The following is a 57,671-nucleotide window of genomic DNA, read 5'->3' as shown; positions in this document are numbered from 1 at the left end:
GCAATTGAAGGATTTTTACCAAGATAATAAAACCGTGTTTGAGGTACCTGAGAAACGCAGCTTTTCTTATATTAAAGCTAATATTAAGGATTTAAAAGTCTCAGTTACTCAAGATGAGTTGTTAGAATTTTATAATGAAAATAAAGATGAATTCGGTGATCAAAGTTTTGAAGCGGTACAAAAACAATTACATGATTTATTAAAGGCTCAAAAAATCGACATACTTAATATGGAGTTTGCTAAAAAGCTGGAAGATGAGACGGCAGCCGGTTCTAGCTTAGTTGAAATTGCCGAAAAATATAAGCTACCGATACAAAACGTTAACTATATCAGTTATGCAGAGCTTATTGAAGATAAAATAATTGCTGAAAGTGCCGATAGTATTTTTGAGCTTTCGGAAGGTGAATTATCTTATCCTATAGAAACAGAGGATAAAAGCTATCTTATATTGGTAGAATTAAAATCTATTCAGCCGGCAAAAATACCTGAATTTGATGCTATTAAAGAGCAGGTAAATAAAGCTTGGATAAAGCGGAATATTGCAGATGTAAACTTAAAAATTATCAAGGATTTAGCAAAGGAATATAATTCAGATCAAGAGAACATAAAAGAGCTTAAAGCTACCGGAATAAAAATAAGCAAAAAAAGCTATATTAGATCCGAAATGGAAAATGATCTAACACTAACTCCTGAAATATTATTATCAATTTTTAATACTAAAATAGGAAGTAATACGCCTGTATTTCAAGTAGGTGATGAAGTATATTTTGCACATATTAAATCTAGCAGTATCGATGAATTAACAGCTAAAAATATTCATGTCAATTCAGAAAAAAATATAATATATAATATTAAAAATTCTGTAATTGATGAGCTAATTAACTACACAATTATTCAGAATGATATGCAGGTAAAAGCTAATTTTAGTAAGTAGCGAAATCCATCAGGTCATACCGTATCGTCATTGCGAGGAAATTACGAAGTAATTGACGCAGCAATCTCAGGATATTTAATGAGATTGCCACGCAGCCTATGGCTGCTCGCAATGACGATAAAATAAGCCGCACATTATAAACAAAAAAAACTATGAGCTTTAAAGATTTACCGGAGTTTTTAAAATTTTTAGAAAAAAACGGTGAGTTAAAGCGTATTGCTCTTGAGGTTAAAACTGACTTAGAAATTACTGAAATTAGTAGAAGAGTATTAGCACAAGGCGGACCTGCATTACTTTTTGAAAATGTTATAAAAGTCGACGGCATTAAGTCCGACATACCTGTTCTAACTAATCTTTATGCTAGTATAAATCGTATTTGTATGGGGCTTAAACTTAAGTCACCCAAAGAATTAAGAGAATTTGGCGTTTTACTAGCATTCCTTAAACAGCCGCAACCACCCGCATCTTTTAAAGAAACATTGTCAATGTTATCTCTTGCTAAGCGTATATTTGCTATGTCTCCTAAAACCGTATCAAAAGCAGCTTGTCATGAAATCGTCATTGACAAACCGAATATTAATATATTGCCGATCCAAAGATGTTGGCCGGATGATATTTCGCCTTTAATTACTTGGGGTATAGTATTTACTAAAGGTCCAACAAAAGATAAAATCGATAATTACAACCTTGGCATATATAGAATGCAGGTTATTTCAGAAAATAAGCTATTGATGCGTTGGTTAAAGTTACGGGGGGGAGCAGAGCATCATAAACGTTGGAAAGAAGCAAAAAAAGAACCTTTGCCTACTGCTATCGTTATCGGGGCAAATCCAGCGGTCACTTTGGCAGCAGTTATGCCGATACCTGAGAATATCTCGGAGTATAATTTTGCTGGTTTACTCGGTAATAAAAAAGTAGAGTGGGTACAATGCAAAACTATTGACCTCAAAGTACCTGCACATAGTGAAATAGTTCTGGAAGGCTATGTAAGTTTAGAGGAGTATTTGCCTGAAGGTCCTTTTGGGGATCACACCGGATATTATAATGATGTTGAGGAATTTCCTGTATTTACGGTTACCGCAATAACGATGAAGAAAAATCCAGTATATTTAAGTACCTATACAGGAGAACCGCCTGATGAGCCATCAATCTTAGGTGAAGCATTAAATGAAATTTTTATTCCTATATTACAGCAACAATTTCCGGAAATAGTCGATTTTTGGCTTCCACCTGAAGGTTGTTCATATAGAGTTGCGGTAGTATCGATTAAAAAATCCTATCCCGGTCATGCTAAAAGAATAATGCTTGGGATTTGGTCTTACTTACGGCACTTTATGTATAGTAAGTTTATTATAGTTGTAGATGACGATATTGATGTTCGTAATTGGCAAGAAGTAATTTGGGCAATAGCAACAAGAAGCGACCCAAGGCGTGATACGAGCTTTATAGATAATTCCCCGATAGATTATTTGGATTTTGCATCTCCTGAGTCAGGCCTTGGTAGTAAAATGGGAATAGATGCAACCGATAAAATATACCCTGAGACAAATAGAAAATGGGGTAAAAAAATAGAAATGAGTCAGGAAGTTATCGACAAGGTTAATAGTATGTGGAATCGTTTAAAGATATAAGGTATACTCGTTTAATTTGAAAAATTGGCGTTGTTGTTTCATATTTTCCTCACGTAGGGCTAATGATTTAATTTAGACGTTTTTTGTCGATAATTACTTACTTGGTAAAAAACCGATGCCTTTTGATTTGCTATATTGGAATGCGGATTCTACTAATTTGCTGGCAAAAATGTATGAGGAATATTTACAAAATACATATTGCAATAACTTGCTAAAAGAGTCTAATAATTTAGAGGTACTCTGAACAAAAATAGATCTTGGAAAAGTTAATTGTAACTCTTTTTTCGTATTATTAAACGGACATAAGATTTTTTGTCTCACGGATTCAGGGCATGTAGCAGTTGTAGTTAACCCTCCCGCTAGTGCTAAATATAATTATCGGTTTAATGACGACTTAAGTTTAAGTAGTCATGAGTGGCTTATGAAAGCTACGGAATATAAAGGCTCATGGTGGAATTATTGGCTTATAAAAAATAATGATAATAAGCTAGTAGATTCTTTAGATTATCAGAATCTAGAGGTTATTGAAGAAGCTCCAGGAAGTTACGTAAGGAAGTAGGTGTTGTTTGTGGGGATACTAAATCGTCATTGTGAGCAGCCATAGGCTGCATGGCAATCTCATGAGATTTTGCTTCGTCAATTACTTTGTAATTTTCCTCGCAATGACGGAAAAGCCGATCTATGCAATGCCTAAAATATAAATAAGTCATGAAGAGAAAAAATAATAAATTTATAGAAATATCTATTGCCTTTATTTTGGGAATTGCTTTAGGTATTTATGGACAGAATCCGGATTATTTTACTAATCTAATAAGTCAAAAATCATTAGCTTTATCTGCTCTGCAAATAAAGCATTACAATATTTCAGAGCTTTCAAGAAGTAAAGTTAGTACATGTTTTACTCCGCCTGCCGGTTGTACTAAGTTTATAGCCAATCAGATAGATAAAGCTGAAGAATCTATTTATATGCAGGCATACGGTATGAGCGATGCGTTAATTACTACTGCACTTATTAATGCACAAGCGCGAGGAGTAAAGGTTAGAATATTGCTTGATCGTAGTAATTTAAAGCAAAAATTTTCTAAATTACATGAATTACAACGAGCAAAAATTGATGTATATATAGATAAAGTACCAGGAATCGCTCATAATAAAGTTATAATTATTGATAAAAAGAAAGTAATAACCGGTTCGTTTAATTTCACGGCTGCTGCCGATAAACGTAATGCTGAAAATGTAATTATTATAGAAGATCAGGAGCTAGCAGAATCTTATTTACAAAATTGGTTAAACAGAAAGGCGAGCAACTGAGAGGAGATTCCCACTATGTCATTCTTGCGAAAGCAGGAATCCAGTAGCTAAAAGATATAAATAGATTTTAAACATTGCTCTTTGCATTGTATTTGTGATAGATGCTAGATCTACACTAGGGATATTTTTCATAGAACTCATATAAAATTCTGGATTCATATAGGATTTCATTAAATCTAAAATTGTGTATTATTTCACATTATTCATTATCCTAAAAAATTTTTTGTGTTTTATAGGTTACGTATATGTATAAATCCTCAATTCATGCTCACATTTATAAAATTATGAGTTAATAATTGTTAGCATTAAGAATAATATTAAAAATAGTTAAGTTTTTATAAATGTTAGATACATCAATTCAAGCGTTAATAAATAAGTGGCAAAAATACCTCGTTTTGCAAAGAAATTACTCTAATCATACAGTAATTTCTTATAATAATGACCTTAAGCATTTTCTTGAGTTTATGAATTATTATAATTCAGAGCTTGTAACGATAAATCATATTAAAACCGCAGATATCAGATTAATCCGAAGTTGGCTTGCAAAACGTAACTGTGATAATTTTACCGCTTCTTCAATTTCACGTGGTTTATCTGCAGTAAAAAATTTTTATAGGTTTTTAGAGAAAACAACACAATTAAATAGTCATATAATTTTTTCTATAAAATCTCCTAAAAAGACTAAATTGTTACCAAAAGCTTTATCGGAAGATGATGTAGTAATATCACTTGAACATATTGAAGAATACGGGAATGTTAAGTGGGTAGAACTTAGAAATAAAGCCCTACTTGTCCTTATATATGCTTCAGGTCTACGTATATCGGAAGCATTATCAATTACGAAACTTCATCTACAAAATCTAGAATTTATAAGAATAATAGGTAAAGGTAGTAAAGAAAGAATAATTCCGTGGTTACCGATTGCTAAAAATTTAATTACCCAATATTTAGAAATATTGCCGTATAAGTTAGGTGATAATGAACCCATATTTAGAGGAAAGCGGGGTAAGAAATTGCAACCACCGGTATTTAATCGTGAATTAATTAAATTAAAGCATTTTTATGGTTTACCGCAGCATTTAACTGCTCATTCATTTAGACATAGTTTTGCTTCACATTTGCTTGAGCATGGTGCAGATTTACGCTCTCTTCAAGAACTATTAGGTCATAAAAGTCTATCTACTACACAAAACTATACTAAAACCAGTATAAAGCATTTAGAAGCTGTATATACTACCGCATATCCAATTAAAAAATAAAATATATTAATATTCATAATCTTCTTGCATTAATTTTAAGTTATATATTTTTTTAAAAACCTTATAAACATAATATATTAAAGTTAATATTGAGATATTAATATGCTAGAAACACTTTTAAAAACCTTATAAACATAATATGTTAAAGTTAATATTGAGATATTAATATGCTAGAAACACTTTTAAAAACCTTATAAACATAATATGTTAAAGTTAATATTGAGATATTAATATGCTAGAAACACTTTTAAAAACCTTATAAACATAATATGTTAAAGTTAATATTGAGATATTAATATGCTAGAAACACTTTTAAAAACCTTATAAACATAATATATTAAAGTTAATATTGAGATATTAATATGCTAGAAACACTTTTAAAAACCTTATAAACATAATATATTAAAGTTAATATTGAGATATTAATATGCTAGAAACACTTTTAAAAACCTTATAAACATAATATGTTAAAGTTAATATTGAGATATTAATATGCTAGAAACACCTAAATTACCTATGGGATATAAACCTTCTCAAGATGAAGAATATATGTGTCCTAATCACCTAGAATATTTTAGACAAAAACTTTTAATATGGAAAGAGGATTTATTAAAGGAATCTCAAGAGACTTTAAATCATTTAAAGGAAGCAAATTTAAAAGAATCCGATCTTAACGATTGTGCTACTCATGAAACAGAAAGAGCTTTTGAGCTTCGTAGTAGAAATAGATATTGTAAATTAATGAGTAAAATAGAAGAAGCATTATCACGTATTAAAAATGGGGAATATGGTTACTGTGAAGAAACAGGCGACCCAATAGGTATAAAAAGATTAGAAGCACGACCTATTGCTGCATTATGTATTGAAGCTCAAGAGCGTCATGAAAATTATGAGAGAAGTCATTTGGATGAGCCTGGGAATTAAGTAGCTAGGTAATTTATGTGCGTGGATCGCAGGAATCCAAAAACATTTAATGCCGCTCCGTGGCTTGACAACGGGGTCTAGAAAAACAAATTATTATATTAATAATTTTAGTATTTTTAACTAGATTCCGCGATCAAGTCGCGGAATGACAATAATTCATTTTTGCAGGCATGATACTTGAACATCTAAAACCTAAAGAAGTTAGAGCATTTACTGTTTCAAATAAAGGTAATCCCATAACATTTGAATATGAGCCGGAAATAAATGAGATAAAAGCTTCTGCATAACCGGAAATTTTACATCCGCCGGCTTTATCTATTCCCTCATCCAAAGAACAATAAAAATTAATCTCTTCATCACTTAATTTTTTGAACTTAACAATAGTCTGAACTATTTTTTGTCTCACTGTAAGCTGATCATTCTCTTTTTTGATAATACATAAACCGGTATAGACACGGTGACGACGTCCGGATAACATCTTAATACAATTCTTGACTTCTTCATAAGTAGTAGCTTTCGGCAATATTCTTCTACCTACTGCCGCTACGGTATCGGCAGCTATAATTATAGCTGATTCCTCTATTTGAGATGCAATTTTTATAGCTTTTTCGTAAGCAAGTCTTATGGCTAAGGGAGCGGGTAATTCACGCAAATTAGGTGTTTCGTCTATATCTGCTGGAATAATTTGTGAAGGGATAATTTTGATTCTGTTTAGTAACTCAATTCTTGCAGGAGAGCTTGATGCTAATATAATCGGTAGGTTTTTTCTGTTCTGCTTCATACTTATAAAGACTAGTGACGATGAACCACACGCCCCTTAGTTAAATCATAAGGAGTCATTTCTACCATCACTTTATCTCCTAGTAATATTCTGATACGATTTTTACGCATCCTACCGGAAGTATGAGCAATAATTACATGATCATTCTCAAGTTTTACTCTGAAAGTAGCATTAGGTAAAAGTTCAAGTACTGTACCTGTAAACTGAATGAGGTCGTCTTTTGACATTATAATTTATGTTTTTATGGTCGGGGCGGAGAGATTCGAACTCCCGACCCTCTGGTCCCAAACCAGATGCGCTACCAGGCTGCGCTACGCCCCGATAATTAATTATATCTATACTATATACTCTATTATTCGTAGCAAATCAATTTGTTTATGTAAAAGTTTATAGATTTTACCTAGAAAAAGTGGTTTTGTTAGGTTCTAAGCGTCATTGTATTAGTCCTGCGGCTTTGTTGTATGGCCCTTATGTTCATACCCGTGGAAGCGGGAATCCAGTCTTTTTTGCTGTTATACTGTGACTTGACCCCGATCTTGTATAACAGACTGTGTCCTGAGATCCCGCAATCAAGTTGCGGGATGACATTAAAGATTACTGGATTCCTGCTTTCGCAGGAATGACATAAGAGGTACAAAAATTAATAAAGTTTTGCGGTTTTCACTAAGAAGCTAAAATAGATAGGTTTTACCCTTGTATTTCTTAAGTTTTATATACGATTTACCAAATTTCTATAAAAAGTACATAAAGTTTAATTTATTTTAAATAAGAAAAAGTAATCATAAGTTACTTTTCTATATAGAAAATACCTTATTTATAAGTATTTTTATAGATATTTTTAGTATTAATTAATGTTTTTCAATTAAAAGTAATATATTATTTATATAACAAAATCATAATAAAAAATTTAATAAAAAAAAGGCATGTTTACATCAATTGCGGCATTGATGCTTGCTAGCACTAGTTAGTGCCCTTGGTACTGCTAACCGAATCGTAACAGTAGGGGGTGGCTCAGTAGCTGATGGTAGTGCTTTTGGCGGAGGAGCATATGTACCAGGTTCATTTGTAACCCTTGGCGAAGTAAATAATTTTACTGTAGATGTGCCAGCAATTTCTGCTATATATTTAGATACCTTTAATAATGCAACAATGACTGTGCCAAATAACATATTTTGGACCGGTTATACCTGTTGATCTTACTAAAGAAAATGTCGGGCGTGTTGTAGATGTCCCTAACGCTATAAACATCACTTTAACAGGTACGCCAGTTACAAATGCACAAGTACTTGCAGTGGTTCCTCCTGTTGCTCCAGGACCAGGAGAAGCACCAGGGAATACTTACTATTTTAACAGCTTTAATTTTAACGATTTAGCTAGTACTTTGATTTTTCAGGCTACATCTACTTTTTCCTCCTACTGGTGATAATAGAATCGCCTTTATCTCAGGTCCAGGTAGTATAGTAACTTCTGTTCAAGGCCAGGCAGATCTTACATTACAGATTGACACTGACTTTCAATTTAAACATCCAAGTTGGATTAAGGCAAAAACTTTTAATATTGCAAATAATAAGTTACTTAATTTTGCTACTGATACTTCACCAGCCGCAGGTCTTTACGTTAATGAAGTTATGGATATACAACCTATAGACATAGTATCAAGTTCGGCGGCCAAAATGCTACTTATGACGTTAATGAATCGCCAAATGCTGCAGAATTTGTGGCTAGCTTCAACCTAGTTCTAGCAAATGATGTAGATGGTCAATTAAGAGTACAAGTGGCTTCCGGTAGCCGAGCAATTGCACTTAATGCAGTTAGCGGTAATGGAACAGGAGGGACAATAAGGCTTAACAAATTTTTAACCGATTGGGATAGGAGCTCCTCTAAATCACACTCCAGCTATAATTACAGGAACCATCTTTGCCCAAACTATTCAGATAGGGAACCAGTATCAGCCTATTAATATAGGAGTAGACACGCTGTATGGTGTGGATTGGATACTGGCGCGGGCGGATTAGTACAATTTACGCAGAACTCGTTAGTACGATTTTAGCAAGATGTAATTTCTGATATAGATTTTAACGGTACGGCCGCACAAGTAACAATCGTTGATGGTAAGAATGTTGGTGGGACTACCGGTGGTAATATAGATAATAAATTAGGAGGAGGTGTGAATATATTAAATTTTGTCGGTAATAGTACGGTTATCGGTAATGTAGGAGCTATAAATCCGGTTAATATATTAAAATGTTCAAGGCAATAATGCCGGTACAATAAACCTTGCTGCGGGCGGTAATTTAGCGGTAGTAACAAGTAGCGGAGGTGTTAACGGCATTGTTAATGTTTTAGGAGTAGGTACGCGTAATGCTGCGGTCGGAGCAGGCCAACTTACAACAAATACTACGGGTAATGTTACTGTCGGAACAGGAACATATACAGGCAATATTACCGGTAATGCAACTTTTTGCGGGGCCGGAACTATTAACACAACAGTTATTACAGGACAGACTGATTTTAAAGGGTCTGCAGGTACGGTTAACGTTAATGATACCGGTACTTTAGCAGCAGTGACAAGTAGTGCAGCAACTAACAGTAATGTAGTATTTTTAGGAGGCGGTAACGTTACCGGAGTCATAAATAATATTGGAGCAATTACTGTTAATGCAGCAGGTAATAAAACGGTTATCTTGCAAAAAAGTGTATCCGCTACTTCTTTAACACTTAGTAACAATGCTGTGGCGAATTTACAAGACTCGCTTACAAAAAGCGGTAACGTGGATTTTACCAATGGCGATGTTTTAGAGTTTTCGGGAGCAAATCCTGCAGGTTATTTACTTAACAGCCAAATCAAAAACGGGAACACAGGAACATTAAACGTTTATACTACCGGTACTACTTTAATGGCTACTGATTCAAGTATAGGTATGGTAAACACAATTAATATCGGGCAGGGAAATGCAGTCGCGGCATTTAGATGTATCTAACAAGGCTTTAACGCTAGGAAGTGATATTAATTTGAATAATACTAAATCCGTATTTGGTTTAACTACTAGTAAAAATCAACAAGTTACCTTTATGAATAGTGTCGATGGGTTTGCCGGTGGAAGCGGTAGCGTCAATTTAAGTAGTACTTCTAGTACTATACCTAATAACAATGTGTTAACTTTGCAGGGTAATTTGGGTAATGAAACTCTTGGCACAAAGGCAAACCCCTTTGCTGTTATAAATGTTAGTGGTAATGTCGGCGTTGTTGGTAATAATGCTACGTTAGGTACAAATGGACTTGATATGATTAATACTGCAGTGCTTAATATTGCTGCTGGCGGGGTTTTTGCCGATGCATCACTTACCTCGGCTAAGATTGCCAAAATTAATATCAGTGAGGTTAATGCTGGACCAACCGTTTATGCCCTTGATGCATTAAACTGTGATTTTCCATTAGATGCACCAGGTGTTACATTCGTGAATCCCGCATCTGTTTTAAAGTTAATGACTACCGTAGCTAGCGGCAAAAACAGTACTATAGAGTTAACAGGTAATATAGAGCCAGTTGTTCCAAATACCGGTGTAGTTGAGATAAATGCAAGAAATGCTAATACCAAGTTAACAATAGATGGTATGGCTAATAAGTATGCTATCGGAACAAAAGCAAATCCGGTGAGTAAAGTACAACTTACAGGGCACGGAACACTGGTAATAACTGCTCTTAATACCCCAAATATCGACGTATCCGTCGCAAAAGTTGCTATAGGATCAAAGTTTGGATCAAATTTTTTTCTCCACTCCTTCCGGTCCTATTAATAGCGAGTTTGGGGTTGTAAAGATTGACGGTAATATGAATTTCCAAAATAATGTCGGTACCGTAGCAATATTTGCTAGTGATATAGCACATAATATAACATCAGCTATTACCGGTAATATAACAAGTACCGGAGGTACTAACGGTACTATAGGTACAGTTGACGGTAATGGAAACTCAACGAATACAATTACGAACCTTGCAATGTGAAAAGCGGGTGTTGACAACAGCACCGTTACGATTAACGCCGGCGGTAATATGTCAATTGCTGAAATCCAAGGAACCGGCACGGGTAATAAGTGTTTACTCAAGCAACTAATTTAATCAGTGGTATTAACATCACAGGTGGTAAAGTTGTGGATTTAATGTTTACCGGTCCAAGCAGCGTTAGTGGAGCTATAGGTAGCAGTACTTCAAAAGTGGGTGATATAACTATTAGCGGTGATGTATTAAATTGTACAGGAGGTATTAATGTAGGATATATAATATTAATAAATGTTGGCGACATAAAATTTAAGGAAACAACGAATAGTTTAGATATTTCTGAAGGATCAAGCTTTTCTCCTTTTGCTTTTAAAGCCTGAGGATAGAGCATGGTGATTTTTGATGAATTTACTGCTATTACTTATTCCGGTAGTATAGGTGGCTAAAGGAATGGTCGATATAGTTCAAATAGACGGGGGTGATGTTACAATTCAAGGTACCGTGAAAACAGGCTCGATTTCATTTACTACTGCTCAGTCTGCAACTTTAAGTCTTAATAATACAAGTATAATAAATGAATCAATTACGACCACAGGTAATAAAATCCATACTGTTGCAATATCAAATGATTTAACAACTGGAGCTAGCGGTAGTGGTTCGGTAGGTTCAAAGACTCACCTTAAAACTGTTCAGTTCAACGGTGTAGACAGTAAAATCACAATCGATAGCGAAGATTTTTACTCGAGTATAACAACCAAGACTAATAATCAAGGTACGGCAATATTTAACGCTAATAATGGTTTGACCGATGATTTAGGTGGTGAGAATTTAAACCTTAAACTAGTTCAGTAGTAATAAAGGCACGGTAAAAGGGGATACCTATGCTAAAGATATTACTATTGGTGCTGGTAAATCAGCGGTATTTACCGGTTATAACAGTAGAAGTTTAGACATTCCGTCAGCCACGGTCGGCGGTGTTAAAGTGCCAAGAGCAACAACAAAATTTCATTACAAAACAAAAATCGTTTCAGAGAACTTCAAAGGGAGCAGCAGCAACTCTTCAGCGGAATACACTAATGCTGCACTTGTACAAGCACCGATTAATGGCGGTAGTCATAAATGCGATGATGATGTATGGTTACAAAAAGCGGTAACAGGCACTAATACTATTACTTTTGCACCGAAGAAAACCGCTTTTATTATTGCATCAGATTTAGGAGCAAATACTATAAGTTGCCGATCAAGCAACAATGATGTTTACCTGTGATAATACTAGCGTAAATGTCGGGGGCAATATCTCAGGAAGTAATATAACTTTCGATCTTGGTAATAATAAAGTTACTTATACAGGCTCTGCTACCTCCTACCGGTGAGCTTATTATAAATGTCTTCTATGATACTATAAATGTAGGGCAAACAGGCAACGCTAATAGTGGTAATATAGTACTCGCAAGCGGTAGTACCTTTGATTTATCAAATGTTTCTTCAATTAAAGTATTTTTAACTGCACAAAATAATCCGTTTGCTATTGGGCAAGGTAGTGCTTATCCTATCATCACCACGGCAGGAGGTAATATCATAGTTGGTAATGCTGTAAGCTTACCGTTTAATGTAACCGCTAATGAAGGTGGTTTTGTCAGATGGCAAATTACAGGTAATTCCTTTGTACTTTTAACGATAGAACCAACAGGAGATGTAACAATAGATAATATCATCAAAATTTTAATAAATACTACTGTTGGTAATGTTATAGTAAATACCCTTGTAGGGCAAAGATGAGAAGTCGTTGAACATCTATTACCTATAATTACAAAGACCTTCAAATGAAATACATAGAATAACTACTCCGCTTATTACCCCAATGGGGTCCTTCCGTCGGTTCGAGTGTTGGAGGTTTTAACCCTCTACAGCCGCTACCAACTAGCGGTAGTGTAGTTAACAATATATATGTTCTGCCTACCACTCCGGGCAGCTACGACGTAACACCTAGCAATCCGGTGGGATATAATACTCCGACTACTCCGGTTACAGGCACAGGCGAATTTGGTCCTAACGGTCCTGCTAATGTCGGAGGCAATCCTTACGGTCCGAATGCTTCGGTCGTAACGACTCCAACCTCAAACGTAGGCGCTAACCAGTTATCAACTGGAGGAGGCGGTAGCTTTGGAGGTACTACGGGTTATAACAGTCCGTCAACAGGTGGCTCAAGCTACAATAGTTCAGTTTTCGGTTCGGATGTATACAGTCCATCAACGGCTGCTAGTGGTTAGAGTGGTGCCGGTGGCTCAAGTTATAATAGTCCTGCTGCAACCGGTATTGCTCCTGCTAATAGCGGTAACTCTTCAGCACAAGGGAGCAGTTCTAGTTTGGGAGGTACAACTAAAGGCGGTGTAACCAACAGCGGAAGTAGTCCATACGGTAATAGCTGTAATTCTAAAGCAACAGGTGTTTCTCCCGCTAATAATAGTAACGGCATGGGAAGTAGTTCCGGTAGCGATATGTCTGCTATAGGTAGTAGCCGAGATAATTCTGCAGGTACAAGTAGCGGTGGAAGCTCAGGTAGCGGAATAAGTCGTGCTAAAGCGAATGACGGCTTTAATGCTGCACAAGATAATACTAGTATCGCTAATCAAAAAGTAAGGGAGAGAATTAAGGCTCTTGAAGATGAAAATAACAATGCTACGAATCCTACAGCAGAAGATGCTACATCACGTAAGAGAGGTGTAGCTGTCGGAGGCGGGAAAGTAAAGCTAATAATTCCATTTACGGGGTATGGGCTAGCCTATATTACGGTAAGGCAGTACAAAAAGCCTTTAACGGACTTTATAAAGCTAAATCTACCGGTGGCTCAATCGGGATTGATACCGTTATAAACGATAATATAGTTCTGGGTGCTGCTTATTAGAGTCGATACGAAGTTACGTAAAATGCTAAAGCCGGCAATACTACTAAGGTCAGAACTAATATGGGCTCTATATACGGTTTATATAGCTTTATAAATAACCTATTTATAGAAGGCGTAACCATCTATGCACGAAGTGATATTAAAACTAATGAACTACGTAATATTATAGGCGGTTATGAAACAGCACACGGTAAATATAATTCAACTTTTTATAGCGGTCAAGTAGTTGGGGGTTATAATTATCTATGGAAAGAAACTTCATTTGCACCGATGGCAGGAATCAGGCTTACTAAGATTAAAGATTTCGGTTATCAGGAATACGGTACTTCTTTCCAAAACCTAACTATTCAGAAACGTCAATATAACAAGGGTATACTCGGCGGTGAAATTAAGACAACCTACTATAAGGATGAATGCATAATTAGACTGCAAATTCATGCCTTTATTAATTACGATTTCAAAGGTAAAACACCGGCAATCGTTGCAGATCTTAACGGTCTTAATGAGCCTCTACCGGTACTGGCACCTAAACCTACTAAAATGCTATATGATTTAGGGGTAGGTGCAGTAATTAAGAAGGGTAGAATTGGGTACGGAGTGCATTACAGTCTGAACTTAGCTAAAAAATACCATGCCCAGTTCGGTACGCTAAGATTTAAAGTAAACTTCTAAAAACCCGCATCAATTAAGAATAAGGATTTTAAAATCCTTATTCTTAATTACACACCGAATAGCGGATTACTATATAATCAGCTGTTTGCATAAAATTAAATAATAAGTTGAATTTATACAAGGATTATCATATTAATATCTGTAATTATTTTTTGGGAACTGCGATAGTTTTTATGGTAATTGCATGTAGTTTTTTATTTAATATTTCAGACAGGGCGTTTTTTACTAATTTATGTTGATTAATTAAAGAAAGTCCATTAAATTGAACATCTGATATTTCTAAGGCATAATGGTCTTGATCTCCTACTAAATCAGTAATTTTCATTGTACTGTTTGGAAATGATTCTTTAAGTATTTTTTCTAACTCTTCTACAGCTATTGCCATTATTTTATCAATATTAATTTAAGTATTAATTAAAGTTTTTTTGCTTAAAGTAAAGCTTTATATGAATTTTTATTATAGAATTTTAAACATTCATTGATAAAATCGACTCTTATGCATATAATAATTAATATTATTATGTCATTCTATTAATTATTATGAAAAAAGAAACTGAAGAATTAAAATTATTTATCTTAGAATGTTTAAGTGAGAAAAAAGCAGAAGATATTGAGGTAATTGATTTAACAGGAAAACATAAATTAGCCGATTATATTATATTTGCTAGCGGTCGTTCGACTAAAAATGTTGGAGCAATTGCTGAATATGTAGCTTTAGAATTAAAAAATAATGCTGGTATAAATAGTAATATTGAGGGGCTTGGTAAATCAGAATGGGTACTCATAGATGCCGGTACTATTTTAATTAATATTTTTTATCCTGAAGTACGGGAGCATTTTAAGTTAGAAGAAATTTGGAAAAGATGAACGATCATATTCTTATTAACGTTATAATTTTACTCGGTACTGCGGTTTTTATCGTGGCTATACTTAAGCGTCTTAGATTAAGTCCGGTACTTGGTTACTTAATTGCCGGAGCTGCAATAGGTGATCACGGTTTAAAAATCGTAACATATGACCAAACTAAGTTACTAGGTGAACTTGGTGTAGTATTTCTATTATTTGCGATAGGACTTGAGTTATCCTTCGAGCGATTAAAAGCTATGAGACGATATGTATTTGGTCTCGGTAGTTTGCAAGTGTTAACAACCGCTATAGTAATTGCCGGTGCAATGGTGCTTATAGACGGCAATAGTAGTGCGGCTATTATTACCGGCGGTGGCCTGGCCCTTTCATCTACAGCACTTGTTATGCAGGTTATTGAGGAAAATCGTAGTCAATCAACGCAAATAGGAAGAGTTTCTTTAGCTATTCTGTTACTACAAGATTTGGCCGTAGTGCCATTGCTTGTGATAGTTCCGTTACTTGCCGGTAACAATAAAGCCTCGCTTGCAGCGGCTCTTGGTATTGCACTCTTAAAAGCCGTAACAGCCTTACTTACAATATTTATTGTCGGTCGTGTTTTTCTTCGTCCTGTATTTTCATTCATTTCATCAGAAAGTAATAATGCAAGCGAGTTACCTATTTCGATGACTTTGTTAATAGTACTTTCTGCTGCTTGGGCTACCGAAACATTTGGTTTATCTTTAGCTCTAGGAGCGTTTGTTGCCGGAGTATTAGTTGCAGAAACTGAATTTAGATTGCAGGCAGAGGAAAGTATTTATCCTTTCAAAAGTTTATTTTTAGGATTGTTTTTCATGACCGTGGGTATGAATATCGATGCCCTAGAAATGTATGAAAAAATATCTCATATTCTTACTTTATCTATTGCTTTAATAGGTATAAAAACCTTAATCATAACGGCTTTTTGTATTTTATTCGGTTTTAATAAAGGAGTTGCTTTTTATTCAGGCTTATTATTATCGCAAGGTGGAGAGTTTGGTTTTATATTATTCAGTTTAGGTAAAGATAGTGGAGTATTAGAAGAAAGTACTGCCGATATATTATTACTCGTAGTTACTTTTACTATGGCACTTACTCCATTACTCGCAGCTTTAGGGCAAAAGATTGCTGAGAAAGTTGATAAAGGACTTGGTAAAACTCCGACTCAAATGATTGAGCTTGGGGCAAGAGATTTAACAAACCATATTATTATTGCCGGACTCGGTAATACCGGTAAAATGGTAGCAAGAGTTTTGGAAGCGGAAGGTATAAGTTACGTAATACTTGATTTAGATGATGATAGAGTAAAAGAAGAGCTATCAAACGGTTTGCCGGTTTTTAAAGGTGATGTATCGCAAGCCGATACTCTAAAGGCATTAGGTACGGAAAGAGCATTCGCTATAATACTTACTATGAATAATCAAGTAACTATCAAGAAATCGCTTAAAACAATTAGTGGTAATTATCAGGATATACCGGTTGTCGTTAAGTTAAAAAATTTAAAAAATGCTAGAGAGTTTTATGATTTAGGTGCCACAACTATTATTCCAGAAAGTTATGAGACTGGATTACAAATAGGTGGAACAGTCCTAAAAAATATAGGTATTAGTGAGCAGGAAATTAATAGAATAAAAGTACAATTTAGGCTTGGTAATTATATAATAGCAAAAAAAGAGGATGCTTTATCTGAAGCGGAAGATAATGATTAAAATTCTTATTACTTTAATTATTGTAATATTATCAACAACAATTAATGCCGATAATAAAAAATTGCCTATTCCGAGATTTGTTTCAATAAAATCTAATGAAGTAAATGCAAGGAGCGGACCAACTACTAAATCTGCCGTAGAATGGGTTTTTGTTCAAAAAGGTGAACCGGTAGAAATAACTGCAGAGTACAAGCAATGGCGACAAGTACGTGACATTAACGGCGAAGGTGGTTGGATACATTCAAGCGTTTTATCAGGTAAAAGATCAGTAGTTATTACTTCTGATAAGGAAATAGAACTTACCAAATCCGCAGACCATAAAAGCCGAGTTATAGCAAAATTAATGCCAAAAGTTCGTTGTAGTTTGAAAAAATGTAAAGAACAATTCTGCCAAATTACATGTAAGGATTACACAGGTTGGATTTCCAAGAAAGTAATTTGGGGAGTGTATGATGATAATGATAGGTATTAATAGGCTTCTTACCTCCTTCTAAAGGTAATTTGTACGTCAATCCGTTACTCGCATCCTCACGTACTTTTATGTACGCTGCAGTGCTGTGTTCCGTGTTTCCTTCAAGTGCCTCTTTATAAGATAGGTGATACAAGAAGCCTAGTACCGATAATAAATTGTAAAAGTAATGTACTGCCTGAAGTTAATTTGCTAATAAAGATTTACCAAAGATATAATTATTTATCCAAAGATATTTAGACAGTACAAATGATGTCGCATTTAAAAAACTATTTAGCGATAAAGTAAAATTAATAAATTTATTGACCTCTCTTCTTAGGTTATCGCAAGGAGATAGAATCATAGATTTAAGCTATATAACTACTGAACAGTTACCTGTATTTCTTGAAGGGCAAAGAAGTTTGTTCGATATAAAAGTTAAAGATGAAACCGGTAGATGGTATATAATCGAGATGCAGCGTAAAATGGAGAAAGATTATCTTAATAGAACGCAGTTTTACGGTTGTTATACCTACGTTAGTCAAATTAAGAAGGGTATGAAACATAAGGATTTATTACCGGTAGTAATAATTTCTCTCATAGGAGCAAAAGCTTTGCCTGATGAATTGCCGTATATTAGCTATCATCATATAAAAGAAAGCAATACCCATAAATAATATTTGTTTTCATTAACTTATGTATTTATTGAACTAGGGAAGTTTAAAAAAATGATCTTAAAGATGATACCGATGAATGGTTGCATTTATTAAAATATGCTTCGCAAGCACAAGAACCGCCAAAAGAGATTAAAAATGAAATTGTGTTATCGGCATATGCAAGTTTAGAGCAATATAAATGGACAGAACAAGAGCATGATGATTATTTTAGAGCTGAAATGGCTATATAACAAGCAATAGACAAGTTTGAAGAAAAGTTTAATGCCGGGATGGAGAAGGGCATAGAAAAAGAGAAAATTGAAACTGCAAAAGAAATGCTAATAGAGAATGAGCCTATAGAGAAAATAGCACAATATATTAAGCTTACAATAGAAGAAATAAAAAAGCTAAAAGCAGAAAAATATAAAGTATAGATATTTAAATGAAAACCACCTTGCCCGAACGTTCTCTTAAAATTAGAGCAAGGCTTAATTTTATAGTGCAGCAGATTTTAGATATTGCACAGGAAAAATCGCTATGATTATCTTGTACAGCTCTTTTGCTAGAGGCGATTGGGTACATGATCTACCTTACGGCTATCATAGCGATACTGATATTTTGATAATTCTGAAAAAAGGTAAATATAAAGGATACACTGCTTTAAGATTAAAAGATAATATAAATATATAAGATTAGAAAACACAGGAATAATAAACCCTAAGCAAATTATTCCGTATTATTCAAGAATATCGATAATTCTAGAGTCAATAGAGGAAATAAGTAGGCAGTTAGAAAAAGGACGTTATTTTTATACCGATATAAAAAAAGAAGGTATTCTTTATATATGATAGCGGTGAATTTATACTTAGCGAGGCTAAAGATTTATCTTGGAGCGATTGGTAGAGGTAAAGGTTTTTTAAAAGGGGCAACTACTTATTTAAGCGATTTGTAGTATGCTTTTTATCAGCCTTTGCCCTTCATCAAGCTACGGAAAGTCTTTACAGTACTATTTTATTAGTTTCCTCAAACTACAAACCTCAATTACATAATTTATAAGAACTAGGTAGCATGGCAGGAAATTATGACAATGAATTATGGAGTGTATTTCTTCAATTAACCGAAGAACAAAAAAAGTGTTTTGAGCTTCTTGAAAAAGCTTATGTTGATGCAAGATATGATAAAAACTATAAAATTACTAAAGAACAGCTGCTTTGTCTTATTGAAAGAATAGAAAAATTAAAAGAAATCACCGCAAGAATCTGTACAGCAAGAATTAATCCGTAAGGATTGAGTGTCATTACTAACTCAGCATTACCTGCCTGGATACCGAGTCGTCATTGCAAGCGACTGCAAGGAGCGTAGCAATCTAGCAAAAATAATAAAAATCTAAATATTAGCATTTTTAACTGGATTGCTTCGTCAAAACTTGCAGTTTTTCCTCGCAATGACGGGGCTTTTAAAGATATCTATAGTTATTGAGCAATGCCCATTAAGGTTTTAGTTTAAAGATTGATATAAATATAGTATAATATAAAACTTTAGTATATTCGATGAACTGCAAAAATTGGCTGAGTCGTTCTACAAGAGCTTCGGTTCTCGCGTATTACGTTATACGCAGCTCATCTTGCCTTGTGCACTTCCTCGCTCTTTTTGAATTTGATCTTCGTATACTAGGCTTTTAGTTTAAAGATATATATAAAATTATGAGTAAGAAGCTTTATATTAAGACCTACGGATGTCAGATGAATGTTTATGATTCCGTTAAGATGCAGGATTTACTTTATCCCTTTGGCTATGAACCTACTGAAAATATTGAAGCAGCAGATGTTATTATTCTAAATACTTGTCATATCAGAGAGAAAGCAGCTGAGAAAACTTATTCTGAACTCGGTCGTATTAAGAAACTACAAGATACCAGAACAAAACAAGGTTTAAGTTCTGCAATAATAGTTGTAGCCGGTTGTGTTGCACAGGCGGAAGGGGAGGAGATTTTTACAAGAACTCCTTATGTTGATATTGTTGTCGGTCCGCAATCTTATTATAACCTACCGGAATTAATCTCAAAAGTCGTTAGACATGAAAAACACTTAATCGATCTGGATTTTGTTGAAGAAGCAAAATTTGATCAGCTACCTGAGCAATTATATCCGCAAGGAACAATTGCCTTTATATCGGTACAGGAAGGGTGCGATAAATTTTGTACTTTCTGCGTAGTACCTTATACTAGAGGTGCTGAATTTTCAAGAAATGTAGAGCAGGTTTACAGAGAAGCACTAAAAGTAGTTAGTAGCGGTGCTAAAGAAATTATGTTACTTGGACAAAATGTCAATGCATATCACGGTAAAGGTCCTGCAGATAAAATATTTAGTCTAGCCGATTTACTCAAACATCTAGCACAAATTCCCAATTTAGAGAGATTACGTTATACCACCTCACACCCGATAGATATGAATAATGATCTAATAAAGCTGTACGGCACCGAACCTAAATTAATGCCGTTTCTACATCTACCGGTGCAGTCAGGTTCAAATAAAATATTAAAAGCCATGAACCGCAAACATGATCGGGAATATTATTTTGATATAATTAATCGCTTAAGAGAAGCAAGGCCTGATATAGTGTTATCCTCTGATTTTATTGTCGGGTTTCCCGGTGAAACAGATGAAGATTTTGAAGATACATTAGATTTGGTCCGTAGAGTAAAATACGGTCAGTGTTATTCGTTTAAATATAGCCCACGTCCCGGCACACCTGGTGCAACTAGAACCGACCAAATACCTGAACATATAAAATCAGAGAGATTAACTATATTACAACAAGAACTCATGGCTCAGCAACTAGCTTTTAATACAAGTTGTGTTGGTAGTACTATGAAAGTTCTATTTGATCGCAATGGTAAATTCGACGACCAGATAATAGGTAAAACTCCATACATGCAGTCCGTATATATCCAAAACCCTAATAAATCTTTACTTGGTAAAATCATTGATGTAAAAATTACTAAGGCTTCACTTAATAGTTTAACCGGCGAAATATAAGTCATGTATAAATCTCTTCTTTTTTGTTTAAAAATTTTTGTCTTCCTTATTTTAGTAGGTTGCGGGATTACTGCTTATATAATATACCACTATTCACGTGATTTGCCTGATTACTCACAGCTTGCACGTTATTATCCGCCGTCGGTAACGCGTATTTATTCCCGTGACGGCAAATTAATGGAGGAGTACGCTTTTGAACGTCGTGTGTTTGTACCGATTAATAGCGTACCGAGTTCGCTAATAGAAAGTTTTATTGCAGCTGAGGATAAGAATTTCTATAACCATCCCGGCGTTGATTTGTTTGGAATAGTTAGAGCGGCATTTTTAAACATATCTAATTATTTACATAATAGGCGTATGGAAGGAGCGTCTACCATTACTCAGCAAGTGGTTAAAAATTTTCTGCTAACTAACGAAGTTTCTCTTGAACGTAAGATTAAAGAAGCGATTCTTGCTTATATGATTTCAAGAGTATTTACTAAGGATCAAATTTTAGAATTATATCTTAATCAAACATTTTTTGGTCGTGGTGCATACGGTGTTGCGGTAGCTGCACAAAATTATTTTAATAAATCCGTAGAGGAACTTACTATTGCAGAATCAGCTTTTATTGCGGCACTGCCTAAAGCCCCTTCCGAACTTAATCCTGAGAGAAACTATGCTAGAGTAAAAGCTCGTCGTGATTACGTAATAGCACGTATGTTTGAAGATGGTTATATAACAAGAGATGCTGCGAAAGAAGCTATGGATAGCCCGATAGTTTTACGTAAACGAGCTAAGGAAGAAACTGTTACGGCAGATTATTATGCTGCACAGGTCAGAGAAGAAGTAATTAGGATGTTAAATAGTCAGGAAGAATTTTATACCGGAGGTCTTACTATCATTACTTCTTTAGATGCAAAGATGCAGCAATTAGCTGAAAACTCTCTAAGAAAAGGTCTAAGGGAGTTTGATAGAAGGCGTGGTTTTAGAAAGCCTATAGCTAATATTTCTCTTGATAATTGGCAAGGAGAGCTAAAAAAACTACCGACTCCTCCATCGCTTTTAGAGTATAAATTAGCTGTAGTTCTAGATGTAGCCGATAATCATGTAGAGATTGGACTTATAGACGGCAGCAAATCTAAGATGCCTATTGCTGAAATGAAATGGGCAAGAAGTAATCTTAAATCAGTTAAGACCTTGCTTAAAAAAGGTGATGTGATAGTGGTTGAGGCTATAAAAGAGGGGTATGCTCTTCGTCAGATTCCTGAAGTAAACGGTGCTATTATGGTTATGAACCCAAATACCGGACAGGTACTTGCAAGCGTTGGCGGTTATGATTTTTCCACAAGTAAATTTGATAGAGTAACTCAGGCACTGCGTCAACCCGGTTCTTTGAGTAAAACCTTTGTTTATTTAGCAGCTCTTGAAAACGGTGTTAAGCCGAATCAGATTTTTAATGATGGACCTATTGAGATTTCGCAAGGTCCAGGGATGCCTAGTTGGCGTCCTAAAAATTATGAGGGTAAGTTTTTAGGTGAAATCACTATGCGTACTGGTCTTGAAAAATCTCGTAATCTTATAACCGTAAGAGTTGCAACTGCCGTAGGACTTACAAAAATCGTTGATATAATTAAGCGTTTCGGTATTAATAATGAACCAAAAAAAGTTTACTCTATGGTACTTGGGTCAATTGAAACCACACTTAGCAGAATGACTAATGCTTATGCAATTATTGCTAACGGCGGTAAAAAAGTGGAGCCTCATTTTGTAGAATTAATTAAAGATCGTAACGGTAAAATTATTTATAGGCGAGATGATAGAGAATGTCTTGCTTGTAATGTTTCGGATAGTAATTTAGATACCGCAATATTAGAAATACCGAAAGAATATATCTATAGAGTTACGGATGAAGCTAGTGATTATCAAATTACTTCGTTTTTAACCGGAGCAATAGATAGAGGTACCGGTTATGCTGCGAAGAAGTTAGGGAAAATTATCGGCGGAAAAACCGGTACTAGTAACAATAGTAAAGATACATGGTTTGTAGGTTTTACACCCACAATAGTAGTCGGCAGTTATGTGGGTTATGATACACCGCAAGAGCTTGGAAAAAGAGCAACAGGCTCAAACGTAGTATTACCGATTTTTATTGATTTTATGAGTAATGCTTATAAGGATAAGCCATCGCTGCCTTTCAAAGTTCCAGATTCAATTAAGCTAATCGCCGTAGATAGAGCAACTGGTAAAATTACACCAAGCGGTACTGTTATAGAAGCATTTAAAGTAAATAATGTTCAGATGCTTGAGAATGAATGTATGATTGATAATCAAGATAATAATGATATTTTTGATTATGTACCGAGTAAGGAAGATCAATCGCAGGAAATTTACTAAACTGTATAATTAGTTTAAGCCGATGTCATTCCATGTTCTCTATGTCATGCCCGCGGAAGCGGGAATCCAGGGTGCACGATAAATCGAACTTTTAATTTTTAAAATTTGCTGTATTGCTGCTTTTTTCCTGGATTCCCGCTTCCGCGGGCATGACATCGGTATCATACAACAAAACCACCTATTTTTATTTTAACCTATGAAAAAAATTATTTTATATCTCACTGCCCTAATATCACTTACTATAACTTTTATAACTCAAGCGGATTGTTTTTTAGTTAATGAAAATTATAAAACAAGAAGGTAATTGTGAGTCTCGTTATGCTCCATGCTCAACATTTAAAATTGCTATAAGTTTAATGGGTTATGATGATGGGTTTTTAATTTATGAAACTCATCCAAAATGACCTGTTAAAGCAGGATATGCTGACTATCTTGAAGTTTGGAAACAATCCCAAACACCTAAAGATTGGATGAAGAATAGCTGTGTTTGGTATTCTCAGATTATTACTAAAGAATTAGGTATTGAAAAATTTCGTGATTATGTAACATAATGTGATTATGGTAATCGTGATATTTCAGGAGGAGATAAAGGCAAGAATAACGGTTTAACTAATGTATGGCTTTCTAGTGCTTTAGAAATTTCACCGTAAGAACAATTAGCTTTTCTTCAGAAACTAGCAGAGAATAAATTGCCTGTAAGTGTTCAAGCCCAAGAAATGACTAAAAATATTTTGTTTATTGAAGATTTTGTAGATTGTTGGAAGCGTTACGGTAAAACAGGTAGTGGTAATAAACTTAGCCAAGATAGAACTGTAAAGTTAAAGGATCGTAAAATTGGATGGTTTATAGGTTGGCTACAAAAAAATGACAGAACAGTTTTCTTTGTACATTTCATTGAAGATAATAAAAATTATTATTCTTATGCAGGGCAACGTTCTAAAGAAGCAGCGAAAGAAAAGCTAAAAGAATTGATAAATCAAGAATTGAAATAAATCTCAATTTTTATTTTCGAGGAACAACCAACAGTGAATTTGCTATTGGTTGTTGATTAAAAAGCAATACTCTAGGTTATCTATACTAAAGTACCTTCTTCTTCATAGGAGACTCCGGTCATATCTACCACAGCATGATCATTATCAAGTAGAGTGTTATTTTCAGTAGTAACATCTTCATTAATTTCAGCAGCAAGTTTTTCAGCTTCAATTTCATCAATATATTGTTTTAATTTAGCTTTTGTTGCGTTTTTATTTCTAACATACCAAGTTACCCCTACACCTATTATAACAGCTATGGAGGCAACTACAGCTGTGCCAATGCTTATATATTGAGCAACTAAGGAATTATCGTTATCACTCTCATCAAACATATTTTCTTGAAAGTTGTAAGTTGTATTGAAAGCAGTATTAGTAAGGTTTGCTACGGTGTTATTAATTAAATTTATTCCCGTTTCAGTCTCACTTTCGGTGTTATCGGAAAAGATTGATTCAGAAATTTCGGCAGTAGAGCTTGTTATTGTGTTATTAATCGGATTAGCTGCTATTTCAGATAAGTCTTTTGTTATGAGTTCTGATAAGTTTTCTATTGTGTTAGTACCTTGAGTAGTGCTAGATATCGGGTTAGATATTAAATCCTTTATTTCTGAAGCAATTCCATTCAAATTATTTCCTTTAAGTACCTCAAATATTTTGCATCCTTTACTATAACCTATAGTAATAGGGTTATTAGTTGCTGCAGTATTAAGTATATACTCAATAGTAGGGTTTTAAATTTTAGTATAATTTTGTGGATCAAAATAATAACGAAAATTTTCTTGACATATTTTCATCAATGCTTCCTCATACATAAAAGTATTATCACCTTGTTTTTTTTAATATATAATCTCGTATATTGTCTCCATTATCATTAACTGCAGTAATAATAGCCTCGTCTATAGTGAGTTAACGCTTTCTTTATTTTGAAAAACCCTCTAAATATTAGGTGCATGATATCGTTATTTAATAATTCAATTCCTTTGCTATACTCCATCGTTGCCATATTGTTTTTAGGACAATTCGATACAATTAAATTTTTTGTAGTAGGATCTATATAATAATTTTCTCCGTTATATCCTATTTGAAGCATATTATATTCTTGATCTCCAATTGTTGCTCTTACTGTTGTAGTAATTCTTGCCACAGTGGTTCAAAATGAAGTTAATTGATGTATCATTTTGCTATTCCTTTGGATTTTTAAAATTGAAGGGCATAATCAGCAGTACTTATTTGATAGTCAAGAAATTATTAACAAAAATTAATAATTAATATATAATCATTGCAATTAGGTGAAATTATATAAATTTCAATATCGCTTGAAGTATCTAAAGAAATGTTATAAAGTCAAAAAGTTCATAGAAATTTAAGGGTATTATGCAAGTAGTAAAAGCTTTAGAACAAATTTTAGCAGATAGCTATGCTTTATATTTTAAAACACAAAATTATCATTGGAATGTAGAAGGAGCAGAGTTTAGAAGTCTACATTTATTATTTGAGGGGCAGTATGAAGATTTAGCTGAAAGCTTAGATGAGCTTGCTGAAAGAATAAGAAGTTTAAATGCTAAAGTTCCCGCATTATCAGATTTAATAAAACTTGCATCTATAGATGAGGCAAATCTAAACGCAACGGCAAATGAAATGCTTAAAAGTCTAACAAAAGATCAAGATATTATTAGAGATACATTATATAAGGGACTCAAAGTAGCACAAGCAGAGGGCGATGAGGGTACAGCCGATATGATTATTGGACGAATTAAGGTGCATGAAAAGAATAAATGGATGCTGAAGAGTAGTATACTCTAGTGTCATTTCCATTTTCGTCATTGCAAGCGACTGAAAGGAGCGTAGCAATCTCAGGAGATAGTGTATGATTCCTGAGATTGCTGCGTCGATGCTGTGCATCTCCTCGCAATGACGTTAATGTTCATAACAAACAAACTAACAAAATAAAAATAAAATGGAACAATATGATGTAGCCGTTATAGGCGGTGGTCCAGGTGGGTATGTTGCAGCAATTAGAGCAGCACAATTAAAGAAAAAAGTTGTATTAATAGAAAAAGAGCATTTGGGTGGGGTATGTCTTAATTGGGGGTGTATACCGACTAAATCCCTGCTTAAATCTGCTGAGGTTTTTGAATATATAAAACATGCTAAAGATTATGGAATTGATGCTAAAGGTGCTGAAATCAACATTAAGAAAATAGTCGAACGCTCAAGAGAGATTTCAAATAAGCTTGCAGGCGGTGTTAAATTACTACTGAAAAAAAACAAAGTGACCGTGATAGATGGAGTAGCAAGTCTTGCAGGAAATAAGGTAATAAATATAAATGATAAACCTACAGTAAAAGCAGGAAATATTATTATAGCTACCGGCGCAAGATCTAGGGTTTTAAAAGGCTTTAAGCCTGACGGTAAACAAATTTGGACTTCTAAAGAAGCTATGATACCGCAGCATGTGCCGAAATCTATGATTATTGTCGGCTCAGGTGCAATCGGTATAGAATTCGCTTCGTTTTATAATAGTATTGGTGTGGATGTTACCGTAATTGAGGCACATAATAGAATATTGCCTGCTGAAGATATGGAAATTAGCGGAATCGCTCATAAGAACTTTGAGAAGAAAGGTATAAAAATTATTACAAATGCTAAGTTAATTAAGCAAACAAAATCAAAAGATAAGATAGAAGTTGAGTTAGAGTTAGCAGATAAAACACAAAAATTACAAGCTGAAATTTTACTTATGGCAGTAGGTATTACAGCTAATACGGAAAATTTAGGTCTTGAGAAAACAAAAATTAAAGTAGAAAACGGCTATATAACTACTAACGGGTTAATGCAAACTGCGGTATCAGGAATTTATGCTATAGGCGATGTAGCAGGAGTGCCTTGTTTAGCTCATAAAGCAAGCCATGAAGGTATTATTGCAGCGGAAAGCATAGCGGGCTTAAAACCGCATACTATTAATAAACATAATATTCCTGGTTGCACTTATTCTTCGCCGCAAATAGCAAGCGTCGGTTTGACTGAAGAAGCAGCAACAACCTTAGGTTATGAACTTAAAATAGGCAGATTTCCTTTTATAGCTAACGGTAAGGCTTTAGTAAGCGGTGATAGCGATGGCTTAATTAAAACTATATTTGATGCTAAGACGGGTGAGTTGCTTGGAGCTCATATGATAGGTTCGGAAGTTACGGAATTAATACAAGGATATGTGGTGTCAAAAAATTTAGAAGGAACGGAGTTGGATTTAATTAACACTATCTTCCCGCATCCGACTTTATCGGAAATGATGCATGAATCAGTATTCTCTGCTTATGATAGGGCAATACATATATAATACTCGATGAACTTCAAAAATTGGCTACGTCGTCTTATAAGAGCTGTGGTGCTCACGTATTAAGTATATGCTCCGCTCCTCGCCTTATAGACTCCTTGCTCTTGTTGAAGTTGATCTTCGTATATACGTTTCATTTTACTTCGGAGATATAAATTAAGAAAATGAACAAAGGTAATTTAATCAAGAATTATGCAGTAGCGTTATTTAATAACGCTATGGTTGATAATATACAAGATAAGATCTTTGAAGAAATTACTTATATAAACCGTATAATTACCGATAATTTTGATATTAGAGAGTTCCTATTTTCTCCTATAGTAAATAAGAACGACAAAATTAACGCCGTTAATTCATTAGCAAAAAATATCAAAATTAGCACAATAGTACAAAATTTTTTATTGTTATTGGTAAAAAATTCGCGTACTGCTATTTTATCTAATATAGTAGATGCTTATAATACTTTACTATATGAAAGTAAAAACATAAAGATAGTTCAGGTTATTTCTGCAAATAAGTTACAACCTAAAGAGCAGGAGTGGATTAAATCTCGTATAGAAAAAGAATTAAATCAAAAAACAGAAATATTATTTGATATAGATAATACTATTATTGGCGGTATTGTAATTAAATATGATAGTATGTTGCAAGATTACTCAATAAAAGGTAGTTTAGAGAAAATAACGAAAGCTTTAAAAACAGTTAATATTGCTGTATAGATATTTATATAGTCATTGCGAGGAAATTACGCAGTAATTGACAAAGCAATCTCAGGATATTTTATGAGATTGCCACGAGGCCTACGGCTGCTCGCAATGACGACTCGGTATCCACACGGGCAATGCTCGTTCGCAATGACAAGAAAATTAGGAGACATAAACCACATGAAACTAAAGCCTATTGAAGTAGCTGAAATATTACAAAAGGAAATAGCTAATATTAATTGCTTAAGTGAGCTTGAGGAAGTAGGGCAGGTAATAACCGTCGGTGACGGTATAGCCCAAATTTACGGTCTTGCTAATGTAAAATCCGGTGAAGTAGTAGAATTTAAATCTGGTGTTAAGGGCCTTGTTTTAAACTTGGAAAACGATAGTGTCGGTGCTGTAATTATGGGGGATGATCACCAAGTACAGCAAGGTGATAATGTCAAAAGAACTAAAGAAGTTTTAGAAGTACCGGTAGGAAAAGCTTTGCTTGGTCGTGTTGTTGATGCTCTAGGTAATCCTATTGACGGCAAAGGCGATATTGCAAGTAAAGAGTACAGACATATCGAGATGAAGGCTCCGGGGATAATAGAAAGAACGAGCGTGAGTGAACCCGTACAAACCGGAATAAAGGCTATAGATTCGTTAATCCCAATAGGTAGAGGACAAAGAGAGTTAATAATCGGTGATAGGCAAACTGGAAAAACAGCTATAGCCGTTGATACTATTATTAATCAAAAACAAGCTCATTCACTTACTAATGAAAGTGATAAAATTTATTGTATTTATGTAGCTATTGGGCAGAAAAGATCAAGTGTTGCACAAATAGTAAAAAAACTAGAAGATGCCGGAGCCATGGACTATACACTCATTGTTTCGGCTACTGCTTCGGAAGCTGCAGCTCTTCAATTCATTGCCCCTTATTCTGCCTGTAGTATGGGCGAATATTTTCGTGATAACGGCATGCACGCACTTATTATTTATGATGATTTAAGTAAGCATGCCGTTGCATATAGACAAATCTCATTATTACTTAGAAGACCTCCCGGGCGAGAAGCCTATCCCGGCGACGTGTTCTACCTGCATTCAAGGTTGCTTGAGCGTGCTGCTAAAATGTCAGAGGAAAAAGGCAGCGGTTCACTTACTGCTCTTCCTATAATCGAAACGCAGGCAGGTGATGTATCCGCATATATCCCAACAAATGTTATTTCGATTACCGACGGTCAAATTTTCTTAGAAAGTGAGCTATTTTATAAAGGCGTAAGACCTGCCGTTAATGTTGGTATTTCGGTAAGCCGTGTTGGTTCTGCAGCACAAATAAAGGCTATGAAGCAGGTAGCAGGTTCGGTAAAGCTAGAGCTTGCTCAATTTAGAGAGCTTGAGTCTTTCTCGCAATTTGGATCAGATTTAGACCCTGCCACTAAAGCACAAATCGATCACGGTAAAAGATTAGTTGAGATATTAAAACAAGCTCAATATCATCCTTTTCCGGTAGAAGAACAAATAGTAAGTCTTTATGTCGGCACTAAGAAATATTTAAATGATGTCCCGCTTCAGAAAGTAAAAGAATTTGAAGATAAAATGCTTACGGAGATAAGGTTAAATAAAAAAGATATTTTGGAATCAATAAAAAACGAGCAATGTATAACCGAAGAAACCGAGCAGAAACTGAAAGCATTTTTAGAAAACTTCGTTAAGGAATTTGTTAAATAAGATGATGTTGTTTTTGTGTGGATACTAAATCGTCATTGCGAGTGACTGAAAGGAGCGTGGCAATCTCAGGAGATTTGACGAGATTGCAACAAAGCTTCGTTCCTCGCAATGACATAAAAATACTAAATAAATATGTCAAATTTAAAGCAGTTAAGAACTAGAATTAAAAGCGTTAAATCTACACAAAAGATTACTAAAGCAATGCAACTAGTATCAGCTTCTAAAATGGCAAAAATAAAGAGTCAAATAGCCAATTCAAATTTTTATATTGAGGCTGTTAGTAAAATGATGTCTGCTATATTATCAATTGATATGTATGAGTTATCTATAGAAGAGCAGAAATTTTTTAATACCGTGCCGAATAAAGCAAATTTATTGATAGTTATGACATCACAGCGTGGTTTATGCGGAACGTTTAATTACAGTATAATTCAGCAAGTTAAGAATGATATTAAAGAGTTAGAAAATAAAGGCGAACAAATAAAACTTATCATTATTGGAAAAAAAGGTTACGAAGCACTAAAAAGGCAATATGTAAATTATATTGATAGTTATTTTGAGTTACCCAAAATTCATGATGAAAATCTGATGCTACAAGTAAAACAAAAAATTATGTCGGCAGTAGAAAATCTAGAAGTTAGTAATTGTGTTATATATTTTAATAAATTTAAGAACGCAATGACTCAAATTATGACTAGACAACAGATTTTACCAGTAGCAAAATATCAGGATGATTCTATGATAGATAATCCTATAGTTAATTTAGTCGGATTCGGATACAAGGAACGAGGAGCGAAGCCTATAAATAATAGGAAAGCGACGAGTGACATAGTAGGCGAGTCCAAATCAATTGACTATAATTATGAATATGAGGGAGAAAATCTCATTTCTAATCTCATTAATTTATATGTGAATTCCCAAATAAATTATGCTTTACTACAAAGTAGAGCAAGTGAGGAGGGAGCTAGAATGACTGCTATGGAAAATGCAACAAATAATGCTAATGATTTAATAAGCAAGTTAGTTTTAAAGCTAAATAGATCAAGACAGGCTATTATTACTACGGAATTAATAGAGATTATAGCCGGTTCAGAAGCGGTTTAGATATACTCGTTTAATTTGCAAAATTGGCGTCGTTGTTTCATATTTTTTGATCCTCACGTGCTAGTATATACGCTGTCAAAAAATATGAAACGCCTTGCTCTTTTCCACATTAAACTGCGTCTATCTGTTCTTCATTTTATTTGTATTATATTTTTTAACAAAAGAAAAAATCATGACAAAAAATATTGGAAAAATTACTCAGATTATTTCAGCGGTGGTGGATGTAAAATTTACGAATAACGGTGAGTTACCGGAAATTTTAAATGCTCTAGAGTGCTATAACGATAAACAAAGGATAGTCCTGGAAGTAGCACAACATATAGGTGATGATACAGTGCGTTGTATTGCTATGGATTCTATGGAAGGGTTAGTGCGGGGCGTAGAAGTAATAGATACAGGCAGTCCTATTCGTATTCCTGTAGGTACTGAGACGCTTGGGCGTATTATGAATGTTGTAGGTGAGCCGATTGACGGTAAAGGAGACATTAAAAGCTCAAATATTTCTTCTATATATAAGCCTGCTCCTGATTTTACCAATCAGTCAACCGAGCGTAATATATTAGTCACCGGTATTAAAGTTATTGATTTACTTGCTCCTTATACTAAAGGCGGTAAAATAGGACTATTCGGTGGTGCAGGAGTCGGTAAAACCGTGCTTATAATGGAGCTTATTAATAACGTAGCTAAAGCACACGGCGGTTATACGGTATTTGCAGGAGTTGGTGAGAGAACTAGAGAAGGTAATGATCTTTACCATGAAATGATTGACTCGGGTGTTATTAACCTTGCAGAGCCTGAAAAGTCAAAAGTAGCTTTAGTTTATGGACAAATGAACGAGCCGCCGGGAGCAAGGGCAAGAGTTGCGTTAAGCGGTCTGACCATTGCCGAGAGTTTTAGAGATATGAATGAAGGGCAAGATGTTTTGTTTTTTGTAGATAATATTTTCCGTTTTACTCAAGCAGGTTCTGAAGTATCGGCGTTACTCGGTAGGATTCCGTCAGCGGTAGGGTATCAGCCTACTCTTGCAACCGATATGGGCGCACTACAAGAGCGTATTACCTCTACTAAGCATGGCTCAATAACTTCCGTGCAGGCTATATATGTACCGGCGGATGATTTAACTGATCCTGCTCCTGCTACTTCTTTTGCACATTTAGATGCTACAACGGTACTTAGCCGTCAGATAGCTGAGTTTGGGATTTATCCGGCAGTTGATCCGTTAGATAGTAATTCGCAGGTACTTGATCCGATGATTGTTGGTGAAGAACATTATAGTGTAGCAAGACAAGTGCAGCAGGTTTTACAAACTTATAAATCGTTGCAGGATATTATCACTATTTTAGGTATGGATGAGCTATCCGAAGAAGATAAACTAACCGTGGCACGTGCTAGAAAAATACAGCGTTTCTTATCGCAGCCTTTCCATGTCGCTGAAGTATTTACCGGAGCTGCAGGCAAATTTGTTAATCTAGCCGATACTATCGCAGGCTTTAAAGGACTTGTAGAGGGTAAATACGATGATTTACCGGAAGCTGCTTTTTATATGGTCGGAACTATAGACGAGGCTATAGAGAAGGCGCAAACGTTGAAGTGACGTTGATGTCATTCCCGCGTAGGCGGGAATGACGTAGTAATTTTACTATATTATTCTATGAACGCAACAATTCTAGTCAAAATAATTACTCCCTTAAGTATTGCATTGGAAAAGCAAGCAAAAATAGTAACAATGTCGGGTGAGGAGGGTATGTTTGGAGTGCTGCCGAGTCACGTTCCGATGATTGTTAGTTTAAAAGCCGGTTTAGTGCAGGTTTATATAGATGATATGCATAAATCCGAAAACACTTATCTTATTTCCGGCGGTGTAACCGAAGTAACGGCAAATTATATTAATATAGCTACGGAAACGGCTATTAACGTTACGAATTTAAGTGAAGCGGAAATAGCAACTAAGCTTCTCGATCTTCAAAAAACTTTATCAGATCAACATTAATTTGTTTGAAAAATCTACGTTTTGGGATAAGGTTATTTTAATGTCATGGCAAGGCTTTTTTCCGTCATTGCGAGGAGCGAGAAGTGATGCGGCAATCTTGTCAAACTTCCTGAGATTGCCAAGCAGTTCTACGGCTGCTCGCAATGACGATGTTTATTCCACATAATCAAGTGAGAAACAAATGTCAGAAGTACATAATTCAGAATATATACAAGAGTTATCAGTTGATAATACTTCATACAAAATTTACGATATAAATAAAGCGGCAAGCGATGTAGATCTTCCCTTAAAAAAGCTTCCATATAGTTTAAGAGTATTATTTGAGAATGTATTACGTTCTAATGGTTCAAAGCAAAGCTTACTTTTATTTAAAGAATGGCTAAAAACTAAAAAATCTGATGCGGAAATAGATTTTATGCCGGCAAGAGTTTTGATGCAGGACTTTACTGGTGTGCCTGCTATTGTAGATTTGGCGGCTATGCGTGATGCGATGCAGAAAATAGGAGGTGATCCATTAAAAATTAACCCGCTTATTCCTGTTGATTTGGTAATAGACCATTCCGTAAGCGTTGATTCTTATGCAGCTAAGGATTCATTCAATAAAAATGTTCAAATGGAAATGAAACGTAATATAGAGCGTTATGCATTTCTTAAATGGGGGCAGCAAGCATTTAATAATTTTAAAGTAGTGCCGCCGGGTACGGGTATTTGTCATCAGGTAAATTTAGAATATTTAGCAAAAGTCGTGTGGCATAAAGACGGCACCCTTTATCCTGATAGTTTAGTTGGAACGGATAGCCATACAACTATGGTAAACGGTTTATCGGTGCTTGGTTGGGGAGTCGGCGGAATAGAGGCAGAAGCTGCCATGCTAGGTCAACCTCTTACTATGATTCTGCCGGAGGTAATTGGGGTAAAACTAACAGGAAAATTAACAGGTATAGCTACCGCAACCGATTTAGTTTTAACCATTACCGAGATGTTGCGGAAAAAGAAAGTAGTAGGTAAATTTGTCGAGTTTTTCGGTGAGGGTCTTAAAAACCTAATGATTGCCGATCGTGCTACTATTTCTAATATGTCGCCTGAATACGGTGCTACTTGCGGCTTTTTCCCGATTGATCAAGAAACTATAAAATATCTAGAGCTAACAGGTAGAGAAAAAACGCAAATCAGATTAGTAGAGCAATACGCAACCGAGCAGAATCTTTGGTATGATTTTGAACATGCGGTAGAATATACTGAGGTTTTAGAGCTAGATTTATCTATGGTACATAGTTCACTTGCCGGTCCAAAACGTCCGCAAGATCGAGTAAACTTAAATGATGTAGCAAGTAATTTTAAATATGAATTACCGAATTTTGCTTTAGAAAATAAAGACATTGATAAAAAATATGCCGTAGCAAATCAGAATTACGAAATTGGTAACGGCGATGTGGTAATTGCAGCAATTACTAGCTGTACTAATACTTCTAATCCTGCGGTTATGATTGGTGCAGCACTTCTTGCTAAAAAAGCACTAGAACACGGGTTAAAGGTAAAACCTTGGGTTAAAACTTCTCTTGCTCCTGGTTCAAAAGTCGTAACGGAATATTTGAAGCTTAGTGGTCTTGATAAATATTTAGATGAATTAGGGTTTAATCTAGTAGGTTACGGCTGCACTACTTGCATCGGTAATTCCGGACCTCTAAATCCAGAAATAGAGGAAACTATTAACAAAAACGGGTTAGTTGTTGCTTCTGTTTTATCTGGTAATAGGAATTTTGAAGGGCGAATTAATCCGCTTACTAAAGCAAGCTATCTCGGCTCGCCTATTTTAGTCGTAGCATATGCACTTAGCGGTACTCTTAATATAGATCTAACAAATATGCCCATAGGAGAAAATATTTATTTAAAAGATCTTTGGCCAAGCAAAGAAGAGATAGATGAAGTTATTGCAAATTCAATTAATTCCTCTATGTTTATAGAAAAATATTCTGATATATTTAGCGGAACGACAGAGTGGAAAGATTTACAGGTTACTAATAGTGCTACTTATAACTGGAATAAGAATAGTACCTATATTAATCATCCGCCTTATTTTAAGGATATAGGCAGCAAGAATAATATACACGATATAAAATCTGCAAAAATTCTAGCAATTCTCGGTGATTCTATTACTACCGATCATATTTCGCCGGCAGGTAGTATTAGTAAAACCAGCCCTGCTGCTAAATATTTAACGGACCATCATATAGAGCCTCTAGATTTCAACTCTTACGGATCACGTAGAGGAAATCATGAAGTAATGATGCGTGGCACATTTGCTAATATTCGTATAAAAAATGAGATGTGTGAAGGTATAGAAGGCGGGTTTACCATAAACCAGTTAAACGGCACGCAGCAAACTATCTACGATGCAGCTATGGACTACAAAGCTCATGATGTATCGGTAGTGATTTTTGCAGGTAAAGAATATGGCAGCGGCTCATCTAGAGACTGGGCAGCAAAAGGACCTGGTTTGCTTGGTGTAAAGGCAGTGATTGCCGAGAGCTTTGAGCGAATACATCGCTCAAATTTAGTAGGTATGGGTATTTTACCGCTAACTTTTACCGGCAATAATACAAGATTAGATTTAAAGTTAGACGGTTCAGAAACTATTGACATTACAGGCTTAAGCAAGAATATAAGCTCTTATCATCCTGTTAAATGCGTGATAAAAAAACAAACCGGTGCAATAAGAACAATCGATTTAATATTGCAAATATTTACGGATAATGAGATAAATTATATAAAGCACGGCAGTATTATGCATTTTGTGGTAGAGAGTTTAAAGGGGTAGTTTGCTGGTATCGTCATTGCGAGGAAATTGCGTAGCAATTGTACGTGCGTAATATTGGGAGTTTGTTATTATTTTATGAGATTGCCACGCAGTCTACGGCTGCTCGCAATGACAATTCAGATAGCCATGCAACAACGCCACATGGGAACGACATAAAGAGGTAAAAATATGGACAAGCATCTTAAAGAATATACCGAGAGCGGTAAGAAAAATTTAATTGTGGTATATATATTATATTTATGCGGGATCGTAGCTCCGATATTGCCATTAATCGGGGTATTTTTTGCATATCTTAACAAAGATAAAGGCGATAACTTTGCAATTAGTCATTACGTGTTTTTATTTCGTACTTTTTGCCTTGGGGTTCTTGGGTGGATTGTATGTTTTATATTTACGTTTATCATGATTGGAGTAGTACTATACGTTATACTCGCTGTTTGGTATATACTTCGTGTTGCCATCGGTTTTAAATATATGATAGAAGACAAAGCATACCCAAACCCTATGACTTATTGGATAAAATAAAAATGATAAAGCTGAACGTAGACGGTTCTGAAATAGAAGTATCAGAAGGTAGCACCGTTTATCAAGCCTGTACACAAGCAGGAAAAGAAATCCCTCATTTTTGTTATCATGAGCGTCTAAAAATTGCTGGTAATTGCCGTATGTGCTTGGTTGAAATGGAAAAATCACCAAAGCCTATAGCTTCTTGTGCTATGCCGGTAAGTAACGGTATGGTTATTCATACCGATACGCCGATGGTAAAAAAAGCACGTGAAGGGGTGATGGAGTTTTTACTGATTAACCATCCTTTAGATTGTCCTATTTGTGATCAGGGTGGAGAGTGTAATTTACAGGATCAGGCTTTCAGATACGGCAAAGGTACTAATAGATTCCACGAAAATAAGAGATCTATTAAAGATAAATATATGGGACCGTTGATTAAAACAGCGATGACTAGATGCATACAATGCACAAGATGTATTAGATTTGCAAGCGATATAGCGGGAATAGAGGAAATGGGAGCTATTCACCGTGGAGAACACATTGAAGTAACTTCATATTTAGAGCAAACTTTAGATTCCGAAATTTCCGGTAATATGATCGATATTTGTCCCGTCGGTGCTTTGAACTCTAAGCCTTATGCTTTTAAAGCTCGTAAATGGGAACTAAAACATACCGCTAGCATTGGAGTGCATGATGCCGAAGGCTCTAATATTCGTATTGATAGTAGAGGCGATGAGGTAATGAGGATATTACCTCGTGTTAATGAAGAAATAAATGAAGAGTGGCTTTCGGATAAGAATCGTTTTAGTTATGATGGTTTAAAATATCAGCGCTTGGATCGTCCTTATATCAGAAAAAACGGTAAGTTAGTAGAAGCTAGCTGGAGTGAAGCTTTAAAGACAGTAGCGGATAAAATAAAATCCGTAAAACCAGAAAAGATTGCTGCTATTGCTGGTTCTCTCTCTTCTGTCGAATCAATGTTTATGTTAAAAACATTATTGCAAAAGCTTGGCTCTAATAATTACAGCGTTAATCAGTTTGACTATAAACTAGATACCATGCAGCGAGGCAATTATTTATTTAATACTACTATTGCAGGGATAGAAAAGGCTGATTTATGTTTGCTAATCGGAGCAAATCCAAGGCAAATAGCTCCAGTATTAAATAGTAGAATAGGTATGCGAGTACGTGCCGACTCACTAAAAGTAGCAAGAATAGGTGGGGGGCATAACCAAACCTATAAAATTCAGGATTTAGGAAGTGATATTAAGATTATTGAGGGGCTAGCTATTGGTACTCATGAGTTTACGAAAGTCTTAAAAGCAGCAAAATATCTGATGATTATAGTAGGTGACGGTGTATATGCAAGAGATGACGGATATGCTATATTGTCGCTTATTCATAAGATAGTGACTGAATATAATATTATGCGTGATGATTGGAAAGGTTTTAATATATTGCATAATCACGCTTCTATAGTTGGCGGTCTTGATATTGGTTTTAATACTTCTATTAAGCTCGAAGAGTTGGAACTCGCTTATTTACTTGGAACGGACGCCATCCCATTTAATAAGCTGAAATCGACCTTTATAATATATCAAGGACATCACGGGGACGCAGGTGCTAGCAGTGCTGATGTAATTTTACCTGCGGCTGCTTATACCGAGCAGAGTGGAATTTACGTAAATTTAGAAGGTAGACCGCAAATAGCAGAAAAAGCAGTATCGCCTGTAGGGGTAGCTAAAGAAGATATAGCAATTATTAAAGAGCTTGCCGGTTATCTAAAAATAGATATCGGAATGGATAATTTGCAAGAAGTAAGAGTAAGACTTGCTAAAGAATATAAGGTATTTGCTAGTATTGATAGAATTATAGAAAATAAATTTAGTAAGTTTAGCTCTAAAGATAAGTTATCAAAAGAGCCTATAACTGCAGAACCTATTAATTATTATATGACTGACGTGATTAGTAAAAATTCGGTCACTATGGCTAAGTGCGTTGAGGCTAAGGAAGCAAGAGACAAGGAGGCGGCATGATGAAAAATATGCTATTCTCACCCCGTATGTCATTCCTGCAAAAGCAGGAATCCAGCTCTTTTTTTGTAAATTATTTTCTGGATTTTCACTTTTGCGGGAATGATATAATAAGAGTACAATCATGCTAGAACTCTTTTTTGAATATATTTTTCCGTTAATTATCATCGCTCTAAAGGTAGTTGCAATTACTATCCCTTTAATATTGTGCGTTGCGTATTTAACATATGCAGAGCGTCGTGTTATTGGATTAATGCAGCTTCGACGAGGACCTAACGTTGTCGGTCCGTTTGGATTACTTCAGCCTATTGCCGATGCGGTTAAGCTCTTATTCAAAGAGCCGATCATTCCAACCAATGCCGATAAAATATTATTTATTTTAGCACCGATGATAACTTTTATATTAAGTTTAAGCGGCTGGGCAGTGATACCCTTTGCAAAGGGTGTAGTTCTGGCAGATATTAATGTAGGTGTTTTATATATTCTTGCTATTTCTTCTTTAAGTGTTTACGGCATTATTATTGCTGGCTGGGCTAGTAACTCAAAATATGCTTTTTTAGGAGCTATACGTTCCTCTGCCCAAATGATTTCTTATGAAGTGTCGATGGGGCTGGTTATTATTACCGTGCTACTTACTACCGGTACTCTCAATTTAAGTGAGATCATTGAAGCACAAAGAACAATACCGTGGTGGATTGATTTAATGCTACTACCTATGGGTGTCGTGTTTTTTATCTCAGTGCTTGCCGAAACAAATAGATTACCTTTTGATTTACCTGAAGCAGAATCGGAGTTAGTTGCTGGCTATAATGTTGAATATTCCTCTATGGGATTTGCTTTATTTTTTCTAGGTGAATATGCTAATATGATATTAGTTAGTGCAATGACTACGACTTTCTTTTTAGGAGGTTACTTGCCGCCCTTTAATATATTGTGGTTAGATTGTATTCCGGGGTTTTTTTGGTTTGTATTTAAGGTCGGATTCTTATTGTTTTGTTTTTTATGGATTAGAGCGACCTTACCAAGATATCGCTATGATCAATTAATGCGACTTGGCTGGAAAGTATTTTTACCTCTAACTTTATTTTGGGTAGTGTTAGTATCAAGTGTGCTTGTTTATACAGATAATTTACCGAGTATTTAGGTGTTATTGTCATTGTTGCTTGATCGGTTTACCCGTCATTGCGAGGAAATTACTAAGTAATTGACGAAGCAATCTCAGGATATTTGACGAGATTGCCACGCAGCCTACGGCTGCTCGCAATGACAACTCGGTATCCATGCGGGTGATGCCCCGCAGAAATACATCGATCTTTAATATATAATTTTTATGATAAACTATTTAAAATCGTTTTTTCTATATGAGATAGTAAGGGGGATGGCTTTGACTTTAAAGTATTTCTTTAAGCCCAAAGTTACCATAAATTATCCTTATGAAAAAAGCCCTATTAGTCCAAGATTTAAGGGTGAACATGCCCTGCGTCGCTATGAAAACGGTGAAGAACGCTGCATTGCGTGCAAACTCTGTGAGGCGATTTGTCCGGCACAAGCGATAGTAATTGAAGCGGACGAACGAGAAGACGGCAGCAGGCGTACTACTCGTTATGATATAGATATGACAAAATGTATTTATTGCGGATTATGTCAGGAAGCTTGCCCTGTAGATGCAATAGTTGAAGGTCCTAATTTTGAGTTTGCAAGTCTAACTCATACCGCACTTATTTACGATAAGGAAAGATTACTGCAAAATGGCGATAGATGGGAACAGGCACTCGCTAGTAAACTACACAAAGATTACGAGTATAGGTAATATACTCGTTTAATTACTCTTCATTTATTCGGAATATATACGTATATTATGCTATTGTGATTTTGTTAATAGGTTCATTTCAAAAAAGTTAAATTAAAAAAATATATCATGAAAATTCGAACCTTGCATTCGAGATTGCATAAACCTTTGTAATTTAAGTATTGCTTTTCTTGTTTTTGACTTTTATTCTCTTAATTATAAAAACTAAAAAACTATATTCCTACTGGAATAAGAGAAACTCATAAAATATATAGTACTAATGAGCAATATTTAAAGCTAAAATCATATGATAAGGATTTATACAATTAAAAGCCTCCAAAAGAGCTAGAAGACAAGAGAATTAGTTATAAGAATAATATATAAAGTTACTAAAACACATGCTGTAAGTATAATAATTAATTGTTCAATTTGGATTATAGTTAGCCTTATATTTTTTATTGTACATTGGGAGATTTATAAAAATACGCAAAACAATAATAATTAATCAAGCCGTAATATCTGTGCAGATTTTATAGAGCTTTCTAGATGAGAGGATAGAAGAACAATACCGCCGCTATTTGCTTTCAGGACAATTAGATTATTGAGTAAAGCCCTATTTTCTTTGCTTAAATTAGTTTCAACTTCATCAAGTAGCCATAAGTCAGATTGGCAAGCAATAAGCCTTGCTATGGCTACGATTTTCTGCATTCCGCTAGACAAACTATAGCATTTTTTATCTAATAAGTCGTGTAATTTGAAGTAATGAATAGCAGCATATAGGGTTGCAGTGGAATTATAAATTTCTGACCAAAATTTTAGATTCTCAAAAACAGTCATTTCTGATTTTAGACCTAAATTATGACCGATATGAGTGCAGTAAAGTTTAGCGATATTGTTAATATTAAAGTTTCTATAGTAGATATTACCGCTACTCGGTTGCATAATTCCTGCTATCATTCTTAGCAACGAGCTTTTCCCACAACCGTTAGCTCCTTTTATATATGTTATAGAAGAAGGAAGAAAAGTAATATTGAGATCAAATAAGTTTTTAAATTGTAATTGATGAAGTGATAGCATGTCCTTGTCATACCGTAGCTTGACCACGGTATTCCATATAAAAGCAATTCAAAATACTAATAATGTTACTAGATATCGTGGTCAAGCCACGGTATGACATCTGTTGCTTTTTAATAAATTTAATTTTCATGATGCTCTTCTGATGTAGTCCGTTAATTCTGTATTATATTGTTGATTATTATGACCAATTCCAAATTTCTCACGAGCATCTCTTCAAGCTTCTTTATGATCTGATGCATCAGGATTTACCACATGACTTATATCTATGCCTGTTACCTTATTAGCTTCTTGACCTAGTTTTTTAGTTGCGTTATTTAACTCATGGTTTATTTTTTTAGTTTCTTTTGCTATTTTAAATCTCACTTTTAAGTTTTATAATTAGAGTAGCATTTATATTTTTTGTAAGCAATTAAAATTTTACCAGCAAATTTTCCACCGATAAGCTAAATACATTTAAAATAGAACTCGGCATTAGACCAAAGTAAATAATTAATAATATTAAAGGAGCTATTGAGATTATTTCGTATTTATATAAATCTCTGAAATGCATAATTTCTTTATTGGTAATTTCACCGAGCATTACTTCTTTGTATAATTTCAGCATATAAACCGCCCCGAAGATTATACCGAGAGCTGCTATAAAGGTTGCTACTACATTCACCTTATAAATCCCAAGCAGGCTTAAAAATTCTCCAATAAATCCACTAGTTCCGGGTAACCCGACAGAGCCGAGCATTGCAATCATAAAAAATGCGGCAAGCACCGGCATTTTACTTGCTACACCACCATATTTAGCTATTTCTTTTGTATGTAATCTTTCGTACAAAGTACCGACTATTAAGAATAGACATGAAGAAATCACACCGTGGCTAAGCATCTGAAATATTGCTCCGCTAACTCCAGCTTTAGTAAAGCTAAAAATACCTATCGTAACATATCCCATATGTGCAATAGATGAATATGCTATCATCTTCTTCATATCTTTTTGAGCAAGCGCAACGAGTGATGCATATATTATAGCAATAACGCTAAGGTAAAGTACATAAATTGCAAATTCTTGTGATACACTCGGACATAGAGGTAGTAATACTCTTAAAAAACCGTAACCGCCGAGTTTTAGCAAAATACCGGCAAGAATAACCGAGCCGCTGGTTGGAGCTTGTACGTGTGTATCGGGTAGCCAAGTATGAAAAGGAATAATAGGGATTTTAACGGCAAAAGCAATAAAGATAGCCCACCATAAAATTTGCTGAGCAAATAATGGAATATTATCGGTAAGCTGAAAGATATAGGTTAAATCAAAGCTATGTATTTTGCTATAAATATAAATTAATGAAAGTAGGAAAAATACAGAACCAAAGAACGTGTATAAGAAGAATTTAAGAGCCGCATATATTCTATTCTTGCCACCCCATACGCCGATAATAATATACATCGGCACTAATATTGCTTCAAAAAACAGATAAAATAATAGTAAATTTACCGAGGTAAATGCCCCTATACAAAAAGATTCCATTAATAAAAAACATACCAAGTATTCTTTAATATATTTTTTAACGGTAAATAAGCTTCCAATTATACAAATAAGAGTAAGAAAAGAAGTTAGAACCACAAAAAATATTGATATACCGTCAACGCCTACATGGAATTCAAGCCCGATCTTATCAAGCCAAGCGTAGCGTTCAACAAATTGATAAGCGGGGTTTGAGCAGTCAAACTCTATTAAAATATAGATAGTTGAGATGAATGTTAAAACAGAACTAAGCACTGCAACATACATTACATATATCGGTTTATCTGCTTTTTTACTTTGACTAATAAACAGCAAAATATATAGCACGCTTATTAGCGGCAGAAAAATACTGATAGATATAATAGGTAATTCTAACATTCTTTAAGATTTTATGAGTTTTTGTCCGTCATGGCGAAGCAAATTACGAAGTAATTGACAAAGCAATCTCAGGAATTTGTTATTATTTCATGAGATTGCCACGCTCTTTACGTTCGCTCGCAATGACGGTTTTAGTTTTTAACGCAAATAACATCAGTACATTATGTTTTTCCAAACAAAATAACTAATTGTTACAACAATAAATGATACTATATACAAAGCATAATTAGAAACATATCCTGTTTGTATTTTGCCGGTAAGAACGCTAAAGTAATTAACGACTCGTGAAAAACCGTTTGGTCCAAAACGATCGATTATTTGCTGATCGCCAAGATAAAATAAAGAAGCTAAACAGTTAATAGGTTTCACAATTAAGCAATTATATATTTCATCGAAGTAATATTTATTGCGTAATATGTTGGAAATTAATACAAGGGGTGTCATCCCGCGGCTTGACCGCAGGATCCAGGCGTTTTTAATATTTTTACTGGATTTCCGCGTTTGCGGGAATGACATAACAGTACTTGACTTATATAAGTAAATCCCAGTAACAATCCCCACTATACCGACTGCCATAGGTAGTAGCTTAATATATAAAGGCGGGTGGCTAATTAGTAATTTATAAATATGTAAATTAAATAGGCTTGCATGGAAATAACCGTTTGGTTTGTCCATAGCAAGTAAATAATAGCCGATCATACCGCTAAAAAAGCTCCCGGCGACAAGTAATATAAGTGGATTATTCATTACTTTAGCCGGTTCGTGAGCATGCTCAAAAACATCTTTTTCTAGCTTAGTTTTGCCATGAAATACCAACATAATAATCTTCATTGAATAAATAGCGGTAAGTATTGCTGCTGCTATTCCAAAAATAAACATAAACGAGCCGCTACTATAAGCCGCTTCTAAAATCGAGTCTTTAGAGTAAAATCCTGCCAAAGGATAAATCCCTATTAGTGCAAGTGAGCCGATTAAGAAGTTGCCATAAGTTACCGGCATTTTATTTCTTAAATCACCCATTTTAAAAATATCCTGCTCGTGAACGGCATGTATTACGCTGCCGGCTGATAAGAATAATAAGGCCTTAAAAAAGGCATGAGTTACTAAGTGAAATATTCCGCTATTATAGGCAGATACTCCGCACGCCATGAACATATAACCAAGCTGACTGCAAGTTGAGTAAGCAATAATCTTCTTGATATCGCTGTGCATAATAGCAATGCTTGCAGCAAAAAGACAAGTAACACCGCCGATAATCGTAATAAATTGTAGAATTAAAGGGCTATATTCAAATAAATACGAGCAGCGTGCTACTAAGAATACTCCTGCCGTTACCATGGTTGCTGCATGAATAAGTGCAGATACCGGAGTCGGTCCTTCCATCGCATCAGGAAGCCATACATGTAAACCGATCTGTGCAGATTTACCCATACAACCGATGAATAATAATAAACAAATAATGTCTAGAATGGAAAAATGTAAAAATATTTTTATATTAGATAATAATTCTGCAGATGACAATACATCTTTGTAATTTGCTGAGCCACAATAAACAATAATCGTCATTATGCCTAAGATAAAAGCAAAATCGCTGGCTCTATTTATTATAAAAGCTTTAATCGCTGCTTTATTAGCTGATTCTTTTGAATACCAAAAACCTATTAGTAAATATGAGCAAATGCCGACGCCCTCCCAACCGAAAAATAACTGTAAGAAATTATCGCTAGATACTAGCATTAACATAAAAAAAGTGAATAAAGAAAGAAAAGACAAGAAGCGTATAATCCCCTTATCTTCGGCCATATAGCCAAGCGAGTAGATATGCACGATGCTTGACACCCATGTTACGGTTATAAACATTATGCTAGTTAGCTGATCGATATAAATCGACCAATTTACTTTAAAATTTCCAACCTCAATCCATGATAATAATTTAATATGGATTATATTCCCATCTAAGCCTGCATCGCAAAATATTATTAATGAGAATAAGGCAGATAAAGATAAAAAGCCGGTTGCAATTACTTGCGCTAATTTTTTGTCTATTACCCTTACGAATAACCCGTTTATTATGCTAGATGCAAGCGGTAACATGATGATCATTATGCAAATATTTTGATACATCATTATCCCCACATCTGATTAATGTCGGTAATTTCAATGGAGCCTTTATTACGGAAATATATTAGTAATATTGCAAGCCCGATTGAGGTTTCGGCAGCTGCTACGGTTAAGATTATAATACTAAAAATTTGTCCCGATAATTCTTGCATATATACGGAAAATGCAACAAAATTTATGTTAACTGCAAGCAGCATTAACTCAATAGACATTAATATATTGATAATATTTTTGCGATGCATAAATAATCCAAACATTCCGATAGTAAAAACTAAGCTGCTTAAGATTAAATAATGATTAAGCGAAATATATTCATTCATATTTAATATTCTCAACACCTTTATTTAGAATAGGCTTTGTCATTAATACGGTATTTTCTTTATTGTGACGTAGTTGTTTTGATATATCTTGACGTTTTACTCCCTCACGCTTCTTTAGTGTTAACGTAATACATGCAATCATAGCGACAAATAATATAAGGCCCGCCATTTGAAACGGTAGCATAAAGTCTGTGTAGAGTACGCCTCCTATTGCTTTAGTATTTGAGATATTATTTGTTATGGTAAACGATACATTGGAGTTGAAATTAATATTTTTAGTACCAAGTAAAATAATTATTACTAAATCGGCAAACATAATCAAAGCTATTAAAATACTTAAAGCTAGATTTGCTTTTAGCTGCGTTATTGTCTTATTAAAATGCATATCTAGCATCATTATCACAAATAAGAATAATACTGCTATAGCTCCAACATAAATCACTATCAGCATCATAGCTAAAAATTCTGCTCCAAGCAAAATCATAAGCCCTGCACCGTTGATAAATGCAAAAATTAACCATAATACCGAATATACGGAATTTTTGCTTAAGACAACGCATACGCTACTGAGAGTTATTAATGTTGCAAATAAATAAAAAAATATAGGCATGGTGTTTATATAGGTTGTGTCTTATCTCTATTTTATCCTCGTAAAACTCGTTTTACAATATTAGGTTCTTTCTCAATAATCTTAAGAAGTAATTTTGCAGCTCCGGTAGGTAATCTTCTGCCTTGTTCCCAGTTTCTTAAAGTTGCAACACTCACTCCAAATGTTGTAGCAAATTGTTGTTGTGTTAATTTTAACTTATCTCTTGCTTCATGCACGTCTATATTAGATAATTTTATATCATGTTTATTTGCTTTTAATTTTCCTTTAGTGTATAAAACAGCCTCTTGCATGCCAATTAATATACTTTTGTCGGTTTGATTAGTATTTTTATTATTTATTTTTGCTGTGTCCGACATATAATTTTCCAATTCTTCAGTTAGTTTTTTTAATTCATTACAACTATTATGAGTAATATTTTCCATCTTACTTTTTATAAAACCGGTTATTAAAAATACCGACATATTTTCATTGTAGTAAAAATAAATTATTCTTATACTGCCACTTTTACCTTTATTATTACTACTTAAAGTAAATCATAACTTTCTTCTTATACCTCCAGTGCCTTTTATTATATCACCTTGGTCAGGATTAGCAGCAATGTAATGTATTATTTTAAAGCATTCTTTTTCATTTAAATTATTCTTAGCGAATTTTTGAAACTCTGGAAGCTCAACAACTGAAATCAGTTTTTTACTCATAATAATTATACGCCATTGGCGTAGGAGAATCAATAAATAATTTTTGTTTAGTATCATGGATACCGTGGCAAGACCACGGTATGACAGAGTGCAAATTGGCTACACCAACAAAGCATTAGAAGAAAATTTCTTGATCATCGGAATAAATAAGCTTTCTAGTTCTTTGCGTATTTCTTCCTTGTTTTCTACTTTTTGACCTTCTTTACTTAAAGTTAGCTCGCCTTTTTCTACATGACCAAGTACAGCCTCAATGATTGCTTTTTTATCATGTTTACCATCCATATATCTAAGTGCAAACTTCTCAAAGAAATTAACGCCGATCGGTTCATGTTTTAAATTTGTAACCCACATAGAAGGTGTATGGGTTGCTTGATGTATCACCATTTTTGTTGTTTTAGGCTTATCAAGCTCAGGGTTATTTCGATGCTTCTGATTTGTAATACTAATATAACCTTGTAGTACTAGCTTCATTGCATTATTTAAAAGCTCAGCTTTGATTTCGTTTAATTTAGTATTATGTAGCTTTTTATTAGCTTCAGTGGTTATTTGCTCAAAGCTTAACGGGTTATTTAGATTTTCGCTGAAAGTGTATAAAATAGCTTTCATATAAGGCGAACTAGTTGTTAAGTTAGAGTCTTGATTGCCGTTTAAGAAGAATTTTAAATTTTCGGAAGCATTATTAAGATCTACTTCTTTGAGTGGTTTTTCAGGCACTATATTAAAGATTATATTAAATTTCGTTATATCATCATTGTTAATATTTCTATTAATTTTCACATTACTATGACATAGTAAAGTGGTTCTAAAACGACGATTCGTAATGAAATCCATATATTGTTCGGTTCTAACTATATCGTTTACCGCTTTTAACTGCTCTACTACTTTCGGCGGCATATTACCGAGATACATAGTCGAAAGATTACAATCGGCTAAATATTGTAAATTGTGCTTTCTTGCTTCATTCATAAATTCATGGAAGTAGAATTGAGCATTTTCTTCTTCTAGATGATCATGACGTAAATAATGATCGGTTTGTTTAGCAAGTAGCCCTGCTTCGGTTTTTAATGCTTCTGCATAAGGAGTTTTAGAGTTTTCTAAGCTATCCTTAACAAATTCTAGTAACAATCTAGATTGAGCTATTCTATCCCGTACATTTGCAAATGAGCTAGAATGATACATCATCATATCTCTAATAGTACGGACCATATTCCAGCCAGGGAGGGTATTATAGCTAATATATGCTATTCCGTTTGGACTAAGATTTTTATTACAAACTTCAAAAATTTTATCTCTAACGGTTTTTGGTACCCAAGAAATTACACCATGGCAAATTATATAATCAAACTTACCGAAAGAATCGTTAATATCAGTTATCGAACAATGATGGAACTCTATATTTTTTAATCCTAGCGCTTTAACATTTTTATTTGCTTCGTCAATTTGTACCTTAGACAAATCAACCCCAACAAAATAAGCTTTTGGATAAAGAACTGCATGTGGTATTAAATTACCGCCTGCTGCACAACCAAGCTCTAATATTTTTGCATTCTCGACTTCAGGAGCATTTACACCGAAAAGAGTTGCAAGTGTACTTAAGTGATAAGGATTTGTAAGAGCATATGGGTAGCTTTCATAAGGTATTTCATCATAAGTGTTATGATCTGAAACCGCACCGTTAACAACGGATTGTGCGGAATGTGTTTTTTGTGCCATCTTATCATGACCGTTAGGGGTAGAAGAAGAGTTAGTAGCTTTTGGAGACATATTTTTCCCTTATATAGTTGAATTATTCGTGTCATCCCACGGGATGATGACATTGTAGCTTTCATATAAATATTTCACAGAATTATTAAAATGGCAATCTATAAGTAAATCCTATGCCAAATTCTCCAACGGCTATAGTTTTTTTGATAGGATTTGTTGGCACGAATTGCCCCGTTTTCATATCAAGCGTATCATAATTAATTCTTACTCTATATGCTGTTTGTAATTTTGCAGTTGCATCAATACTTAAATTTGAAGTTACATCTTGTGAAATTCCAAGACCTGCTTGCCAAGCAACACAATTTTTATGAGTTTTTCTTACTTTAAAATAATCGCTATTTATAACACTCCACCTAGAAGAGGTAGGCTTAACTTTTACTTGTGCTATTCCACCTCCAAGTATTACAAAAGGTGTGAAAGTTTTGATTTTTTCTAAATCATAAATAAGATTTAGCATATATATATTTGATAATACGGTAGTATTACCTGGGGTTTTAGGAATAGTGAGACCATTACTTAAATTTTGCTGAGGTAATACGTAATGCAGACTATATTTAGGTTGATAAGTTGCTGAGAATTCAATAGCTATCTGTGGATATATTATATAGCCTATTTTTCCACTATACATACTTGATTTTTTTAAAATTATTTCGGTATTTGAGTGTTTATGTCGGAATTTACTAACGACCGGTTCAATTATTCCGCCTTCTACTCCTATATAGAACCCTGTTTCTTTTGCGAAAGCAATGTTATTAAAAATGATGATAGTAATAAAAAATAATTTTAGTAATTGAGTCATTATAATTGCTTAAAAAATAAAAAAATATTATATACCCCCTTTATTAATGGTCAATCATATTTTTCCTAATTATGGAAGCAATTATACCAAATAGTAATAAAGTAATATTCACAGTGAACGCAACATATTCCGGAATCGCTATATAATGATGAATAAATATTTTAAAGCTGATAAATATTAAAATTAAAGCCAGAGAATATTTTATATAACTGAAACGTTCTACAATTTCTGCTAAACAAAAGAATAACGCTCTAAGGCCTAAAATAGCAAAAATATTTGAAGTATAAATTATATAAACATCATTAGTAATTGCGAATATTGCCGGTATACTATCTATAGCAAAGACTAAATCTATTGCTTCTATCAGTACTAGAGATATAAAAAGGGGGGTGCAATATAGTTTGTTATTACGTTTAACAACAAATGTATCCCCTTCAAGGTTAGGGGTAATATTTAGATTTTTTATTATTGACTTGTAAATATAAGAATTCTGTATATCAAAAGTTTTATGTGATACATAGAAAGTTTTTATACCTGTAGCAATAAGTATTACGGCAAAAATATATAATAACCAGGCAAATTTATTTATAAGAATAATACCGCCGTAAATCATTACGGCTCTGAATATTATTACGCCTATTATACCAAAAAATAAAACACGATGTTGATATTGCCAGGGAATTTTAAAAAATTGGAAAATAATAGAGATAACAAAAATATTATCAAGTGACATAGCTTTCTCAATGAGAAAGCAAGTATAATATTCACGAGCATGATCTGCCCCCGTATTATAGTAAACATAGATACCGAATAAACAAGCTATTACAATATAGAAAAAACTAAAAAGTACGCTTTCTTTAAAGCTCATTATGGTATTTTTTTTTTGTATTATTCCCAAATCGAGAATCAGTAAAGTAGCGATTACCGTATAAAAAATAATCCAACTCATTTATTTATCTCTTCATTTTATATTGCATGTGGAAATATAGTCCTCCCTCAAACATAACTCTTAGCTGGAATCTTATAGTATTTTCTCCTGGTTTTAAATAACGCTTTATATCAATCGGTAAATTTTTAGCTTGTAATGTTTGATCTTGGTCATTTCCATTGTTACAGTACCTTTTTTCATCTAGAGAATCAATGTTAGTAGGGAAGCTAAGTAACTTTGTGCCGTTGACATATATTAATGTGCAATCATTATACCATAAATCTTTTACTGCAAAATACTCAATATCGTCCATTATTGCATCTAAAGTTAATTTGAATTCTACAGTATGCAATATTGTATTGTCCGGTTCATTTGTTGCAGCTATAAGTGCTCCATCCTTTGGAAATGCCATAATGCTCCCATGTGGTACCGGTTTTTTGTTGAAGATATAGTCACCTATTTTAGTTGCCGGATTATAAGGGGTCTCAAGTAATTGGTCTGATGGAAAGTCGTTATAATCAACTTTTATGGGGAATCCTTTAAATTTTCTACAGCCGACATTGTGGCCTAAAGGTTCAAACTCGACAACCTTTCTATCAAAATATGATAAACAATGGCGTTCTAAAGGTTTATTAGGATCAATAGGTCTCCAATTCGTCGGGCATTTTCCTTTTGCAAGTTCTCCTATATCGCTTTCAGGCCATTCTGCATTACCGTGATTGTTACCGGAAGGAGCTTTCTCTGTGCTAGGAATTTTAGCACAAGTAGGTACTAATATAGGAACACAAAGATTTAGCTCTTGCCAAGTTTTATCTCTTACATCCTCAGTCTCAGCGTTATATGTCGGCTCAGGAGGAGTATTGTTATCTCCTTTTGTATATGTCACTGTATAATATTTTGAAGGATCTACCGGTACTAATATTGGTCCTATGTTAGGTTTCGGCTCGATTCTATCTGTATAATTCCTACTTAAAACACATATTGGAGTATTAGCCTTATCGTTATTGGTATAGCATTTACTCGGAATCTTATTTATATTGCAAGTATAAATTGTAATACCTCTTCCTGGACCTGACACTGTTTCTTCTAGAGTACAGCGCTTTAGATCTATATCTTTTTTACATAAGCTAAGATTTGGATATTTAACGTTATATTTTTTTTTAAAATCTTTACAATTTATAGTATCGTTGTTGTGGAGTTTAGCAAGTACACAATTTGTTGAGTCATGATTGTAACCGGGCATAGGTGATCCATCAGGTAAAGTAGGACGCAGCATAGGGGTACAATGTTGGAAATTTTTCGGCATCAAGCAGGCATGCGTTCCACCTTGGATATATTTACCGTTTATATATTCTAAATATTTTAAATATACCGCACTTGAGTCAGGATTTCCATTACTATCATAAGGTGCTTTATCGTCTTTATATTTACCGTGAATAGTCAACTGATTGAGAGCATTCTCTCCTGAAAACGGCATAGCAATATATTGATCTTCCTTTGGATCTTTAGGTATAAACGCAACGGAAGAACTATACTTATAACCGGCAAGCATTACTATGCTTTCTGTGTCAGTGGGGTTGGGAGGTGGAGGTCCGGCGTATGCTAACGGCGTTACAAGAGTGCTTGTTTCATCTATGATATTGTCGCCTTCTCTTACTTGTACTGACGCAATGAATTGTGGTTTATAATAAGCATCGTTGGGATTGCTATTATTAGTACAGGTAATTCCGGCATATTGCTTTGCACATTCATAAGCAGCTAAGCTGTAAGAATGATTTACTCGCGGTACACAATCTATTAAATTACCGGACTCAAATAAGCAAATATTATTAGGATTTTGCTTATCGTCTTCGGTATTACTAATAGAGACATAAAGCTTTCTATCTTTACCTTTGTTGTCTTTTAAGATGACATCTGTCTTTATAGGCATTAAGCTAGTTGTATCTTGCTTTTGTACCTTAGGAAATTTTACGCTTACATCCTTAAATTCGCCGATATTAACTCCCCACACTTTTTGACAGGTAGTGGAATTAGAACTTGGACAGTCCGGTATATCGCTTATGTAGTAATCGCTGGGTGTTTCTACATTTCCAATTTTCTGCGAATATACTATTCTAAACCCTTCATTACAACCGTTAGCCGTAACACTACATGGCGTAGCAATTTCTGTATTAATACATGGAGTGTTGCCTGAAGTATTCTTACACGATTTAATTAAATCTTTAAAAGCCGTATTAGTATGAGTAATTTTTGCTGAAGAAAAATCTATATTACGTGGTTCTACACAAGTTTTGAGGTCAGAGCGAGAACTCGTGCAAAGCGGAACAAGATTGCTAAAGCTAACACGTATGGTATTATTAACAATATTGTTTTTAACATTAATATTAGATGGCACTACACAAGCCGGATTAGTAGAAGATTGGTCAAACTGGCCGCTTGCATCTTTTATGCTACATACATTATGAGCACTCGCATTAGTGGTAATATAATCTAAATTTGGACAATATGGTGGTGGAAAAGGCCCTAAAGGTAATTGTACACAACCAAAAGAATAGCTATCTACAGAACCGTTTAATGACCCAAGTGCTTCAATAATTTTTATTATTAAAGTAGGAAAAAAATTAAAAATCTCTCCTATTGCATTAAGTATTGATTGAAGTACTTTTATAAATTCTGAATTTTGATCTATCATACCAAGAAGCTGCCCTAATAAACTTGGTAAACTTACTCCTTTTATCGTTTCAACTAAAAATTTTAATACTTTTGCAATAGGGCTAAGTTCGTTAGTGTGATGAAGAGGTTGACGGTTAGGATTCCAGTCCATCGGATCAAGATGTACACCGGAATCTGAAACAAGGTTAACAAGTCCAGGATCGCTATAAGCACAAAGTTTAGGAGGTTTTAAAGTAATTATTTTTCCGTCTATACCGATTATCTTATTATCAGTTTCTGTATAACCGACTTTATTGAGATGTACTCCATCGGTATAACCTGGATCTGCAGGGGAAGGTGGGGCATTTATCCCGGGAGGTGGAGGCATATCCGGTACGGCAACTCTAGCACAGACTCTAGTTAGAGGTATACCGTAACCTGTAGGCCATACTACACATTCTCCATCCCAATTTAAAGTAGAGTTTTGGTGCCAACAAGCTATGGCATTACAGCTTTGAATTCTAATACGAATTTTTGGAGTAAAGTAACTACTATCAGGAGCTTCTTCTGCACATCTATTGAGTAAAAAACCGATAAATATACCTGGGTAATCAAATTTTAATAAACAAGTATCATTATTGCGACCGTCGCTTTTATTCCAAGGAGGACATAATGTGTCTGGTTTAAAAGGTCCTCTTGGCTTTGCATTGATGCCTCCATCCTTATTCCAAATTTCCGTTCTCTCACTTTGACCGCAATTACATGGATCGCTAAGACACGTGACTATATCATCCCAAATAGATGCATATACATTAAATGAGAAAAATGAAAATAAGAAAAATAGTAAATATTTTTTTAACACTTTGAGTATTCTTTATGCTCGTTGTTTTTATAGTTCATAATAAATTATTGTCATCCCACGAGCTTGTAGCGGGATCCAGTCCTTTTTAATTTTTTTTGGATCCCATAATAAATCACGGGATGACAGAGTGCAATATTAGTCCGTATTTAACTCATTATATAGGTAATTAACCCAATTATCCGGAGGACCTTGGTGTTGTTCAAGTATTTTTTTATAAATATCCATTTCCTCCTGTCTGCTTGATAAAATACGGACAACTCCTATTAAAGCAGCAATACTTAATTCAGAAGCTATCGATTCATTATCCTTACTAATTAAGAACATTCTTGTAGAAAGTATTAGCTGTGATAATTTTCGTATTTCCGGCTTGCTTAAACCTAAAATTTTATCTAAATCTTCTATTTTAACGTCAGACGGTAGAATAATTTTAGTATTAATTAAATCAAGCCAAGGTTTTATAGTATATTTTGGATATGACTTAAGATAAATAAAATTGAAATTACTGACGAAAATACCGTTATTTTGAGACAAATTATTATAGATTAAATTTATATTATCATAATAAATCTCAGGTCTGTAAAGTTGATCAAAATTATCGGCAGCAAATATTTTAGGTTTTGTGCCAACTAGACTTAAATGATAAGTAAAAGCATAAATTACTGCTGCACTAATACTTTGGTGTTTCTTTAAATTATTATTAAATTGTTCTAAAAATTTTCTCTCTGTCGGGTAAAATTGTTTAGAAAACGGCTCATCAGAAAGTTTATATAAATTAAACCCTATAACTTTCCCTTCTTCAATGTTAAGAGACGATCCGTCAAATAATCCGGAATATAATTGTTCTTCGGTAAAAACTTTAAGTTTATCAAGTATTTGTATTCCTCCTTCCTCCTTAAAATCTTCTAATTTTAAAATATCGGAAAAAATACGTTTTTCTTTTTCAATTGATAAAATTTTATTTTTTAATTTCTCTAGAAAGGATATCTCTATGTCGCTAAGAGGTGAAATATAATGACCACTGATTAATTTTAAAAATTCTAAAATAAATGCTTGTGATTTTTCTGTATCATCTACTAAAAATGGATTGATAATTTGTTTGTCCGGTTCTAACCATTTGCCTTCTATTGCCTCGATAAAAATTTTAGAATCATTATTATTAGAGATATAAATTATTGTTGGATCGTATTTAGTCGATTCTGATATTAAAAAGTTCAATAATACGGTTTTGCCGGTTTTCCCCGTACCAAAGATGCAAGTATTACCTTTATTCGTTTTATCATGAAAATTCATGAAATATGGAGTACCTTTCTCGGTTCGCAGTAAAGTTATAGCCTTACCCCAAGGATTATATTGATTACCGAGTGTAGTATTATGAAGAGCGGTAAGAGAAGCAATATGCTCTACGGATAATGGCGACATTCTACGTATAAAGGCAAAGTTAGCAGGTAATTGCGACCAAAATATTGGCTCAATATTAATATCTTCTTTTACATGAATAATACCAAGTTTAAAAAGTTCGGTTGATGCTTTAGCTACGGCTGCATCTAGTTTATTTTCATCTTCTTCTATAACGGCAATTGAAATTTGCTGATTACAAAATTGAAAATCTAAATTAGCTGCCTTAAGCTTATTAATCCCTTTGTGATTAAGTAAAGTTGAGTCGTTAGTAATTTTTAGAATATAATCTTGACCACGCAATTTGGATATTACTTGTTTTTTGCTAACAAAGTAAAATATTTCAGTTATTATTAATTCAATCGGTAACTGTAAAAATTTATCCAGTGTATTAGAAGGAGTTTCATGATATTCTTTTATAGATAGTAAAGAAACGAATTTATTATTTTTCTCATGATCCGTAACTACCATTTTATCGCTGCTAATTGTATAAATACTTCTACCTATTGCATCGGATAAATCTATTATAGGTACCAAACAATCATTATTATTAAGGTTAGCTATGCGATTATATAAAAATAAAGGATTAGAAAAAACATTATCATTTTCAAATATTATACCGAGTTTTTCAGCACCGAATTCGTTTAAATCATTTAAAATATTATTAGTGATATTGTCTAATTTTTGAAAAGCTGAATCTAAGTAGTTATTTTCAAAATCAGTAATTAATTTATTAGATAAAGAATTTATTAAAGAGTTAAAATTTGTGATGTTAACTTTAGCAGAATCATGTACTATAGATATATATAAAGTATTAACGAATTTATCATTCCAATGGTTTTTTCTTTGCCATAAGGTATGAATATTTGCCGGTAATAATTTTTTGTAAGGAGTTGAATCGTCTAAGTTTTGTTTTTCTCGTATTGTATGTAGCCAAAAAGCAAAATCATAATCGGTTATATTCTTTTTTATAGAAACTCTAACCATTTCACGTAAATTTTGTATGTTATCGCTTATTTTCTCTGAGGTAATGCCGTGTATTTTGATAATTTGTAGTAATTTACCGTCTTTGGTAAGTAAAGTATTTTCATTATAATGACATGCTATAGGTATAAAATTAGGAGCATTATAATTATATATATCTTTGTCAAATTTTCGTAAACCACTAAACACAAATAACCTGAATTTAAATTTGAAAAATTGGCTACATCGTCTTTGTAAGTCCTCGGATGCTCACGTATTAAGTATACACTCTGCCCCTCGGCTTACAGACTCCTTGCTCTTTTCCAAGTTGAACTTCGTATAATAACTCTTCATTTCACAGGAGTATATACTAATGAACTTTGCCTGCGTGGATGCTAGAGGTGTCATTGCGAGCAGCCGTAGGTCTCTACTCGATGTCATTCCCGCGAAAGCGGGAATGACATAAGAGCCATGCAACAAAGCCACTTTAACAACAACTAGAAACTTTATATTTTATATTTAATAAACAATTATTCACTATAGGCAATGATTTTTTGTAATCCTCCCATGTAATTTATCAAGACATCCGGTATAGTTATTGATCCATCTTCATTCTGATAATTTTCAAGTATTGCAACCATAGTTCTTCCGATAGGTAATCCTGAAGCATTTAAAGTATGAACTAAGGTAGTTTCGTTACTGCCGAATTCTTTATATCTTGCTTTCATTCTACGTGCTTGAAAATCTCCACAATTAGAACAGCTAGCAATTTCGCGATATTGCTTTTGTCCCGGAAGCCATACTTCTATATCATAGGTTTTTTTTGCCGCAAATCCCATATCTCCGGTGCAAAGTAACATAACACGATAAGGAAGATTCAGTTTTTGTAAAATAGTCTCTGATGCATTAGTTATATATTCATGCTCATTTGTTGATTCTTCAGGGGTAGTAATAGATACTAGCTCAACTTTACCGAACTGATGTAATCTAATCATACCTCTTGTATCTCTACCGCTACTACCTGCTTCTGATCTAAAGCACG

The 57,671-nt window shown here is 34.2% G+C and carries 60 protein-coding genes, 1 tRNA gene and 3 pseudogenes (2 of these 64 only partly in view); 41 read left to right on the top strand and 23 right to left on the bottom strand.

All coding sequences use genetic code 11. The features are described from left to right. From ACHBLB_RS01885 to pld, 4 genes are all read left to right on the top strand, one after another. On the top strand, nucleotides 1-934 hold the 3' portion of the coding sequence (locus tag ACHBLB_RS01885) for a SurA N-terminal domain-containing protein (RefSeq protein WP_475842232.1). The gene continues 641 nt to the left of window position 1, outside the view; 934 of the gene's 1,575 nt are visible here — the last part of the coding sequence; the start codon falls outside the window, past its left edge; the stop codon is at nucleotides 932-934. A 152-nt stretch (nucleotides 935-1,086) separates the two neighbouring features. After that, entirely contained in the window at nucleotides 1,087-2,565 is a 1,479-nt protein-coding gene (locus ACHBLB_RS01880; RefSeq protein ID WP_475842230.1) for a UbiD family decarboxylase, read from the top strand. Nucleotides 2,566-2,986: 421 nt separating this feature from the next. After that, the gene (locus ACHBLB_RS01875; protein ID WP_475842228.1) at nucleotides 2,987-3,124 is read left to right on the top strand and encodes a hypothetical protein; all 138 of its coding nucleotides are present in this window, start codon (nucleotides 2,987-2,989) and stop codon (nucleotides 3,122-3,124) included. 149 nt (nucleotides 3,125-3,273) lie between these two features. Continuing rightward, complete coding sequence (pld, locus tag ACHBLB_RS01870) at nucleotides 3,274-3,876, top strand: phospholipase D (RefSeq protein WP_475842226.1); 603 nt, start codon at nucleotides 3,274-3,276, stop codon at nucleotides 3,874-3,876. A gap of 72 nt (nucleotides 3,877-3,948) precedes the next feature. On the opposite strand, the pseudogene ACHBLB_RS01865 reads toward pld, so the two are convergent. Further along, a pseudogene (locus tag ACHBLB_RS01865) lies at nucleotides 3,949-4,047 on the bottom strand (phasin family protein); the annotation flags it as partial. Between the two features lie 170 nt (nucleotides 4,048-4,217). On the opposite strand from ACHBLB_RS01865, the gene ACHBLB_RS01860 reads away from it, so the two are divergent. Continuing rightward, a complete protein-coding gene (locus ACHBLB_RS01860; protein ID WP_475842224.1) occupies nucleotides 4,218-5,135 on the top strand; it encodes a tyrosine recombinase XerC in 918 nt (305 codons plus the stop codon). A gap of 492 nt (nucleotides 5,136-5,627) precedes the next feature. Beyond that, complete coding sequence (dksA, locus tag ACHBLB_RS01855) at nucleotides 5,628-6,059, top strand: RNA polymerase-binding protein DksA (RefSeq protein ID WP_062811854.1); 432 nt, start codon at nucleotides 5,628-5,630, stop codon at nucleotides 6,057-6,059. A gap of 133 nt (nucleotides 6,060-6,192) precedes the next feature. Here the strand turns inward: dksA and ACHBLB_RS01850 are convergent, their stop codons facing one another. The 3 genes from ACHBLB_RS01850 to ACHBLB_RS01840 all read right to left on the bottom strand — a co-directional run bounded on the left by ACHBLB_RS01850 (nucleotide 6,193) and on the right by ACHBLB_RS01840 (nucleotide 7,161). Beyond that, the gene (locus ACHBLB_RS01850; protein ID WP_012151371.1) at nucleotides 6,193-6,840 is read right to left on the bottom strand and encodes a Maf family protein; all 648 of its coding nucleotides are present in this window, start codon (nucleotides 6,838-6,840) and stop codon (nucleotides 6,193-6,195) included. Between the two features lie 11 nt (nucleotides 6,841-6,851). Beyond that, entirely contained in the window at nucleotides 6,852-7,067 is a 216-nt protein-coding gene (gene infA / locus ACHBLB_RS01845; RefSeq protein ID WP_014411107.1) for a translation initiation factor IF-1, read from the bottom strand. A gap of 17 nt (nucleotides 7,068-7,084) precedes the next feature. After that, nucleotides 7,085-7,161, bottom strand: a tRNA-Pro gene (locus ACHBLB_RS01840). 630 nt (nucleotides 7,162-7,791) lie between these two features. Between ACHBLB_RS01840 and ACHBLB_RS01835 the strand changes: the two genes are divergently transcribed. Next, nucleotides 7,792-8,034 carry a cell surface protein gene (locus tag ACHBLB_RS01835; protein WP_475842222.1) on the top strand — a complete coding sequence of 81 codons (243 nt, stop codon included), beginning with the start codon at nucleotides 7,792-7,794 and terminating at the stop codon, nucleotides 8,032-8,034. 1,054 nt (nucleotides 8,035-9,088) lie between these two features. On the opposite strand, the gene ACHBLB_RS01830 is transcribed toward ACHBLB_RS01835, so the two are convergent. Continuing rightward, entirely contained in the window at nucleotides 9,089-9,472 is a 384-nt protein-coding gene (locus ACHBLB_RS01830) for a hypothetical protein (protein ID WP_475842219.1), read from the bottom strand. Nucleotides 9,473-9,524: 52 nt separating this feature from the next. Here ACHBLB_RS01830 and ACHBLB_RS01825 point away from each other — a divergent pair, with 52 nt between their 5' ends. The 10 genes and pseudogenes from ACHBLB_RS01825 (at nucleotide 9,525) to ACHBLB_RS01780 (ending at nucleotide 14,417) form a co-directional block, all read left to right on the top strand. Next, a complete protein-coding gene (locus ACHBLB_RS01825; protein WP_475842217.1) occupies nucleotides 9,525-9,821 on the top strand; it encodes a hypothetical protein in 297 nt (98 codons plus the stop codon). Beyond that, nucleotides 9,793-10,638 (top strand): hypothetical protein, encoded by an 846-nt coding sequence (locus ACHBLB_RS01820; protein ID WP_475842215.1) that lies wholly within the window; start codon nucleotides 9,793-9,795, stop codon nucleotides 10,636-10,638. Before ACHBLB_RS01825 ends, ACHBLB_RS01820 begins: the two co-directional genes overlap by 29 nt. Next, nucleotides 10,598-10,846, top strand: a complete 249-nt coding sequence (locus tag ACHBLB_RS01815; protein WP_475842213.1) for a hypothetical protein — start codon at nucleotides 10,598-10,600, stop codon at nucleotides 10,844-10,846. The genes ACHBLB_RS01820 and ACHBLB_RS01815 overlap by 41 nt, the downstream gene beginning before the upstream one ends. An 89-nt stretch (nucleotides 10,847-10,935) precedes the next feature. Beyond that, on the top strand, nucleotides 10,936-11,220 hold the full coding sequence (locus ACHBLB_RS01810) for a hypothetical protein (RefSeq protein WP_475842210.1): 285 nt from the start codon (nucleotides 10,936-10,938) through the stop codon (nucleotides 11,218-11,220). Between the two features lie 70 nt (nucleotides 11,221-11,290). Further along, nucleotides 11,291-11,692, top strand: coding sequence for a hypothetical protein (locus ACHBLB_RS01805; RefSeq protein ID WP_475842209.1), 402 nt, complete (start codon nucleotides 11,291-11,293; stop codon nucleotides 11,690-11,692). 130 nt (nucleotides 11,693-11,822) lie between these two features. After that, complete coding sequence (locus tag ACHBLB_RS01800) at nucleotides 11,823-12,107, top strand: hypothetical protein (RefSeq protein ID WP_085065714.1); 285 nt, start codon at nucleotides 11,823-11,825, stop codon at nucleotides 12,105-12,107. Between the two features lie 56 nt (nucleotides 12,108-12,163). Further along, nucleotides 12,164-12,619: a hypothetical protein gene (locus ACHBLB_RS01795; protein ID WP_475842206.1), complete on the top strand. Its 456-nt coding sequence runs from the start codon at nucleotides 12,164-12,166 to the stop codon at nucleotides 12,617-12,619. Between the two features lie 218 nt (nucleotides 12,620-12,837). Next, the gene (locus ACHBLB_RS01790) at nucleotides 12,838-13,110 is read left to right on the top strand and encodes a hypothetical protein (RefSeq protein WP_475842204.1); all 273 of its coding nucleotides are present in this window, start codon (nucleotides 12,838-12,840) and stop codon (nucleotides 13,108-13,110) included. Between the two features lie 96 nt (nucleotides 13,111-13,206). Continuing rightward, entirely contained in the window at nucleotides 13,207-13,713 is a 507-nt protein-coding gene (locus tag ACHBLB_RS01785) for a hypothetical protein (RefSeq protein ID WP_475842202.1), read from the top strand. Further along, nucleotides 13,602-14,417 (top strand): annotated as a pseudogene (locus ACHBLB_RS01780) (autotransporter outer membrane beta-barrel domain-containing protein). The gene ACHBLB_RS01785 and the pseudogene ACHBLB_RS01780 overlap by 112 nt, the downstream one beginning before the upstream one ends. A 145-nt stretch (nucleotides 14,418-14,562) precedes the next feature. Here ACHBLB_RS01780 and ACHBLB_RS01775 read toward each other — a convergent pair. Next, the gene (locus tag ACHBLB_RS01775) at nucleotides 14,563-14,802 is read right to left on the bottom strand and encodes a BolA/IbaG family iron-sulfur metabolism protein (RefSeq protein WP_475842200.1); all 240 of its coding nucleotides are present in this window, start codon (nucleotides 14,800-14,802) and stop codon (nucleotides 14,563-14,565) included. A gap of 155 nt (nucleotides 14,803-14,957) precedes the next feature. On the opposite strand from ACHBLB_RS01775, the gene rsfS reads away from it, so the two are divergent. From rsfS to ACHBLB_RS01715, 12 genes and pseudogenes are all read left to right on the top strand, one after another. Continuing rightward, a complete protein-coding gene (gene rsfS / locus ACHBLB_RS01770) occupies nucleotides 14,958-15,284 on the top strand; it encodes a ribosome silencing factor (protein WP_004997291.1) in 327 nt (108 codons plus the stop codon). Beyond that, complete coding sequence (locus ACHBLB_RS01765) at nucleotides 15,281-17,008, top strand: monovalent cation:proton antiporter-2 (CPA2) family protein (RefSeq protein ID WP_012736865.1); 1,728 nt, start codon at nucleotides 15,281-15,283, stop codon at nucleotides 17,006-17,008. The genes rsfS and ACHBLB_RS01765 overlap by 4 nt, the downstream gene beginning before the upstream one ends. Continuing rightward, a complete protein-coding gene (locus tag ACHBLB_RS01760; RefSeq protein WP_475842198.1) occupies nucleotides 17,001-17,480 on the top strand; it encodes an SH3 domain-containing protein in 480 nt (159 codons plus the stop codon). The genes ACHBLB_RS01765 and ACHBLB_RS01760 overlap by 8 nt, the downstream gene beginning before the upstream one ends. Before the next feature lie 299 nt (nucleotides 17,481-17,779). After that, the gene (locus ACHBLB_RS01755; protein ID WP_475842196.1) at nucleotides 17,780-18,133 is read left to right on the top strand and encodes a PD-(D/E)XK nuclease family transposase; all 354 of its coding nucleotides are present in this window, start codon (nucleotides 17,780-17,782) and stop codon (nucleotides 18,131-18,133) included. 80 nt (nucleotides 18,134-18,213) lie between these two features. Continuing rightward, nucleotides 18,214-18,363, top strand: coding sequence for a hypothetical protein (locus ACHBLB_RS01750; protein ID WP_475842194.1), 150 nt, complete (start codon nucleotides 18,214-18,216; stop codon nucleotides 18,361-18,363). Nucleotides 18,364-18,402: 39 nt separating this feature from the next. Then, a complete protein-coding gene (locus ACHBLB_RS01745) occupies nucleotides 18,403-18,546 on the top strand; it encodes a hypothetical protein (protein WP_475842192.1) in 144 nt (47 codons plus the stop codon). A 103-nt stretch (nucleotides 18,547-18,649) separates the two neighbouring features. Next, on the top strand, nucleotides 18,650-18,802 hold the full coding sequence (locus ACHBLB_RS01740; protein ID WP_193427296.1) for a hypothetical protein: 153 nt from the start codon (nucleotides 18,650-18,652) through the stop codon (nucleotides 18,800-18,802). A 378-nt stretch (nucleotides 18,803-19,180) separates the two neighbouring features. After that, nucleotides 19,181-19,396 carry a HEPN domain-containing protein gene (locus ACHBLB_RS01735; RefSeq protein ID WP_014362426.1) on the top strand — a complete coding sequence of 72 codons (216 nt, stop codon included), beginning with the start codon at nucleotides 19,181-19,183 and terminating at the stop codon, nucleotides 19,394-19,396. Nucleotides 19,397-19,815: 419 nt separating this feature from the next. After that, nucleotides 19,816-21,150, top strand: a complete 1,335-nt coding sequence (gene miaB, locus ACHBLB_RS01730) for a tRNA (N6-isopentenyl adenosine(37)-C2)-methylthiotransferase MiaB (protein ID WP_475842189.1) — start codon at nucleotides 19,816-19,818, stop codon at nucleotides 21,148-21,150. Nucleotides 21,151-21,153: 3 nt separating this feature from the next. Further along, complete coding sequence (locus tag ACHBLB_RS01725) at nucleotides 21,154-23,526, top strand: penicillin-binding protein 1A (RefSeq protein WP_475842187.1); 2,373 nt, start codon at nucleotides 21,154-21,156, stop codon at nucleotides 23,524-23,526. A gap of 278 nt (nucleotides 23,527-23,804) precedes the next feature. After that, nucleotides 23,805-24,077 (top strand): annotated as a pseudogene (locus ACHBLB_RS01720) (penicillin-binding transpeptidase domain-containing protein). A 165-nt stretch (nucleotides 24,078-24,242) separates the two neighbouring features. Then, a complete protein-coding gene (locus ACHBLB_RS01715) occupies nucleotides 24,243-24,518 on the top strand; it encodes a penicillin-binding transpeptidase domain-containing protein (protein WP_196218320.1) in 276 nt (91 codons plus the stop codon). Between the two features lie 80 nt (nucleotides 24,519-24,598). On the opposite strand, the gene ACHBLB_RS01710 is transcribed toward ACHBLB_RS01715, so the two are convergent. Both ACHBLB_RS01710 and ACHBLB_RS01705 read right to left on the bottom strand, forming a co-directional pair. After that, nucleotides 24,599-25,183, bottom strand: coding sequence for a hypothetical protein (locus tag ACHBLB_RS01710; RefSeq protein WP_475842185.1), 585 nt, complete (start codon nucleotides 25,181-25,183; stop codon nucleotides 24,599-24,601). A gap of 245 nt (nucleotides 25,184-25,428) precedes the next feature. Continuing rightward, a complete protein-coding gene (locus ACHBLB_RS01705; protein WP_475842183.1) occupies nucleotides 25,429-25,701 on the bottom strand; it encodes a hypothetical protein in 273 nt (90 codons plus the stop codon). A 230-nt stretch (nucleotides 25,702-25,931) separates the two neighbouring features. On the opposite strand from ACHBLB_RS01705, the gene ACHBLB_RS01700 reads away from it, so the two are divergent. The 12 genes from ACHBLB_RS01700 (at nucleotide 25,932) to nuoI (ending at nucleotide 40,570) form a co-directional block, all read left to right on the top strand. Then, nucleotides 25,932-26,360, top strand: coding sequence for a Dps family protein (locus tag ACHBLB_RS01700; RefSeq protein WP_475842182.1), 429 nt, complete (start codon nucleotides 25,932-25,934; stop codon nucleotides 26,358-26,360). 154 nt (nucleotides 26,361-26,514) lie between these two features. After that, complete coding sequence (lpdA, locus tag ACHBLB_RS01695; protein ID WP_012151347.1) at nucleotides 26,515-27,894, top strand: dihydrolipoyl dehydrogenase; 1,380 nt, start codon at nucleotides 26,515-26,517, stop codon at nucleotides 27,892-27,894. Nucleotides 27,895-28,055: 161 nt separating this feature from the next. Beyond that, nucleotides 28,056-28,610: an ATP synthase F1 subunit delta gene (gene atpH / locus ACHBLB_RS01690; RefSeq protein ID WP_475842181.1), complete on the top strand. Its 555-nt coding sequence runs from the start codon at nucleotides 28,056-28,058 to the stop codon at nucleotides 28,608-28,610. A gap of 165 nt (nucleotides 28,611-28,775) precedes the next feature. Next, nucleotides 28,776-30,308, top strand: coding sequence for a F0F1 ATP synthase subunit alpha (atpA, locus tag ACHBLB_RS01685; RefSeq protein ID WP_475842178.1), 1,533 nt, complete (start codon nucleotides 28,776-28,778; stop codon nucleotides 30,306-30,308). Between the two features lie 132 nt (nucleotides 30,309-30,440). Beyond that, nucleotides 30,441-31,412 carry an ATP synthase F1 subunit gamma gene (gene atpG, locus ACHBLB_RS01680; RefSeq protein WP_475842176.1) on the top strand — a complete coding sequence of 324 codons (972 nt, stop codon included), beginning with the start codon at nucleotides 30,441-30,443 and terminating at the stop codon, nucleotides 31,410-31,412. Between the two features lie 172 nt (nucleotides 31,413-31,584). Next, nucleotides 31,585-33,006 carry a F0F1 ATP synthase subunit beta gene (gene atpD / locus ACHBLB_RS01675; RefSeq protein ID WP_475842174.1) on the top strand — a complete coding sequence of 474 codons (1,422 nt, stop codon included), beginning with the start codon at nucleotides 31,585-31,587 and terminating at the stop codon, nucleotides 33,004-33,006. A gap of 57 nt (nucleotides 33,007-33,063) precedes the next feature. Continuing rightward, nucleotides 33,064-33,402 (top strand): F0F1 ATP synthase subunit epsilon, encoded by a 339-nt coding sequence (locus ACHBLB_RS01670; RefSeq protein WP_012151342.1) that lies wholly within the window; start codon nucleotides 33,064-33,066, stop codon nucleotides 33,400-33,402. A 181-nt stretch (nucleotides 33,403-33,583) separates the two neighbouring features. Further along, nucleotides 33,584-36,220, top strand: a complete 2,637-nt coding sequence (gene acnA, locus ACHBLB_RS01665) for an aconitate hydratase AcnA (RefSeq protein WP_475842172.1) — start codon at nucleotides 33,584-33,586, stop codon at nucleotides 36,218-36,220. Between the two features lie 168 nt (nucleotides 36,221-36,388). After that, the gene (locus tag ACHBLB_RS01660) at nucleotides 36,389-36,745 is read left to right on the top strand and encodes a DUF4870 family protein (protein ID WP_004997331.1); all 357 of its coding nucleotides are present in this window, start codon (nucleotides 36,389-36,391) and stop codon (nucleotides 36,743-36,745) included. Between the two features lie 2 nt (nucleotides 36,746-36,747). Next, a complete protein-coding gene (nuoG, locus tag ACHBLB_RS01655; RefSeq protein ID WP_475842170.1) occupies nucleotides 36,748-38,763 on the top strand; it encodes an NADH-quinone oxidoreductase subunit NuoG in 2,016 nt (671 codons plus the stop codon). 121 nt (nucleotides 38,764-38,884) lie between these two features. Continuing rightward, on the top strand, nucleotides 38,885-39,904 hold the full coding sequence (nuoH, locus tag ACHBLB_RS01650; RefSeq protein ID WP_475842168.1) for an NADH-quinone oxidoreductase subunit NuoH: 1,020 nt from the start codon (nucleotides 38,885-38,887) through the stop codon (nucleotides 39,902-39,904). Nucleotides 39,905-40,090: 186 nt separating this feature from the next. Next, entirely contained in the window at nucleotides 40,091-40,570 is a 480-nt protein-coding gene (gene nuoI, locus ACHBLB_RS01645) for an NADH-quinone oxidoreductase subunit NuoI (protein ID WP_012736832.1), read from the top strand. A gap of 480 nt (nucleotides 40,571-41,050) precedes the next feature. Here nuoI and ccmA read toward each other — a convergent pair whose 3' ends face one another. The 15 genes from ccmA to serS all read right to left on the bottom strand — a co-directional run. Beyond that, complete coding sequence (ccmA, locus tag ACHBLB_RS01640) at nucleotides 41,051-41,626, bottom strand: heme ABC exporter ATP-binding protein CcmA (RefSeq protein ID WP_475842166.1); 576 nt, start codon at nucleotides 41,624-41,626, stop codon at nucleotides 41,051-41,053. Between the two features lie 213 nt (nucleotides 41,627-41,839). Continuing rightward, nucleotides 41,840-41,989 carry a hypothetical protein gene (locus ACHBLB_RS01635; RefSeq protein ID WP_475842165.1) on the bottom strand — a complete coding sequence of 50 codons (150 nt, stop codon included), beginning with the start codon at nucleotides 41,987-41,989 and terminating at the stop codon, nucleotides 41,840-41,842. A gap of 46 nt (nucleotides 41,990-42,035) precedes the next feature. After that, nucleotides 42,036-43,517, bottom strand: coding sequence for an NADH-quinone oxidoreductase subunit M (locus ACHBLB_RS01630; RefSeq protein WP_475842163.1), 1,482 nt, complete (start codon nucleotides 43,515-43,517; stop codon nucleotides 42,036-42,038). Between the two features lie 153 nt (nucleotides 43,518-43,670). Then, nucleotides 43,671-45,644, bottom strand: a complete 1,974-nt coding sequence (gene nuoL, locus ACHBLB_RS01625; RefSeq protein ID WP_475842161.1) for an NADH-quinone oxidoreductase subunit L — start codon at nucleotides 45,642-45,644, stop codon at nucleotides 43,671-43,673. Further along, the gene (gene nuoK / locus ACHBLB_RS01620) at nucleotides 45,644-45,958 is read right to left on the bottom strand and encodes an NADH-quinone oxidoreductase subunit NuoK (RefSeq protein ID WP_012151334.1); all 315 of its coding nucleotides are present in this window, start codon (nucleotides 45,956-45,958) and stop codon (nucleotides 45,644-45,646) included. The genes nuoL and nuoK overlap by 1 nt, the downstream gene beginning before the upstream one ends. Then, nucleotides 45,951-46,568: an NADH-quinone oxidoreductase subunit J gene (locus ACHBLB_RS01615; protein WP_475842159.1), complete on the bottom strand. Its 618-nt coding sequence runs from the start codon at nucleotides 46,566-46,568 to the stop codon at nucleotides 45,951-45,953. Before ACHBLB_RS01615 ends, nuoK begins: the two co-directional genes overlap by 8 nt. 32 nt (nucleotides 46,569-46,600) lie before the next feature. After that, nucleotides 46,601-47,029, bottom strand: a complete 429-nt coding sequence (locus ACHBLB_RS01610) for a helix-turn-helix domain-containing protein (protein WP_475842157.1) — start codon at nucleotides 47,027-47,029, stop codon at nucleotides 46,601-46,603. Nucleotides 47,030-47,101: 72 nt separating this feature from the next. Further along, nucleotides 47,102-47,323 carry a hypothetical protein gene (locus ACHBLB_RS01605; RefSeq protein WP_041472364.1) on the bottom strand — a complete coding sequence of 74 codons (222 nt, stop codon included), beginning with the start codon at nucleotides 47,321-47,323 and terminating at the stop codon, nucleotides 47,102-47,104. Nucleotides 47,324-47,365: 42 nt separating this feature from the next. Next, nucleotides 47,366-49,030 carry a methyltransferase regulatory domain-containing protein gene (locus ACHBLB_RS01600; RefSeq protein ID WP_475842155.1) on the bottom strand — a complete coding sequence of 555 codons (1,665 nt, stop codon included), beginning with the start codon at nucleotides 49,028-49,030 and terminating at the stop codon, nucleotides 47,366-47,368. Nucleotides 49,031-49,115: 85 nt separating this feature from the next. Continuing rightward, the gene (locus tag ACHBLB_RS01595; protein ID WP_475842154.1) at nucleotides 49,116-49,829 is read right to left on the bottom strand and encodes an outer membrane protein; all 714 of its coding nucleotides are present in this window, start codon (nucleotides 49,827-49,829) and stop codon (nucleotides 49,116-49,118) included. Nucleotides 49,830-49,872: 43 nt separating this feature from the next. After that, on the bottom strand, nucleotides 49,873-50,778 hold the full coding sequence (locus ACHBLB_RS01590) for a TerC/Alx family metal homeostasis membrane protein (protein WP_475842152.1): 906 nt from the start codon (nucleotides 50,776-50,778) through the stop codon (nucleotides 49,873-49,875). Between the two features lie 4 nt (nucleotides 50,779-50,782). Then, a complete protein-coding gene (locus ACHBLB_RS01585) occupies nucleotides 50,783-54,271 on the bottom strand; it encodes a hypothetical protein (protein ID WP_475842150.1) in 3,489 nt (1,162 codons plus the stop codon). 135 nt (nucleotides 54,272-54,406) lie between these two features. Then, the gene (locus ACHBLB_RS01580; protein ID WP_475842148.1) at nucleotides 54,407-56,839 is read right to left on the bottom strand and encodes a VirB4 family type IV secretion/conjugal transfer ATPase; all 2,433 of its coding nucleotides are present in this window, start codon (nucleotides 56,837-56,839) and stop codon (nucleotides 54,407-54,409) included. A 60-nt stretch (nucleotides 56,840-56,899) separates the two neighbouring features. Continuing rightward, nucleotides 56,900-57,115 carry a palindromic element RPE5 domain-containing protein gene (locus ACHBLB_RS01575; protein WP_475842145.1) on the bottom strand — a complete coding sequence of 72 codons (216 nt, stop codon included), beginning with the start codon at nucleotides 57,113-57,115 and terminating at the stop codon, nucleotides 56,900-56,902. Nucleotides 57,116-57,159: 44 nt separating this feature from the next. Further along, nucleotides 57,160-57,671 carry the 3' portion of a serine--tRNA ligase gene (gene serS, locus ACHBLB_RS01570; RefSeq protein WP_475842143.1) on the bottom strand. The gene runs 766 nt beyond the window's last position, so only the last 512 of its 1,278 coding nucleotides appear in the window; its start codon lies beyond the right edge, outside the window; its stop codon occupies nucleotides 57,160-57,162.

The sequence above is a fragment of the Rickettsia lanei genome (assembly GCF_056242675.1).
Note: the sequence above shows the minus strand (reverse complement) of the source record. Positions and strands in the feature narration are given on the sequence as shown.

Coding starts and splice junctions, on each gene's coding strand:
- ACHBLB_RS01880 (WP_475842230.1), top strand. CDS start 1,087: ATGAGCTTTAAAGATTTACCGGAGTTTTTAAAATTTTTAGAAAAAAAC.
- ACHBLB_RS01875 (WP_475842228.1), top strand. CDS start 2,987: ATGAAAGCTACGGAATATAAAGGCTCATGGTGGAATTATTGGCTTATA.
- pld (WP_475842226.1), top strand. CDS start 3,274: ATGAAGAGAAAAAATAATAAATTTATAGAAATATCTATTGCCTTTATT.
- ACHBLB_RS01860 (WP_475842224.1), top strand. CDS start 4,218: ATGTTAGATACATCAATTCAAGCGTTAATAAATAAGTGGCAAAAATAC.
- dksA (WP_062811854.1), top strand. CDS start 5,628: ATGCTAGAAACACCTAAATTACCTATGGGATATAAACCTTCTCAAGAT.
- ACHBLB_RS01850 (WP_012151371.1), bottom strand. CDS start 6,840: ATGAAGCAGAACAGAAAAAACCTACCGATTATATTAGCATCAAGCTCT.
- infA (WP_014411107.1), bottom strand. CDS start 7,067: ATGTCAAAAGACGACCTCATTCAGTTTACAGGTACAGTACTTGAACTT.
- ACHBLB_RS01830 (WP_475842219.1), bottom strand. CDS start 9,472: ATGACTCCGGTAACGTTACCGCCTCCTAAAAATACTACATTACTGTTA.
- ACHBLB_RS01820 (WP_475842215.1), top strand. CDS start 9,793: ATGCAGTCGCGGCATTTAGATGTATCTAACAAGGCTTTAACGCTAGGA.
- ACHBLB_RS01805 (WP_475842209.1), top strand. CDS start 11,291: ATGGTCGATATAGTTCAAATAGACGGGGGTGATGTTACAATTCAAGGT.
- ACHBLB_RS01775 (WP_475842200.1), bottom strand. CDS start 14,802: ATGGCAATAGCTGTAGAAGAGTTAGAAAAAATACTTAAAGAATCATTT.
- rsfS (WP_004997291.1), top strand. CDS start 14,958: ATGAAAAAAGAAACTGAAGAATTAAAATTATTTATCTTAGAATGTTTA.
- ACHBLB_RS01765 (WP_012736865.1), top strand. CDS start 15,281: ATGAACGATCATATTCTTATTAACGTTATAATTTTACTCGGTACTGCG.
- ACHBLB_RS01760 (WP_475842198.1), top strand. CDS start 17,001: ATGATTAAAATTCTTATTACTTTAATTATTGTAATATTATCAACAACA.
- ACHBLB_RS01745 (WP_475842192.1), top strand. CDS start 18,403: ATGGAGAAGGGCATAGAAAAAGAGAAAATTGAAACTGCAAAAGAAATG.
- ACHBLB_RS01740 (WP_193427296.1), top strand. CDS start 18,650: ATGATTATCTTGTACAGCTCTTTTGCTAGAGGCGATTGGGTACATGAT.
- ACHBLB_RS01735 (WP_014362426.1), top strand. CDS start 19,181: ATGGCAGGAAATTATGACAATGAATTATGGAGTGTATTTCTTCAATTA.
- miaB (WP_475842189.1), top strand. CDS start 19,816: ATGAGTAAGAAGCTTTATATTAAGACCTACGGATGTCAGATGAATGTT.
- ACHBLB_RS01725 (WP_475842187.1), top strand. CDS start 21,154: ATGTATAAATCTCTTCTTTTTTGTTTAAAAATTTTTGTCTTCCTTATT.
- ACHBLB_RS01715 (WP_196218320.1), top strand. CDS start 24,243: ATGACTAAAAATATTTTGTTTATTGAAGATTTTGTAGATTGTTGGAAG.
- ACHBLB_RS01700 (WP_475842182.1), top strand. CDS start 25,932: ATGCAAGTAGTAAAAGCTTTAGAACAAATTTTAGCAGATAGCTATGCT.
- lpdA (WP_012151347.1), top strand. CDS start 26,515: ATGGAACAATATGATGTAGCCGTTATAGGCGGTGGTCCAGGTGGGTAT.
- atpH (WP_475842181.1), top strand. CDS start 28,056: ATGAACAAAGGTAATTTAATCAAGAATTATGCAGTAGCGTTATTTAAT.
- atpA (WP_475842178.1), top strand. CDS start 28,776: ATGAAACTAAAGCCTATTGAAGTAGCTGAAATATTACAAAAGGAAATA.
- atpG (WP_475842176.1), top strand. CDS start 30,441: ATGTCAAATTTAAAGCAGTTAAGAACTAGAATTAAAAGCGTTAAATCT.
- atpD (WP_475842174.1), top strand. CDS start 31,585: ATGACAAAAAATATTGGAAAAATTACTCAGATTATTTCAGCGGTGGTG.
- ACHBLB_RS01670 (WP_012151342.1), top strand. CDS start 33,064: ATGAACGCAACAATTCTAGTCAAAATAATTACTCCCTTAAGTATTGCA.
- acnA (WP_475842172.1), top strand. CDS start 33,584: ATGTCAGAAGTACATAATTCAGAATATATACAAGAGTTATCAGTTGAT.
- ACHBLB_RS01660 (WP_004997331.1), top strand. CDS start 36,389: ATGGACAAGCATCTTAAAGAATATACCGAGAGCGGTAAGAAAAATTTA.
- nuoG (WP_475842170.1), top strand. CDS start 36,748: ATGATAAAGCTGAACGTAGACGGTTCTGAAATAGAAGTATCAGAAGGT.
- nuoH (WP_475842168.1), top strand. CDS start 38,885: ATGCTAGAACTCTTTTTTGAATATATTTTTCCGTTAATTATCATCGCT.
- nuoI (WP_012736832.1), top strand. CDS start 40,091: ATGATAAACTATTTAAAATCGTTTTTTCTATATGAGATAGTAAGGGGG.
- ccmA (WP_475842166.1), bottom strand. CDS start 41,626: ATGCTATCACTTCATCAATTACAATTTAAAAACTTATTTGATCTCAAT.
- ACHBLB_RS01630 (WP_475842163.1), bottom strand. CDS start 43,517: ATGTTAGAATTACCTATTATATCTATCAGTATTTTTCTGCCGCTAATA.
- nuoL (WP_475842161.1), bottom strand. CDS start 45,644: ATGATGTATCAAAATATTTGCATAATGATCATCATGTTACCGCTTGCA.
- nuoK (WP_012151334.1), bottom strand. CDS start 45,958: ATGAATGAATATATTTCGCTTAATCATTATTTAATCTTAAGCAGCTTA.
- ACHBLB_RS01615 (WP_475842159.1), bottom strand. CDS start 46,568: ATGCCTATATTTTTTTATTTATTTGCAACATTAATAACTCTCAGTAGC.
- ACHBLB_RS01610 (WP_475842157.1), bottom strand. CDS start 47,029: ATGTCGGTATTTTTAATAACCGGTTTTATAAAAAGTAAGATGGAAAAT.
- ACHBLB_RS01605 (WP_041472364.1), bottom strand. CDS start 47,323: ATGATACTAAACAAAAATTATTTATTGATTCTCCTACGCCAATGGCGT.
- ACHBLB_RS01600 (WP_475842155.1), bottom strand. CDS start 49,030: ATGTCTCCAAAAGCTACTAACTCTTCTTCTACCCCTAACGGTCATGAT.
- ACHBLB_RS01595 (WP_475842154.1), bottom strand. CDS start 49,829: ATGACTCAATTACTAAAATTATTTTTTATTACTATCATCATTTTTAAT.
- ACHBLB_RS01590 (WP_475842152.1), bottom strand. CDS start 50,778: ATGAGTTGGATTATTTTTTATACGGTAATCGCTACTTTACTGATTCTC.